Annotated in this window: 50 protein-coding genes, 1 tRNA gene and 7 pseudogenes (2 of these 58 running past the window's edge); 19 read left to right on the forward strand and 39 right to left on the reverse strand. The window is 59.8% G+C overall.

The genetic code is table 11. The features are described 5' to 3' along the window. A protein-coding gene (locus tag MET49242_RS12530) for a hypothetical protein (RefSeq protein ID WP_158497299.1) crosses the window boundary here: on the forward strand, window positions 1-470 show its end. The gene continues 1093 nt to the left of window position 1, outside the view; the window shows 470 of its 1563 coding nt (coding positions 1094-1563); the start codon falls outside the window, past its left edge; the stop codon is at window positions 468-470. A 62-nt stretch (window positions 471-532) separates the two neighbouring features. Here the strand turns inward: MET49242_RS12530 and fba are convergent, their stop codons facing one another. From fba to MET49242_RS12545, 3 genes are read right to left on the reverse strand one after another with little or no spacing between them, the layout of a single operon-like run. Continuing rightward, window positions 533-1615: a class II fructose-bisphosphate aldolase gene (fba, locus tag MET49242_RS12535; RefSeq protein ID WP_036283246.1), complete on the reverse strand. Its 1083-nt coding sequence runs from the start codon at window positions 1613-1615 to the stop codon at window positions 533-535. A gap of 18 nt (window positions 1616-1633) precedes the next feature. After that, entirely contained in the window at window positions 1634-3628 is a 1995-nt protein-coding gene (gene tkt, locus MET49242_RS12540; RefSeq protein WP_036283247.1) for a transketolase, read from the reverse strand. A gap of 11 nt (window positions 3629-3639) precedes the next feature. Beyond that, a complete protein-coding gene (locus MET49242_RS12545) occupies window positions 3640-4515 on the reverse strand; it encodes a phosphoribulokinase (RefSeq protein ID WP_036283250.1) in 876 nt (291 codons plus the stop codon). Window positions 4516-4840: 325 nt separating this feature from the next. Between MET49242_RS12545 and MET49242_RS12555 the strand changes: the two genes are divergently transcribed. Both MET49242_RS12555 and MET49242_RS12560 read left to right on the forward strand, forming a co-directional pair. Continuing rightward, window positions 4841-4917: transfer RNA gene (locus MET49242_RS12555), tRNA-Met, on the forward strand. A 241-nt stretch (window positions 4918-5158) separates the two neighbouring features. Then, window positions 5159-5657, forward strand: a pseudogene (locus MET49242_RS12560) (IS630 family transposase); the annotation flags it as partial. A gap of 154 nt (window positions 5658-5811) precedes the next feature. Here MET49242_RS12560 and istB read toward each other — a convergent pair. The 3 genes from istB to MET49242_RS12575 form a co-directional block, all read right to left on the reverse strand. Further along, window positions 5812-6654, reverse strand: coding sequence for an IS21-like element helper ATPase IstB (istB, locus tag MET49242_RS12565; protein WP_036283255.1), 843 nt, complete (start codon window positions 6652-6654; stop codon window positions 5812-5814). Next, window positions 6651-8189, reverse strand: coding sequence for an IS21 family transposase (gene istA, locus MET49242_RS12570; RefSeq protein ID WP_051134178.1), 1539 nt, complete (start codon window positions 8187-8189; stop codon window positions 6651-6653). The genes istB and istA overlap by 4 nt, the downstream gene beginning before the upstream one ends. Before the next feature lie 260 nt (window positions 8190-8449). Next, complete coding sequence (locus tag MET49242_RS12575) at window positions 8450-8815, reverse strand: hypothetical protein (protein ID WP_144259613.1); 366 nt, start codon at window positions 8813-8815, stop codon at window positions 8450-8452. A gap of 158 nt (window positions 8816-8973) precedes the next feature. On the opposite strand from MET49242_RS12575, the gene MET49242_RS24305 reads away from it, so the two are divergent. After that, window positions 8974-9809 (forward strand): IS5 family transposase gene (locus MET49242_RS24305; RefSeq protein WP_144259444.1). Its coding sequence is split into 2 segments (ribosomal slippage): window positions 8974-9358 and window positions 9358-9809, totalling 837 coding nucleotides; the frame shifts between segments, so codons are not numbered across the junction. Here the strand turns inward: MET49242_RS24305 and MET49242_RS25045 are convergent. From MET49242_RS25045 to MET49242_RS24310, 5 genes are read right to left on the reverse strand one after another with little or no spacing between them, the layout of a single operon-like run. Continuing rightward, window positions 9781-10740, reverse strand: coding sequence for a hypothetical protein (locus tag MET49242_RS25045; protein WP_144259614.1), 960 nt, complete (start codon window positions 10738-10740; stop codon window positions 9781-9783). The genes MET49242_RS24305 and MET49242_RS25045 overlap by 29 nt on opposite strands. 41 nt (window positions 10741-10781) lie before the next feature. After that, window positions 10782-11675: a sulfotransferase gene (locus MET49242_RS12600; RefSeq protein ID WP_036283261.1), complete on the reverse strand. Its 894-nt coding sequence runs from the start codon at window positions 11673-11675 to the stop codon at window positions 10782-10784. Beyond that, window positions 11672-12658: a GNAT family N-acetyltransferase gene (locus tag MET49242_RS12605; protein WP_158497300.1), complete on the reverse strand. Its 987-nt coding sequence runs from the start codon at window positions 12656-12658 to the stop codon at window positions 11672-11674. Before MET49242_RS12605 ends, MET49242_RS12600 begins: the two co-directional genes overlap by 4 nt. Before the next feature lie 5 nt (window positions 12659-12663). Beyond that, window positions 12664-13581, reverse strand: a complete 918-nt coding sequence (locus MET49242_RS12610) for a hypothetical protein (RefSeq protein WP_036283265.1) — start codon at window positions 13579-13581, stop codon at window positions 12664-12666. Continuing rightward, the gene (locus tag MET49242_RS24310) at window positions 13578-14078 is read right to left on the reverse strand and encodes a hypothetical protein (protein ID WP_371212552.1); all 501 of its coding nucleotides are present in this window, start codon (window positions 14076-14078) and stop codon (window positions 13578-13580) included. The genes MET49242_RS12610 and MET49242_RS24310 overlap by 4 nt, the downstream gene beginning before the upstream one ends. Between MET49242_RS24310 and MET49242_RS24315 the strand changes: the two genes are divergently transcribed. Further along, window positions 14046-14881, forward strand: a protein-coding gene (locus MET49242_RS24315; RefSeq protein ID WP_144259444.1) for an IS5 family transposase whose coding sequence is annotated in 2 segments (ribosomal slippage) — window positions 14046-14430 and window positions 14430-14881 — 837 coding nt in all. Because the reading frame shifts where the segments join, the coding sequence is not laid out codon by codon here. The genes MET49242_RS24310 and MET49242_RS24315 overlap by 33 nt on opposite strands. On the opposite strand, the gene MET49242_RS12625 is transcribed toward MET49242_RS24315, so the two are convergent. From MET49242_RS12625 to MET49242_RS24325, 8 genes and pseudogenes are all read right to left on the reverse strand, one after another. Beyond that, window positions 14882-15205, reverse strand: a complete 324-nt coding sequence (locus MET49242_RS12625; protein WP_051134179.1) for a hypothetical protein — start codon at window positions 15203-15205, stop codon at window positions 14882-14884. Continuing rightward, window positions 15205-15987 (reverse strand): class I SAM-dependent methyltransferase, encoded by a 783-nt coding sequence (locus tag MET49242_RS12630; protein WP_036283267.1) that lies wholly within the window; start codon window positions 15985-15987, stop codon window positions 15205-15207. Before MET49242_RS12630 ends, MET49242_RS12625 begins: the two co-directional genes overlap by 1 nt. A gap of 93 nt (window positions 15988-16080) precedes the next feature. Continuing rightward, a complete protein-coding gene (locus MET49242_RS12635; RefSeq protein WP_036283268.1) occupies window positions 16081-16905 on the reverse strand; it encodes a phytanoyl-CoA dioxygenase family protein in 825 nt (274 codons plus the stop codon). Between the two features lie 86 nt (window positions 16906-16991). After that, on the reverse strand, window positions 16992-18845 hold the full coding sequence (locus tag MET49242_RS12640) for a DUF563 domain-containing protein (protein WP_036283270.1): 1854 nt from the start codon (window positions 18843-18845) through the stop codon (window positions 16992-16994). 138 nt (window positions 18846-18983) lie between these two features. After that, window positions 18984-20090, reverse strand: coding sequence for a DegT/DnrJ/EryC1/StrS aminotransferase family protein (locus MET49242_RS12645; protein WP_036283273.1), 1107 nt, complete (start codon window positions 20088-20090; stop codon window positions 18984-18986). After that, window positions 20087-20215, reverse strand: a pseudogene (locus MET49242_RS26390) (WxcM-like domain-containing protein); the annotation flags it as partial. The gene MET49242_RS12645 and the pseudogene MET49242_RS26390, both read right to left, overlap by 4 nt. A gap of 15 nt (window positions 20216-20230) precedes the next feature. Then, window positions 20231-21043, reverse strand: a complete 813-nt coding sequence (locus MET49242_RS12650) for an IS5 family transposase (RefSeq protein ID WP_036279258.1) — start codon at window positions 21041-21043, stop codon at window positions 20231-20233. Window positions 21044-21061: 18 nt separating this feature from the next. Further along, window positions 21062-21370, reverse strand: a complete 309-nt coding sequence (locus tag MET49242_RS24325; RefSeq protein WP_084679068.1) for a WxcM-like domain-containing protein — start codon at window positions 21368-21370, stop codon at window positions 21062-21064. Window positions 21371-22168: 798 nt separating this feature from the next. On the opposite strand from MET49242_RS24325, the pseudogene MET49242_RS12660 reads away from it, so the two are divergent. Together MET49242_RS12660 and MET49242_RS12665 are read left to right on the forward strand one after the other, a co-directional pair. Continuing rightward, window positions 22169-23183: pseudogene (locus MET49242_RS12660) on the forward strand (IS110 family transposase). Window positions 23184-23447: 264 nt separating this feature from the next. Next, window positions 23448-24557, forward strand: a complete 1110-nt coding sequence (locus MET49242_RS12665; RefSeq protein ID WP_036283192.1) for an IS110 family transposase — start codon at window positions 23448-23450, stop codon at window positions 24555-24557. A gap of 299 nt (window positions 24558-24856) precedes the next feature. Here the strand turns inward: MET49242_RS12665 and MET49242_RS12670 are convergent. The 6 genes and pseudogenes from MET49242_RS12670 to MET49242_RS12695 form a co-directional block, all read right to left on the reverse strand. Then, window positions 24857-25681 (reverse strand): annotated as a pseudogene (locus tag MET49242_RS12670) (IS66 family transposase); the annotation flags it as partial. A gap of 82 nt (window positions 25682-25763) precedes the next feature. Beyond that, entirely contained in the window at window positions 25764-27017 is a 1254-nt protein-coding gene (gene ltrA / locus MET49242_RS12675; RefSeq protein ID WP_036283277.1) for a group II intron reverse transcriptase/maturase, read from the reverse strand. A gap of 516 nt (window positions 27018-27533) precedes the next feature. Further along, window positions 27534-28322, reverse strand: a complete 789-nt coding sequence (locus MET49242_RS12680; RefSeq protein WP_244430807.1) for a transposase — start codon at window positions 28320-28322, stop codon at window positions 27534-27536. A gap of 52 nt (window positions 28323-28374) precedes the next feature. After that, on the reverse strand, window positions 28375-28728 hold the full coding sequence (gene tnpB, locus MET49242_RS12685) for an IS66 family insertion sequence element accessory protein TnpB (protein ID WP_036283193.1): 354 nt from the start codon (window positions 28726-28728) through the stop codon (window positions 28375-28377). Further along, on the reverse strand, window positions 28728-29177 hold the full coding sequence (locus MET49242_RS12690) for a transposase (protein ID WP_036283279.1): 450 nt from the start codon (window positions 29175-29177) through the stop codon (window positions 28728-28730). The genes tnpB and MET49242_RS12690 overlap by 1 nt, the downstream gene beginning before the upstream one ends. A 351-nt stretch (window positions 29178-29528) precedes the next feature. Beyond that, entirely contained in the window at window positions 29529-30638 is a 1110-nt protein-coding gene (locus tag MET49242_RS12695) for an IS110 family transposase (RefSeq protein WP_036283192.1), read from the reverse strand. Window positions 30639-30842: 204 nt separating this feature from the next. Here MET49242_RS12695 and MET49242_RS12700 point away from each other — a divergent pair, with 204 nt between their 5' ends. Further along, entirely contained in the window at window positions 30843-31874 is a 1032-nt protein-coding gene (locus MET49242_RS12700; protein WP_036287460.1) for an IS110 family transposase, read from the forward strand. A 458-nt stretch (window positions 31875-32332) separates the two neighbouring features. Here MET49242_RS12700 and MET49242_RS25060 read toward each other — a convergent pair. Both MET49242_RS25060 and MET49242_RS26180 read right to left on the reverse strand, forming a co-directional pair. Further along, window positions 32333-32683: pseudogene (locus tag MET49242_RS25060) on the reverse strand (transposase); the annotation flags it as partial. Between the two features lie 67 nt (window positions 32684-32750). Beyond that, a pseudogene (locus tag MET49242_RS26180) lies at window positions 32751-33700 on the reverse strand (IS630 family transposase); the annotation flags it as partial. A 555-nt stretch (window positions 33701-34255) separates the two neighbouring features. Between MET49242_RS26180 and MET49242_RS12720 the strand changes: the two are divergent. Both MET49242_RS12720 and MET49242_RS12725 read left to right on the forward strand, forming a co-directional pair. After that, on the forward strand, window positions 34256-34912 hold the full coding sequence (locus tag MET49242_RS12720; RefSeq protein WP_244430808.1) for a cytochrome b/b6 domain-containing protein: 657 nt from the start codon (window positions 34256-34258) through the stop codon (window positions 34910-34912). Then, window positions 34909-35670 (forward strand): molybdopterin-dependent oxidoreductase, encoded by a 762-nt coding sequence (locus MET49242_RS12725; protein ID WP_036283288.1) that lies wholly within the window; start codon window positions 34909-34911, stop codon window positions 35668-35670. The genes MET49242_RS12720 and MET49242_RS12725 overlap by 4 nt, the downstream gene beginning before the upstream one ends. A 70-nt stretch (window positions 35671-35740) precedes the next feature. On the opposite strand, the gene MET49242_RS12730 is transcribed toward MET49242_RS12725, so the two are convergent. Continuing rightward, a complete protein-coding gene (locus MET49242_RS12730; protein ID WP_036283291.1) occupies window positions 35741-36190 on the reverse strand; it encodes a PAS sensor domain-containing protein in 450 nt (149 codons plus the stop codon). A 22-nt stretch (window positions 36191-36212) separates the two neighbouring features. Further along, window positions 36213-36701, reverse strand: coding sequence for an SRPBCC family protein (locus tag MET49242_RS12735; RefSeq protein WP_036283293.1), 489 nt, complete (start codon window positions 36699-36701; stop codon window positions 36213-36215). A gap of 228 nt (window positions 36702-36929) precedes the next feature. On the opposite strand from MET49242_RS12735, the gene MET49242_RS12740 reads away from it, so the two are divergent. Next, window positions 36930-37730 carry a sterol desaturase family protein gene (locus tag MET49242_RS12740; RefSeq protein WP_036283296.1) on the forward strand — a complete coding sequence of 267 codons (801 nt, stop codon included), beginning with the start codon at window positions 36930-36932 and terminating at the stop codon, window positions 37728-37730. 574 nt (window positions 37731-38304) lie between these two features. Beyond that, on the forward strand, window positions 38305-38841 hold the full coding sequence (locus MET49242_RS12745; protein WP_051134180.1) for a CIA30 family protein: 537 nt from the start codon (window positions 38305-38307) through the stop codon (window positions 38839-38841). Window positions 38842-38944: 103 nt separating this feature from the next. Here the strand turns inward: MET49242_RS12745 and MET49242_RS12750 are convergent. Continuing rightward, window positions 38945-39211, reverse strand: a pseudogene (locus MET49242_RS12750) (integrase core domain-containing protein); the annotation flags it as partial. A gap of 532 nt (window positions 39212-39743) precedes the next feature. Between MET49242_RS12750 and MET49242_RS26630 the strand changes: the two are divergent. Together MET49242_RS26630 and MET49242_RS12755 are read left to right on the forward strand one after the other, a co-directional pair. Then, entirely contained in the window at window positions 39744-40088 is a 345-nt protein-coding gene (locus tag MET49242_RS26630) for an ATP-binding protein (protein WP_371212553.1), read from the forward strand. Window positions 40089-40753: 665 nt separating this feature from the next. Next, the gene (locus MET49242_RS12755; RefSeq protein WP_036283299.1) at window positions 40754-41794 is read left to right on the forward strand and encodes an AI-2E family transporter; all 1041 of its coding nucleotides are present in this window, start codon (window positions 40754-40756) and stop codon (window positions 41792-41794) included. 180 nt (window positions 41795-41974) lie between these two features. On the opposite strand, the gene MET49242_RS12765 is transcribed toward MET49242_RS12755, so the two are convergent. The 8 genes from MET49242_RS12765 to MET49242_RS12800 form a co-directional block, all read right to left on the reverse strand. Then, a complete protein-coding gene (locus tag MET49242_RS12765) occupies window positions 41975-43639 on the reverse strand; it encodes a complex I subunit 5 family protein (RefSeq protein ID WP_051134181.1) in 1665 nt (554 codons plus the stop codon). Beyond that, window positions 43636-45150 carry a complex I subunit 5 family protein gene (locus tag MET49242_RS12770; protein WP_036287964.1) on the reverse strand — a complete coding sequence of 505 codons (1515 nt, stop codon included), beginning with the start codon at window positions 45148-45150 and terminating at the stop codon, window positions 43636-43638. Before MET49242_RS12770 ends, MET49242_RS12765 begins: the two co-directional genes overlap by 4 nt. Window positions 45151-45155: 5 nt before the next feature. After that, window positions 45156-45485 carry an NADH-quinone oxidoreductase subunit K gene (locus tag MET49242_RS12775; RefSeq protein ID WP_051134182.1) on the reverse strand — a complete coding sequence of 110 codons (330 nt, stop codon included), beginning with the start codon at window positions 45483-45485 and terminating at the stop codon, window positions 45156-45158. After that, window positions 45482-46426: a hydrogenase subunit MbhD domain-containing protein gene (locus MET49242_RS12780; protein ID WP_036283304.1), complete on the reverse strand. Its 945-nt coding sequence runs from the start codon at window positions 46424-46426 to the stop codon at window positions 45482-45484. The genes MET49242_RS12775 and MET49242_RS12780 overlap by 4 nt, the downstream gene beginning before the upstream one ends. Then, window positions 46423-46713 carry a monovalent cation/H(+) antiporter subunit G gene (locus MET49242_RS12785; protein WP_036283307.1) on the reverse strand — a complete coding sequence of 97 codons (291 nt, stop codon included), beginning with the start codon at window positions 46711-46713 and terminating at the stop codon, window positions 46423-46425. The genes MET49242_RS12780 and MET49242_RS12785 overlap by 4 nt, the downstream gene beginning before the upstream one ends. Further along, the gene (locus MET49242_RS12790) at window positions 46697-46996 is read right to left on the reverse strand and encodes a hypothetical protein (RefSeq protein ID WP_036283310.1); all 300 of its coding nucleotides are present in this window, start codon (window positions 46994-46996) and stop codon (window positions 46697-46699) included. Before MET49242_RS12790 ends, MET49242_RS12785 begins: the two co-directional genes overlap by 17 nt. Continuing rightward, window positions 46989-47492, reverse strand: a complete 504-nt coding sequence (locus MET49242_RS12795) for a Na+/H+ antiporter subunit E (RefSeq protein WP_084679079.1) — start codon at window positions 47490-47492, stop codon at window positions 46989-46991. The genes MET49242_RS12790 and MET49242_RS12795 overlap by 8 nt, the downstream gene beginning before the upstream one ends. A 166-nt stretch (window positions 47493-47658) precedes the next feature. After that, a complete protein-coding gene (locus tag MET49242_RS12800) occupies window positions 47659-48039 on the reverse strand; it encodes a phasin family protein (RefSeq protein ID WP_036283312.1) in 381 nt (126 codons plus the stop codon). Between the two features lie 248 nt (window positions 48040-48287). Here MET49242_RS12800 and MET49242_RS25075 point away from each other — a divergent pair, with 248 nt between their 5' ends. From MET49242_RS25075 to MET49242_RS12810, 3 genes are read left to right on the forward strand one after another with little or no spacing between them, the layout of a single operon-like run. Beyond that, on the forward strand, window positions 48288-48656 hold the full coding sequence (locus MET49242_RS25075; protein WP_144259615.1) for a hypothetical protein: 369 nt from the start codon (window positions 48288-48290) through the stop codon (window positions 48654-48656). Continuing rightward, the gene (locus MET49242_RS12805) at window positions 48653-49672 is read left to right on the forward strand and encodes a patatin-like phospholipase family protein (protein ID WP_036283314.1); all 1020 of its coding nucleotides are present in this window, start codon (window positions 48653-48655) and stop codon (window positions 49670-49672) included. The genes MET49242_RS25075 and MET49242_RS12805 overlap by 4 nt, the downstream gene beginning before the upstream one ends. Window positions 49673-49676: 4 nt before the next feature. Beyond that, the gene (locus MET49242_RS12810; protein ID WP_036283316.1) at window positions 49677-51125 is read left to right on the forward strand and encodes a GntP family permease; all 1449 of its coding nucleotides are present in this window, start codon (window positions 49677-49679) and stop codon (window positions 51123-51125) included. Between the two features lie 237 nt (window positions 51126-51362). Here the strand turns inward: MET49242_RS12810 and MET49242_RS12815 are convergent, their stop codons facing one another. Further along, window positions 51363-52877 (reverse strand): efflux transporter outer membrane subunit, encoded by a 1515-nt coding sequence (locus MET49242_RS12815; RefSeq protein ID WP_244430809.1) that lies wholly within the window; start codon window positions 52875-52877, stop codon window positions 51363-51365. Window positions 52878-53211: 334 nt separating this feature from the next. Here MET49242_RS12815 and MET49242_RS12820 point away from each other — a divergent pair, with 334 nt between their 5' ends. Both MET49242_RS12820 and MET49242_RS12825 read left to right on the forward strand, forming a co-directional pair. Then, window positions 53212-54297, forward strand: coding sequence for an efflux RND transporter periplasmic adaptor subunit (locus tag MET49242_RS12820; RefSeq protein WP_036283318.1), 1086 nt, complete (start codon window positions 53212-53214; stop codon window positions 54295-54297). After that, window positions 54294-56701: the 5' portion of an efflux RND transporter permease subunit gene (locus MET49242_RS12825; protein ID WP_036283321.1), read on the forward strand. The gene runs 631 nt beyond the window's last position; 2408 of the gene's 3039 nt are visible here — the first part of the coding sequence; the start codon lies at window positions 54294-54296; the stop codon falls past the right edge of the window. The genes MET49242_RS12820 and MET49242_RS12825 overlap by 4 nt, the downstream gene beginning before the upstream one ends.

Genomic DNA, 56701 nt, shown 5'->3' on the forward strand with positions numbered 1-56701 from the left:
TCGTGAATAGCATATCGACGCGGACAGTGACGCTGGAAGCCGATTCGACGCCGCTCGGCGCGAACCCCAAGATGATCAAGATCTGTCTGGTCAATCGGGCGTGCGACGGCTCGACGGCGCAATATCTGACGGTTGAGGCGCGGGTAAAAACGGTTGCTTACGACAAGGGGCTGCCGGGCGAAGGCGTGATCGTCCATGATTTCAAAGCCAACCGAACCCCTGTCGGCGCGGGCAACGCCTGCTTCTTCAATACCCAAAGCGGATGGGCGATGCCGATCGACGCGACTCCCGGGGACTATCGCGGCGCGCCCTATTGCGACAGCGGCGGCCGGCCCTACCCGAACTACGCGCTCAACAATGCGCAATATACGGTGGGAAAAACCTATCTGTCCTCAACACTCGGCATCAAGATCGAAGTATTGAGTCGCGTTGGCTCGACCTTCAGGGTTCGCGTCACGCGTTCCAAATAAAGGAGCAGGCCCGGTCCTCCCGGATTATTACCGCGAGGCCCGGGCCTGCCCTCTCCTGATCCTTACTCCGCAGCCTTCTTGCTCGCGAATTGCGGGTCGAGCGCCCCGCTCGCATAGCGCTTGGCCATTTCCGCCATGGGAATCGGCTTGATCTTCGACGCCTGGCCGGCTGTGCCGAATTCCTCGTATCGCTGCCTGCAAACCTTGACCATCGCCTCCTGCGCGGGCTTCAGATATTTGCGCGGATCGAATTCGCCCTTGTTCTTGCCCAGCGTCGCGCGGATTGCCGCCGTCATGGCGATGCGGCAGTCGGTGTCGATGTTGATCTTGCGCACGCCGAATTTGATGCCGTGCTGGATCTCCGAAACCGGCACGCCCCAGGTCTGCGGCATCTCGCCGCCGGCCGCGTTGAAGGCGTCCTGCAACTCCTGCGGCACGGAGGACGAGCCATGCATCACGAGATGGGTGTTGGGCAGGCGACGGTGGATTTCCTCCACGACATGCATCGCGAGAATGGCGCCGTCCGGTTTGCGGGTGAACTTGTAGGCGCCATGCGAGGTGCCCATGGCGATGGCGAGCGCGTCGACCTTGGTGCGGGCGACGAAGTCCTCGGCCTGCGCCGGATCGGTCAGCAACTGGTCGTGCGAGAGCTTGCCCTCGGCGCCGTGCCCGTCTTCCTTCTCGCCTTCGCCGGTCTCCAGCGAGCCGAGCACGCCGAGTTCGCCCTCGACCGAGGCGCCAACCCAATGGGCGAGGTCGACGACGCGGCGGGTGACGTCGACGTTATACTGATAATCCGCAGGCGTCTTGCCATCGGCCTTGAGCGAGCCGTCCATCATCACCGACGAAAAGCCGAAGCGGATCGCGCTGGCGCAGGTCGATTCGCTGTTGCCGTGGTCCTGATGCATCACGATCGGAATGTCGGGATACATGGTGATGAGCGCCTCGATCATCTTGGCGAGCATGATGTCGTTGGCGTAGCTGCGCGCGCCGCGCGAGGCCTGGATGATGACCGGCGCATCCACGGAGGAGGCCGCCTCGAGAACCGCGAGGCCCTGCTCCATGTTGTTGATGTTGAAGGCGGGCACGCCATAGTCGTGCTCGGCGGCGTGGTCGAGCAGTTGCCGAAGTGTAATGAGAGCCATTGTCGCCTCCGCTGAATCTCAAGCCTTAAGTAGGGTGATGGCCGCGTCGGCGACTGCCTCCGCGGTGATGCCGAAACGTTTGTAAAGTTCGGCCGCCGGCGCGCTGGCCCCGAAGCCTGACATGCCGATGAACATGCTGCGCTCGCCGAGCCAGCGGTCCCAGCCGAGCCGCACGGCGGCCTCGACGCCGACGCGCGGGGCCGCTCCAAGCACCCTGGCGCGATAGTCCGCCGGCTGCGCCTCGAAAAGCTCCCAGCAGGGCATGGAGACGACAGCCGCCTTCACGCCCTGCCCCGCCAGCGCGTCGGCGCCGGCGAGCGCGATCTCGACCTCCGAACCCGTGGCGAGAATCGTCACGTCGCGGCCGCCCGCGGGCTCGCGCAGCACATAGGCGCCCTTCGCCGAGAGATTCTCGTCAACCGGGCGATCGAGCGTCGGCAGGTTCTGGCGCGACAGGCTCAGCACCGACGGCGTGTGACGGGCGCCGAGCGCCAGCTCCCAGCACTCCGCCGTCTCGATGGCGTCGGCGGGCCGGAAGACATGGAGATTCGGCATGGCGCGCAGGGACGCGAGATGCTCCACCGGCTGATGCGTCGGGCCATCCTCGCCGAGGCCGATGGAGTCATGGGTGAGAACGTAGATCACCCGCAGGCCCATCAGCGCCGACAGACGGATCGCCCCGCGCGCATAGTCCGAAAAGACGAGGAAGGTGCCGCCATAGGGGACGAAGCCGCCATGCAGCGCAATGCCGTTCATCGCCGCGGCCATGCCGAATTCGCGCACGCCGTAATGGATATAGCGGCCTGAGAAGTCGTCGGGCGCGACCTCGCCCATCCCCTTGGTGATGGTGAAATTGGAGTGGGTCAGATCGGCCGAACCGCCGATCGTCGCCTGCGTCGCGTCATTGATGACGCCGAGCGTCATCTCGGAGGACTTGCGGGTGGCCACCTTGGGCTTTTCCGTGGCGAGCGAACTACGAAAGGCCGCGAGCGGCGCAGCGACCTCGACGGCTGCATCGCCCTTCAGGAAGCTTTCGAAGGCGTCGCCCTTTGCGGAGGCGGCGCGCCGCGCCTCCCAGGCCTTGCGCGCAGAGGCGCCGCGGCCGCCGGCCGCCCGCCAGAGGCTCATCACTTCCTCCGGCACGTCGAAGGGAACATGCGGCCATTCGAGGGCTTCCCGCGCGGCGGTGATCTCGCCCGCGCCGAGCGGCGCGCCGTGGCTGGACTCCTTGCCCTGCTTGCCGGGCGAGCCATAGCCGATGAGCGTGCGGCAGGCGATCATGGACGGGCGCGGATCAGCCCTGGCCGCCTCGATGGCCCGCGCCACCGCTTCCGGATCGTGGCCGTCGACTCGCGCCGTGGACCAGCCGGCGGCGGCGAAGCGCGCGAGTTGATCCATGGAGGTCGCGAGGCTCGTTGGGCCGTCGATGGAGATCGAATTGTCGTCCCACAGGACGATCAGCCTGGAGAGCTTCAGATGTCCGGCGAGATCGATCGCCTCGTGGCTCAGCCCTTCCATGAGACAGCCGTCGCCGGCGATGACGTAGGTGTGGTGATCGACGAGTTCGTCGCCGAAGCGCGCGGCTGCGAGCCGCTCGGCGATCGCCATGCCGACCGCCGTGGCGAGTCCCTGGCCGAGCGGGCCGGTCGTCGTCTCGACGCCCGGCGCATGGCCATATTCCGGGTGCCCTGCCGTCGGCGCGCCGAACTGGCGGAAGTTTTCGAGATCGGCCTTCGTCATCCCCGGATAGCCGAGGAGGTAATGCAGGGCGTAAAGCAGCATCGAGCCATGGCCGGCGGAGAGCACGAAGCGGTCGCGGTCCGGCCAGTCTGGCTGCGAGGCGTCGAATTTCATGAAGCGCTGAAACAGCACGGTCGCGACGTCCGCCATGCCCATCGGCATGCCGGGATGGCCGGATTTCGCCTTCTCCACGGCGTCCATGGCCAGCGCGCGAATGGCGTTGGCGCAGCGGCGCGTCTCTGTTGCGGCGGGCGGATCGAGTGCTTCGGACATTGTCGGTTCTTTCAAGACGCGCTCTTCTTGCGTTTCACGAGTTCGAGAATCCTCGGCGTGAGGATGAGTTGCATGGCGAGATCGAGCTTGTTGCCCGGAATCACGATCGAATTGGCGCGCGACATCCAGCTCCCGGCGATCATAGCGACGAGATAGGGGAAGTCGACGTCACGGGGATCGCGAAAGCGAATCACGACGATCGACTCGTCGGGCGTCGGAATGGAGCGCGCCACGAAGGGATTGGAGGTGTCGACCGTCGGCGCGCGCTGGAAATTGATGTCCGTCTCCGAAAACTGCGGGCAGATGTAATGCACATAATCGTGCATCCGCCGCAAAATGGTCTCGGTCACGGCTTCCGTCGTGTAGCCGCGGGAGTTGCGGTCGCGGTGGAGCTTCTGCGTCCATTCGAGATTGATGACCGGCACGACCCCGATCTTGAGGTCCGCATAACGGGCCACATTGACCTCGTCCGTCACGACGGCGCCATGCAGGCCCTCATAGAACAGCACGTCCGTATTGGGCGGCAGCTCCTCCCAGTCGGTGAAGGAGCCAGGTGGCACGCCCAGCAGAGCCGCCTCGTTCTCGTCATGCGCGTAGTGGCGATAGCGGCCGGAGCCCGTCTCGCCATATTCGCGAAACAGGTTTTCGAGCTCCGCGAGCAGGTTGGCTCCCGGACCGAAATGGCTGAAATGGTAATTGCCGCCCGCCTGGGCCTCGGCCATCCTGGCCTTCATCTCCTCGCGGTCGTAGCGGTGGAAGCTGTCGCCCTCGACATAGGCGACCTCGATCCTCTCGCGACGGAAGATCTGCTCGAAGGTCGCCTTGACCGAGCTGGTTCCGGCGCCGGAGGAGCCGGTGATCGAGATGATGGGGTGTTTGACCGACATGGGCGCTTTACCCAGTGAGTTCCTCGTCGAGCATGGCCGGCGACCCCGCCCGCAGGCTCCCCGCGCCCGGCTTGTCGCACGGCCGCACGGCAAAGGAAAGACTGAAGGACCAACTCGCGGCGCAGGATCGGGTTTCGGGGCGCGCGGCGGCTCCGGCCGCTGCGAAGGGAAGGAAACGCCTGTCGTCTCGCAGACTCCCCTGAAGCTGGACGCTCCAGTCGCCTGCGGCGCGCTTTTGCCCCGACGCGTCGACCTCCTGTCTTGACTTGCCGCCATCCGGCGACCTATATCCCTCCCCGCTGAAGGCTGCTTCAAGACAGCCCGGGGCGGAGTAGCTCAGTTGGCTAGAGCAGAGGAATCATAATCCTTGTGTCGGGGGTTCGAATCCCTCCTCCGCTACCATCTTACCCCACGGACCCGGTTAGGGTACGCGTTTTCCCCGAGCAGCGCCGTTAAGCGGCCAGAAACCTCTACCTGGACGCCCCCTGCTCGGGAGGCATCCGGGAACACTGTGACTGTCTCGACCAAGTCCCGGATCGCCTCAGAACACTTAGAGCATTTCCCTGTATTTCTGAATCGGGAGGGATTCCTGTTTTAGCAGGAGTGTGATTCAAGATGCTGGCTGGGCGGAGGCCAGCATCCAATGGTTCGACCTCTCTCCAATGATCTTCGAGAGCGTGTGGTTGCGTCGGTTTTGGCTGGCGAGAGTTGCCGCGCCGTGGCGTTGCGCTTTGGCGTGGCCGTGTCATCGGTCGTGAAGTGGTCGCAGCGCCAGCGCGAGACGGGCTCGGTCGCGCCGGCGAAAATGGGCGGCTATCGCAAGCGCGTGCTGGAGCCGCATCGCGCTTTCATTGTCGAGCGTCTGGCGCAGACGCCGCATTTGACGTTGCATGGCCTCAAGGACGAGCTGCTGGCGCGCGGGGTCAAGGTTTCGCACAACGCCATTTGGATGTTCCTGCGCCGCGAGGGGCTGCGGTTCAAAAAAAACGCTGCTGGCGCTCGAACAAGGCCGCGCTGACATTGCGCGACGGCGCAAGCGCTGGCAATCGCTGCAAGCGCGCCTCGATCCCAGGCGGCTGGTCTTCATCGACGAGACCTGGATCAAGACGAACATGACGCCGCTGCGCGGCTGGGGCCCCAAGTGTCAATGGCGGGGACAAAATGTGCATGAAGGCGGGGTAAAAGTGTACCGGTCTGGTTTCGAGAAAAGGGCCGCACGGCCCTTGTAGTTTAGTTGTCGCGGGCGTTGAGGCGCGCGGAGCGTAGCGCAGCGCGGTTCAACGCGCGCGACGGCGATCAGTTCGTCGTGTCGGCGCCTCCTTTGTCGATTGCGGGCGCGTCGGGGAGATCGCGGTTTCGCCGTTGCGCTTTCTTTGCGGTCGAGAGCCGATAGCTCTCGCCGTTCATTTCCAGAATGTGGACATGATGGGTGAGCCGGTCGAGCAATGCGCCGGTGAGACGCTCGGAGCCAAACACCGACGTCCATTCATCAAAGGGCAGATTGCTGGTCACCAGCGTCGCACCGCGTTCATAGCGCTGGCTGAAGACCTCGAAGAGCAGCTCTGAGCCGACCGCCGTGAACGGCACATAGCCCAGTTCGTCGACGATCAGCAGTTTGACGGTGTTGAGATGCTTTTGCAGCGCGCGCAGGCGGCGCTCGTCGCGCGCCTCCATCAGTTCGTGCACAAGAGCCGCGGCGGTCGTGAACGCGACGCTGAACCCCTTCTGGCAGGCGGCGAGCCCCAGGGCGAGCGCGACGTGGGTCTTCCCCGTTCCGCTTGGCCCAAGGGCGATGCAGTTCTGTCGCTTCTCGATCCATTCGCACCGCGCCAGCTCCAGCACGAGCGGCTTGTTGAGTGAAGGCTGGGCGGTAAAGTCAAATGTGTCGAGGCTTTTGACCTGCGTAAAGCGCGCCAGCCGGATGCGGCGCTCGACATTGCGCCGCTCGCGATCAATGCGCTCCAGTTCGCACAGGCGTAGCAGATAGCGCGGGTAATCGGCGCGGTCCTGCGCCGACTCCAGCGCCACCTTCTCATATTCGCGCGCGAAGGTGGGAAGCTTCAGCGCCTTGAGATGATTACCCAGCAGCACCTGCGGCGCGACGATCGTCTGCGAACCTGGCTCATGCGAGATGGTCATGCCGGCCCCCCCGCGTTCGAGTCCATGACGCCCGCGATGACGCTCGCGCCGGCGACGAGCCCGAGATAGGCGCGCGGATCCGTCGCGCCGACCGTAGCCGCCGGCAGGTAGGGGTAGAATGTCAGATCGAGCCGCGCGGGCCGGTTCTCCAGCCTGGCCAGCAGCAGCATCTTCACTGCGTCAAAGCTGATCGCGCCAAGACGCAGCGCCTCCGCGACCGCCTGTTCGACCTGATGCTGATGAAAGTCCTCCATCAGCCGCAGCACCTGGATGAACTCGCGGCGCCCGCTATTCCCCATGCGCGCCTCCATCAGCCGCCGCAGACGATGCACGCAGTCGGCAAGCCGCCAGTCGTCGAGCGGCGCGGCCTGATCGAGCGCGCGGCTCTTGTGTTCGAGTAAAGCGAGATAATGCAGCGGGTTGTAGATGAACTCGGCCTTGCCGTAGCTGCGCGCATGCACGGCGATGGTCTCCCCGCCGCAGACAATCTCGACCCGATCGACATAGCCCTTGGCCAGCACCTCCCGATGGCCGAAGCGCATCGGGACCGAGTAATCGTTGTTGCGGTAGCGCACCAGCGCCATCGACGACACGCGCGTCGCGACCTTGTGACAGGCGTCATAGGGAGCCGGCGGCGCCGGCAGGAATGCCGCCATATCCGCCTGCATGCGTTCGCCGATCGGCGTCGACTGGCCGCGCAGGATCGCCCGCCGTCGTTTCGTGCAGGCGTCCAGGAACCTCGCGTTCAGCGCCTCGAAACTCTCCGCCACGGGCAGTGGCGTCATGAAGTTGCGCCGGACATAGCCGACAAGCCCCTCGACCTTGCCCTTGTCATTCCCCTTGCCGGGCCGGCCAAAGCGATCAGCAAAAAGGTAATGGCTCTGGAGTTCCGCAAACATTTGCGAACGCAGACGCTCTCCACCCTTCACGATCCTGGCGACCGCGAGACGCGTATTGTCGTAAAGAATGGACTGGGGGACGCCGCCAAAGAAGGCGAAGGCCGCGACATGGCCGTCGCAGAAGGCTTCCGCCGTCTCCGCCGGATAGGCCTTGACGAAGCAGCCGTCCGAATGCGGCAGGTCCATGCAAAAATAATGAAAGCGGACCTTCCTGCCGGCGATATAGGCGTCCGCCTCGCCAAAATCCGCCTGCGCATTCCCCGGTCGATGGCTGAGCGGAATAAACATCTCGCGCGACCGCAACTGCGCCTGCGCGACATATTCCCGGACGATCGTGTAACCGCCGGAAAACCCTTCTTCGTCCCGCAGCCGTTCGAATATCCGCCGTGCCGTATGACGCTGCTTGGCGTGAACAAGCCGATCATCCGCCAGGACCTTGTCGATCCAGGCCATATACGGCCCCAGCTTCTTCGAGATCGGCCGCTCCCGACGCCGATACCCCGGCGGAACCGAATATTGAAGCATCTTCGTGATCGTATTGCGGTGCACGCCGAAGCGCCTGGCCGCTTCCCGCCGGCTCAGCCCTTCCGCCATCACCGCGCGTCTCACCCGGGCATAGAGTTCCACTGTGAACATCCTTTCGGCCTCTCCATGCCAGTCGATGACATCGAGTTCGGCCTATCAGGACCGGTACACTTTTGCGCCGCCGTCACAGCAGCCCGCAAAGCCGCTTCAGTGGTACACTTTGCCGCCGCTGTTCATAGGCTAAGCTCTCATACACGTCCATCGCGGAGTTTCCTTATCGTTTCCTTGGCGGTTCACGACCAGAAATTTCGTCGGTGGACTCCAGTAAACGTCAAACTCCTACTGGCGCCCCCGCAAAGCCGGGGGGACTCTCACTGCGCTTTAGAAAGAGCATAATGAAGGCGGATATCTGGATCAGGTCGGTAGGGTTTCAGCGGGGGTAAAATTGGTTCATCTTTCGCGAGACTTAACATCTCCGCAAATTTGGCTGGCGCATGATAAAGGGAAAAGTAGCGTCGGGCTGCGTCGGATTGATATTTCCAAGAGACTTCGTCGAAACCGCCAATCAAACTATTGAGGTCTTTCAAGGTTCGCCACGACAGCGCCTCCGGATAGGCTAGGTCGCGACCACTCCACAAACGATCGGCGCCGTTCTCGTGGATCAGGACGGGCACCCCCGCCGACATCGCCTCGATTATGCCCTTGCCTCCACCCTGCGGCATAGTCGGGAAATACAAGTCTATCTCCAAACAATGCAAAATGTCTGCAAGCTGGGGAGCCGACCCGACATGGATGAAGTGGGCGGGATCGATATTAGTGTCCGTCCTGAAAGATGTTGAATCGAATGAATCTGTTGTGATGGATGGGAGGCGGTCTGATTCGTAGGAGGCCGTCGATGTGGACGAAGGCAAACCGGGCGAAATACAATCGCGACAGGTTACGTTATCCGAGTGATGTGACGGACGAGGAGTGGGGGCATGTGGCGCCGCTTATTCCTCCGGCCAAGCGTGGCGGGCGCAAGCGTGAAGTGGACATGCGGGCGGTGTTCAACGCCATCATGTATGTGCTGAGCACGGGATGCCAATGGCGGTACATTCCCAAGGATTTTCCCCCGAAGAGCACAGTGTATCGTTATTTTTGCGATTGGGCCTGGTGCGGCGTTCTGGATCGCATGCACGACGCGCTCTACGTCATGTGTCGCGAACGAGCGGAACGAGAGGCGAGCCCCACCGCGGCGATCATCGATAGTCAGAGCGTGAAGAGCGCGGAAAAAGGGGGGCGCGCATTGATCCGCATGGCTATGACGCCGGCAAAAAGATCAAAGGCAAGAAACGCCACGTACTCGTCGATACGCAAGGTTTGTTGATGGGCGCCGTCGTTCACGGCGCCGACATTCAGGACCGAGACGGCGGCGTCTTGCTGCTTTCGACGTTGCATGGGCGGTTTCCCTTTCTTGAAAAGCTGTTGGCTGACAGCGCCTATCAGGGACCGATCTTCGCCGACGCAACGGGCAAAATCCTACCGTGTCTCAAAATCGAGATTATAAAACGATCCGATCAGGCGAAGGGCTTCGTGAAATTGCCCATGCGCTGGATCGTCGAAAGATCAATCGCCTGGCTAAACCGCTGTAGAAGACTGGCCAAGGATTGGGAAAACCTCAATATCACAGCGCTCGTGTTCCTGCGTTTCGCGTCGATTCGGCTCATGCTACGAAAGCTCTGCAATTGTTGACTAACTTCTGGGACGGACTCTTAGCGTCGGCCAGCTTCCTTTGCACGGTGGCGATAAGTCCTTTCGACAATGGTCCGATATGGTGGTGGCGACCTTGGCCAATCCGCAAAATTTCAACTACCAGATCCGCGTAGCCAATCGGATAGCTGGGGCTGTGAATCTTATGCTCGCCCCCGCACGAGGCGGTCTTAAAAAAAGGCGAGGCGAACCGCGCCGGCGCCCGGACTTTGCCGCCCCTAGCGGTCAGGCAGAGATAACGATTGCTTGCAATGCCGTCATCATGGCGGCAACGGTGGTAGGAGAGGTTGTGCAGATCGACATGCACGACATTTTCTAGGTGACAGCCCAGCGCAGGAGTGTGGTCGCAGTGATGCAGGAAGTAGACCGGCGCGCTCAGATCGCGAGTGGCGGCAGCGTTGGCGATCGCATCATGGCCGTGATGAAGCATGAAAATGCGTCGAACCGACGGTCGAACAAGCCGTTGCTGGATGTCTCGCAGGCGGTCCAACGCGGTCTTGCCTTCGGCGATTTCTATTCCGAGGATGTTGGGATCCGTCAGATAGTCCCCTAGGATTGGAATCTTCAATTCATGGAGGTTGGTTGCAACAACCAGCACCGGCAGGTCATTAAGCGCTGCAATGTCTTTAACGATTTCACCGTGGCCCCCATGGCAGTTCAAATTGGTGATCAGGATAACGTCATGGGGCTCCGGGACGGGTTTACATGAGGCGCCGAATAAAGCGTAGCAGGAGGCCTCCCCAATATCCTGACAAAGATGGTCGAACGCAGGAATATTGAGGCTTTTCCCGAGCAAGGACGGCGAGTTCTGGAGCGTCAGAAATACAGCAGAGAGCTCGTTCAACGCCGAATTGAGATGCCCCAATCCAACAATTTTTTTGATCTTCTCGATCTGGCCGCTTATCGATTCCATGTCTCACGCCTCATCGCGATTGCATTGAGTTCCTCAAACCACTAACGCATGCCCTGCCACCCGAACTCCACCGCCCAGGGCTGGAGAAGCTCAACAACTATATCCCACTCTTGTTCGCTTAGATGTCGGCTGATTCTGTTCTCTTTCTCAGCGTAATAGCGGTTCATCACGTTGATCACGGCTTCCATCCCGTCATCGTCCATCAGAGGCAGATCGCATCTGCGAAAGATTTTCTGCATTGTTTGTGTTGGGTTGTCGACCAAATCCTCAAGCTTGATTTCGATGAACCGCGGATCGGCCAAAAGCCGCCGGCGCCGCTTGGCCAAGGCCGCGCATCGACCCTCGAAATCAACCAGCGAGGCGACCAAGTTATTGGAAAGCCAACCCTTCTCCCGCAACGAGTAGTAAACGTCGAGTGGATTTCTTATCATATGAATGAAATAGCAGTCAGGAAAAAGCTCCCGGAGAAAGTCAAATCGCCAAATATTGGCGGGGGTCTTTTCAACCCAGCATTTTTTATTGGATATTGCGGCGGTATAGTCGAACGTTTCTTGGACAAAAGCCCGCACCGCTGAAATCAGCGGCTCGCGCTCGGGGAAGTACCTCTTTCTTAATACCACGCCCACGAAGCGGTCCAATGCATCGTTATATGAGGGGAAGATATGATGTGAATATTGGTGGAGATCCCCGTATTTGCTCGGGACCTCGCCGGTCACTTCCGCTCTCATCTGACGCGTAAATCGCGTATAAGCCGTCATTGATGCGGGCGGTGAGAAGCGGATGGTCATGGCGTCGACCAGATCCGCGAACCCATCCTCTTCAACCAGGAACTTGGTTTCAATAGGAACCGCGAAGCAGTCCGGATGATGGTAAAATATTTTGAGAGCAATCGTCGTCCCTGATCGGCCGAGACCGCCAATAAATATTCTTTTCATTGTGATCTCCAGTTTTGAAGAACGCCGCGGGCAGCCTCTACTGACAATTCGTAGTAGTCATGGCAAACGGCGCGAGCGCCGAATCCCTCCTTGAACTCGATCAAGCCGATATTGAGATAGAGACCCTGCCGCTCGTTCGAAACCCCAAAGTCGAACCAGCGACGTTTCGCGCAATATCTGCTGATCAAGTCGGAAAACAATAAATCCAGGGCTCCGGCCTTCAGGCCTTCGTCGCACCCAGCGATGTATTGGGCGTGTGCTACTCTTCCCGTGTCATAGATGACCGTTCCAGCAAGCACGTCCCCGGATGGCCCCGCCACGCAGTAGAGCCTTATCTGTTCGGGAAATCTGGCGGCAAGCAATGACATCTCCGAGAGGCTATGGACAGCGTGAGTCTCATATCGATCGGACAACCGGGCGTTCAGCACCTCCCAGAAACCGGCCCAATTATCTGAATGAATTGCGCGTAAACCGGAGTTCGTCGCCTTGCGAGCGCCGCGACGGCGGCGTTCCTGAAACGGCGGGTAATCACCAGGATCCAAGACGCTCAGCACGTCGCGCCGCACAAGGCTCGCGCCGGCCCTGAACAGAGCGTATCTGTCGTCCTCGGCGGGATGGCTGTGATAAATACTGGGTACGGTCTTGTAATGCCATTTCGAAATCCCCGCATCGCTCATCCAAGCGAGGCAAGCGTTGAAACAATCCAAAATCAGTGGCGTCGTCATGGAAGCGCCAGTCACGAACCCGCCATAACTTAAACCGCCATGCGATATAAGTTGTTCATCACGCCGATTTGCCGGTAGTAGCGCGACGACCTGCCCCTCGCGCTGCACCAATAAGGAGCAATCCTGGAACCGATCCGAATGGTAATCCATATAGCCGCGGTTAAACAGGAAGGTCCCGTTACGGCTTTGGGCTACGAATTCATTCCATAGAGGAGCCTGCGAGGACTGGAACGGTAGGACTTCGAGCTGTGAGGACAAACAGATCACTCCTTCTCCAGCACAGCAACGCCAAATCCCGTAGCTCCATGTGAGTTTCCATTGTAGAACAGATATCTGCCGCCAGACGCATCAATTACGCAGGGGTAGCAAATCATTTCCTGATCCCAGCCATCCTCGGATCGCATCAACTGCATGCGATGATCCTGGCGAGCCCAGCTCACGCCATCCTCACTTTCCGCATATCCCAAACGATATGGTTCGGTTCGGGATCGGATTGAATACCACATCTTGTATAGGCTTCCGTCTTTGATGACCCAGGGACGCCCGAATCCGAACTCCGAAGGATTGGAGAAATTGATGGCGATCACGCTATCGCGCGACCAGTTGAGCCCGTCGTCTGAGCGGGTCGTGCGTATTATATATTCTGGGTATTGCTTCTCTCCGACATACCCCCAACGGTGCGCGGAGACGTACCAGCAGCGGTAACTGCCATCGGGTTCGCGTAAAATCGTGGTAGCCGAGCGAACGAAAGGCTCCGTCTCGGTGCGATCCAGGATCGGAGTTCGTCGTAGCCGCTGAAAGACGCCGTCCTCGCCCCGCCGGGCCACTCCGGCGAACAACATGTAGGGCACGCGCTCGCATCTCTGCCAGCCGATGTAATACATAACCGCGCCGACCTCGCTCTGCACGAGCGCGGATGGATTGACGCCACTGTCGTCGAAACAGCCCAACTCGCCAATATCCAGAACAGGATCGGGCCGGTCGTGTAGAATGTGGGTCGGGTTCCGCGCGTCCAGTTCGAGGACGCCGATGCGGCCGTTACGCTCCTCATCGATCGAAGCGTAGTAAACACGTAACCGGTCGTCATCGACCAGCTCCGCTGTCGGAATAATGGCATAGGATCTTGCCCAGCGCCGGCTTCCATCTGGGGCAAAGATCCGGCCCAGTTTCCGCCACTTCATGTTCCTACTCGCACCTTGAAAAACCGTAGGGCCGATACTTTCGACGGTTCTTCGCTCTTGGCCGGGTAGAGTGCCGCGGGCTCGGTGTCGTTCATAAGCGTGACGCCAGGACCGGTCCAGTTATCGTCGCCCACAGTTACGTTATTGGCTAACGTCGTATTGACGCCGAGGAAGGTGTTGCGCCCGATTTTACAAAAACCTGAAACAACAACATGCGAAGACAGGAAAACGTTTTCTCCAATCGTCGAGTGATGCCCAATGTGGTTTCCTGACCACATGATGACGTTGCTTCCGACTTTAACGAAAGGCTGAACAACATTGTTCTCCATGATGAAACAATGCTCTCCAAGTTCGACATTGCGCCAAACGAAGGCCTTGCTGCTTAGTGTCCGTCCTGAAAGATGTTGAATCGAATGAATCTGTTGTGATGGATGGGAGGCGGTCTGATTCGTAGGAGGCCGTCGATGTGGACGAAGGCAAACCGGGCGAAATACAATCGCGACAGGTTACGTTATCCGAGTGATGTGACGGACGAGGAGTGGGGGCATGTGGCGCCGCTTATTCCTCCGGCCAAGCGTGGCGGGCGCAAGCGTGAAGTGGACATGCGGGCGGTGTTCAACGCCATCATGTATGTGCTGAGCACGGGATGCCAATGGCGGTACATTCCCAAGGATTTTCCCCCGAAGAGCACAGTGTATCGTTATTTTTGCGATTGGGCCTGGTGCGGCGTTCTGGATCGCATGCACGACGCGCTCTACGTCATGTGTCGCGAACGAGCGGAACGAGAGGCGAGCCCCACCGCGGCGATCATCGATAGTCAGAGCGTGAAGAGCGCGGAAAAAGGGGGGCGCGCATTGATCCGCATGGCTATGACGCCGGCAAAAAGATCAAAGGCAAGAAACGCCACGTACTCGTCGATACGCAAGGTTTGTTGATGGGCGCCGTCGTTCACGGCGCCGACATTCAGGACCGAGACGGCGGCGTCTTGCTGCTTTCGACGTTGCATGGGCGGTTTCCCTTTCTTGAAAAGCTGTTGGCTGACAGCGCCTATCAGGGACCGATCTTCGCCGACGCAACGGGCAAAATCCTACCGTGTCTCAAAATCGAGATTATAAAACGATCCGATCAGGCGAAGGGCTTCGTGAAATTGCCCATGCGCTGGATCGTCGAAAGATCAATCGCCTGGCTAAACCGCTGTAGAAGACTGGCCAAGGATTGGGAAAACCTCAATATCACAGCGCTCGTGTTCCTGCGTTTCGCGTCGATTCGGCTCATGCTACGAAAGCTCTGCAATTGTTGACTAACTTCTGGGACGGACTCTTATATAGCTCGCCGCTGAGTAACCTCGGCTTTTGACTTCATCCAGCAGCCGTCGTCGCAGGCGGTTGAGCTGGCCGTAGGTGATCGCCACAAAGACATGATGCTCCGCAGGATCGTAGAGATCCGCCAATTGTTCAAAAGCAACGACCGGCAAATCGAGCAGTCGTTCACGACGCAGGAACGCTTTTTCCACTGCGAAGGCGACCGGCTCATAGGCCGAATCATACTTGAAATATTCATAAGCGATTTCCGCGAACGCGCTGTCGCCAACAATGACTAAACGACGTTTTCCAGCGTCATTCATTACGGCCTCCTGATCAAGATGTCTTCCCGACGGTTCGCCATTGGAAGCTCAGCGGGTTGAGGCAAGACAAACGCGTCGAAGCCTGCTGTTCGGGCCCGCTCCACCAAGCCCAGAACGACAGCGTCCGTGATCCGTCCATGCTCGATCTGATCTATTTTCACCTCAGGCAAACCGTTGGTGCGCAGGTATGCTCTGTGATAGGCGACGCCGGCATCGCTTGAGAGGAAGCGGTGCCGTTTCGACACGTTGGGAATATCACCAAGCAACAAGCAGCCGTTCGGTCGTAGCAGCGCCATTAATGAATCCAAGAAGACAAATGGATTGGCTTCCAGAAACACATGCTGGAGCACACTATAGACAATGATAGCGTCGAACCCATCCCTGATGTGGGACGTTAGTCCGTCGCAATCGTCAGGAAACCGGCCCGCGATTTTGGTGGCGCATCTTTCGTCAGGGAGCATGTCGAGCATCTCTCGGGCGTCGAGCAGAACAAGTTCATGCTCACGTTCTACGCAATGCCGGATGATCATTCGCGGTAATTCGCTACACCCCGGACCCACATCCAGGACACGTTTACGGGACCTGGTCAGAGTGCCTACCTTCGTCAAGATATCCGAAAAGATCCTTCCCTCGTGTCCCTCACGAAACTCCTTCGGGAATCCAATTTTTTCGTAGATATTGAGAGAGGAATCTTCGGCCATGCGACGAAAGTCCTCAAATCGCAACCCTCCGAAGCGAGCGGTTTCCGTGTTGCCATCCACCTTGGTGGGATCTGAGGTCATCTTACTTAACTCTCCCAAAACGACATGCAGCGAAGTCGCTTCCGTATTCGTTTACGTAAGTCGAGGTCTTTAATCCTTTTCCCTAACCACACGCTAAACCGATAGCTTTCGTTGCAGATGCTCTCGACGCCATTGAATTACCGAATCAGCGGTCTGCCATCGATACCCGAGCAATCCTGAGAGGAATGGGTCGTCGGCAAACCGACCGCCCATCATTCGGGAGAAATTGATTTGCTGTTGGATGAGGGGAACCGTATAGAGGTTATTGATCGCGCGACGGATGGAATTTGACCGGTTTACGCCCGCGCGATGATAGGCCAATGCGTCGAAAATTACTGTGTCTCCAGGCTCGCATATGATCTGCACTTCATGCTTGTGAACGTATTCTTCGGACGGGAACATCTCATGCAGATGTGACCCAGGGATGAAGAACGTGCCGCCGGTTACTTCATTAAAGGGTTCGATTGCGAAGAGTGTCTGCAACGCGATGGGCCGAGAAATCGTGAAATGCTGGTATTGAAGCTCACGATGCCAAGCCGTCTGATAAAGCTCGCCTGATGGCGGATTGAGGATCCCTACCTGCGAAGATAGGCTGAGGTTATTGCCTATAACCCGCTTGACAATTTCCAGCAGGCATTCATTGCAAGCAATGCGGTGCAGGAAGAAGTCGTCAAATGCGAGCATTGATCGGACAATGTGCCGATCGTGGATCAATCCGATGTTATCCTCGCCGAACTCTTGAACCTGGGCTCCGTAAATTTCGTCGAGACGCCGACTGGCATAGTCGACCTCTTCCTTCAGAAGGCATCCGCGGACCAGAGAAAAACCGTCTCTTGTCAATTCCTCGATGATCCGGTCTTGTTCCGAGTTATTGATATGACGCTCGGTTACGCCATGAGTCTTGATTTCCTGGTTCATTGTCGGGGCCCTGAATTTTAGCTGATGCTGCTGCCTGAGATTTCTGTCGATGGATCGCGAAGAAGCTGTACGCCGCCGCTTCCCCTTTACGACAACGCAACATCGCTCTCGGTCGCCATACTCAGATTTTCTTCCATTCCTAGCCGCTCCATGCATTGCTGCACCTCTCCCAGATGCGCAATCATGTCATCCTGAACGGCCAACTCATGCGTTCCCTCGAGGCGCAAGCACTCGATCAGTCGCATTTTCAAGTCCAGCAGGTGGCCGAACTGCATCAGGTAGTAGTAATTGCTGTACTCACTGCCGTTCACCAAAACACAGACGGTTGCACCCGGCTGACAGAAGACAAGATTGGCCAAAGCCGCCCCTGCCTCGCTGACGATGTAACGCGCGTTCGAAAATGCCTGAACTTGCTGTGCGAAGCTCGCTGCTCCCGGATCGAAGGAAATAAAGCCCTGTTTTTTCAACTGGAACTCTAAAGCTTCGCGATTTATGAGACGTCGAAAATCCACATTTTGCCGCGCGATATACACTCGCTCAAACTGCTTTATGTTACGTCGCAGCAGGGGCTCGGCCAGACGTCGTAGAAGCTGAACAGCCGTGGGCGATATAAGAATGTCGTGACGCTCCGGGTGGTGGCGCGTATGAACCTCGTTGTGACAGATGTCGGTCACATAATGGAGCTTGCTGACTTCGACATTACACCCACTCCCTACTCTAATTAGAGCAGGCTGTCTGCCAACCGCCAATTCCAATATTTCCCTCATCTGTGGAGCGATCCGGTCATGCACGAGAAGCGGGAGGTCGCCAACAAGTCCTTGTTCGCGTGCAAGTAACAGACGGGGTAGCACTTCAAGCAACCAATGGAAATAATTATGCCCGTGATCGTGAAGTAGCGAAAATGCCTCGTCTACGCGCGCAATCGTTGGGAAGCTGCGAATAGCACAGTTCCCGTTAGCCTCGTGCAATATGACAGGCGATTTGATCTCGGCCGTTCGCTCACCAGGGACGTCGAGATAATCGTAAAGATAGTCATGGACGCCAACACGGATCAACGAGGTTTCTCCCATTACCGCAACGTCATTGAGCTGCACGTAATGAACTGTTGGAAGATCGCACCATTCATCAGGACGAGGGTCGGGAGATCGATTAGGAAAAATCGGAGTTGGCGCCAGAACTCTTTCCGCGGCCGGCAAAGGCGTCTGACAAATCTCATTGCGCAAGGCATAATCGACGACCTTTTTGATACGGCCTGTCTCGATAACCATGCCGTTTGCATTTCCGAGCTGAGGCAGAGGGAAATAATAATTGAAGAAAAAGTTGTAAGCGGTCTTCGCTACGAGTAGCCAATTGCTGGCCAGAGCCATAACGGCCAAGATAATCCAGAAATTGTTTCGGAAAGAGCGACGCTTTAAACCTAGGAAGGTCGACGTTTGCCAGTAGCGTTCTATATTTTCACTGTCGTGTGGAATCAGAAATGTGGCCTGCCGTTCCAATCCGTCCTTCCATTCGATGCCCAGGAAGGTCGCCTGACTCCGGGCGAAATCCTCATCATCCATGTTCTTCATCAAATTATACGGAACCCGCATTTCTGAAATTCCGCACCGGACGAAATGTTCGACCTTGTTCGTCACGCTGTTGAGATCGGGATAGATCGCTGCATAGTCAGCTTCATCAAAGCCGATGACAGACAGGACTCCGTCGCGATTGCGATCGCAATCGAGCGCGCAAGGGACCCTCCCTTCATATATGCCATTCCTGATGAAGTGGTCGAACGGGTCGATGCCTGCGTTTGCGACGTCGATATAGGCATCGCAATAATAGAGCTCGTCAAATGCCAGCATTGTCTTGAAAAATGCCAATTCCTCAGCTGACACATTCGCAAGGTCGATTTTTGCGAAAGCGCCCGCGAAGTAATCGCGTTTCCTTGGCTCGGTCATTGCGCGTCTGCCCAAAGCGGTAGCAGTCCTTGGCAACACGAGTCCTCTCGAACGGTGCGACTGCTGTCGTCAGGCAAAATGTTTTGATGCTGCACTCGGGACTCTCTCTTCGTAATCTTAGCTTGAGACGTAGATTCTCTACTCGTCGAAGGTAGCGATGGCTTCCGTCACCGTTTTCGCGAATGCATGAGGCATTTGCGGCCAGAAGGGCAGGCTCATGACCTCTGCCGCCAGCGCCTCTGCGAGCGGGAATGCGCCTTCCGGCAGGGCCAGGGAAGCATATGCGGCTTGCCTGTGCGGGGGGCAGGGATAATGCACCAAGGTCTGAACGCCATTGATTCGCAAATGTTCAATTAGCCGGTCTCGGCCCTTGGGCACGCGCACGACGTATAGATGCCATACGCTCTCCACGCCCTGCGCTACCGAAGGCCGCTTCACATGCCGGGAATTCGCGAGGAGATGCGAGTAATATGACGCCAGGTGTTGACGCTGGTGGTTCCAGGCCGGCAACCGCCGAAGCTTCACACGCAAGACAGCAGCCTGAAGCTCGTCAAGACGCGAGTTGACGCCCAAAATCTCATGCCGGTATTTCACCGTGGAGCCATAGTTGCGGAGTAGCCGCAACCGCCGTGCTAGGTGCTCGTCGTTCGTTACGACCGCGCCACCATCGCCCAAAGCTCCGAGATTCTTGGTGGGGTAAAAGCTGAAAGCTCCAATCGTCCCCAAGCCTCCCACAGGTCGGCCAGCAATAGTCGCCCCGTGGGCCTGGGCCGAGTCCTCAAGCACCGCCAGACCATGACGTGCGGCGATCGCGTTGATGGACCCCATGTCGGCCGGTTGCCCGTAAAGGTGCACGGGGATTATGCAGCGCGTGCGTGACGTGATGGCTGCTTCTATCCTTGAGGGGTCGATATTCAACGTAATCGGATCGGGCTCTGCGCCAACCGGCGTGGCGCCCGTGGCGGAGACGGCTAGCCACGTCGCGATGAAGGTGTTAGTCGGGACGATCACCTCGTCGCCAACGCCAACGTCAAGGGCCTTTAGAGCGAGCGTCAATGCGGATAGTCCGTCCGATACGCCAACGCAGTAGCGCGCCTCACAGAACGCGGCGAATTCAGCCTCGAACGCCTCGAGCTGAGGCCCCAGGATTAAGTGGCCTCCATCCACCACAGTAGCGACGACGGCATCAATCGCTTCGCGAATCTCGCGATGGCCATCCGACAGATCATAGAAGGGTATCGTCATCCGACTCGCTCGCGGCGAGCTTCAAGGACGAAGGTTTCATAGTCGCGTATGTAGTCCGACTCGTCATAATTATGGGACGCCAAGACAAGACAGCAGGCACCCGAGGAAAAATTGCGCAGCTCTCTCCATACTAGAGGGTGTTATGCACCTTGGATCATGAAATCTGCTGCGCGCTTGAGCATGAGACATGCGAAGGCGACGACGTGGAGTCCTGCGAGGGTCTGAGCATAGCGCTCGTAGTCTTTGACGAGCCGCCTGCATCGCGTCGCCCAGGCGAATGAACGCTCGACCACCCAGCGCTTGGGCAGCAACACGAAGCCTTTTTTGGCCTCGGCGAGTTTGACGACGCAAAGCTCGGCGCCCTGCGCCTTTGCGGCCTCGGACGCCTTTTCGCCGGTGTAGCCCTGATCGACATAAACGAGTTCGACGCTTTCGCCTGTCACATCCTGCACGGCTGCGATGAGCTTGCCGACCTCGGCGCGGTCATCGACATTCGCCGGCGTGACATGCAACGCCAGCAAATGGCCCAATGTGTCGACTGCCATGTGCAGCTTCGAGCCGCGCTTTCGCTTCGCGCCGTCATAGCCCGCTCGTGGGCCGCTCTCAGGGGTCGAGCGCAAGGTGCGGCTGTCGATGATCGCCGCCGTCGGCTCCGCCGCCCGCCCGGAAGCGACGCGCAACTGGGCGCGCAGATCCTGCGCAAGCGCCTCGAACACGCCCGCCGACAGCCAGCGCTGCGATTGCTGATACACGGCGAACCATGGCGGCAGATCGTTGGGCATGGCGCGCCAGGCGATGCCGTAGCGCAGCACGTAACGCAGGCCGTTGAACAGCTCGCGCAGCGAATGTTGACGCTGCGGCGCGCCTTCGTCCATGAGCGTCAGATAAGGCGCAACCAGCGACCATTCTTCGTCGCTGACGTCAGACGGATAAGGTTTGCGAATCGGAGACATCCGATTCTACTAAGACAATCAATCACCAAAGTACATAACACCCTCTAGATTTTTCAAATAGAGTCCGTAGTAGGATCTATTTAGCGATACCACCTCGCTGCGCCGTCCGTCACTCAGATGAACATCAAAACTTCCGCTTACCGCGATCACGACTTGCTCCAACTCTTTATGGGCATGACCACCGCGAAACGATCCGCCAGGTACGTCGTAGAGATAATATACGCGGCTGATTCCAAACGAGATATTCCGAGATCCTTCGATAAAGGTAAGGTTCCCGCGACGGTCGTTGACGATCGGAAAACGCAACAATTCCCACGAGCCAGACATCGTCTTTCCTAATCGTCTTCATTCCTCAAGAATCTCACGTGATCCGATCTCGGAGAGGAGACCAATCTAGACCCCGGAAAGGCTGAACCAATGTGAGTAAATCAGCGTGAACCCCAGGGATATTTCCAGCAAGTGGTAGGACTCCTCCACACCACGTTGGCCGGCGGCCCTGGCGACGACGAATCGGAAACGACTGTAAAGCGAACAATTGTTGCGAGGCACGGTCGTCTCCTCCACGGCACGCACTAAAGATACTTAACTGAATATCAAAGCTTGAGACGGCTGCAAATGTAAATCACTTGTTACCCATCCCCATTTTTGCGACTCGGGTCTTTGCGCGCTGGAACCGGGGTGTCGAGGTTTGTCTGGAAAGGGTTTGCGCCGATGAACCTCGCGATGTCGACAGTCGTGTGCACAATTGATTTGGCCTGTGCTGCCTAAATGGCACGGTATCTGTTGGCTGCTTTTCGCCGGATTACACAGGGCCTCAGCTTTCATTCAGAGCCATTGCTGGGAGCGTTGATCTCGCCGGGTTGATCGCAAAAGATCAGATGCGGTTCTCGCGCGCAGGCTGTTTCGGCTTGCGGCTGATGGGCCGGGCGGCATCCTCTCGCCACACCTAGAATATCCGTGAGTTGCCAATCGAGCGCGGACTTTTTGTTGGCGACGGTCGCAGCCTTGAAAGTGGCGATGTCTGCGGCCAGATCGGATGTGAACTGATGGGGTGGATGCCCCCTCCACCCAGCATTGTGTGATGCTGGGTCGGCGCCGGGAGGCGCAGTTATGGAGGACGTGCATATGTCTGAAGTTCATGTTTTGGCGATCGATTTGGCGAAACGCAGTTTTCAGCTTTGCGGGACGGATCGCGGTGGGGCGGTTCTGTTCAATCGGACCGTGTCTCGTTCGAAACTCGAGCAAATCCTCCGGGCGCAGCCGCCCTGCATCGTCGCGATGGAAGCCTGCGCGACGAGCCATTACTGGGGCCGAATGGGAGTTGCTTGTGGACACGAGGTTCGTCTGATCCCGCCGATCTACGTCAAGCCGTTCGTGAAGCGTCAGAAGAATGACGCCGCGGATGCTGCGGCGATCGCCGAGGCCGCTTTGCGGCCGAACATGCATTGCGTGGCGGTCAAGAGCGCCGAACATCAGGCGCGGGCCGTCGCCTTCCGCGCCCATCAATGCTTCGTCGGACAACGCACGCAATTGATCAACGCGCTTCGCGGTCACCTGGCGGAGTTCGGACTGGTCGTCGCGAAAGGCCCCGCGAATTTGAAGTCACTCGTCGACATGATGAAGGATGAAAGCGTCGATGTCCCAGAAGCAGTGCGGGACGTCGTCCAGCTCTTCCTCGATCAGATCGAAGCGATTACTTCCAAGATCGAGGATCTGGCTCTGCGGCTCAAAAAAAGCGACGAAGGAAAACGACGAGATGCGGCGTCTTTGCACTGTCCCGGACGTTGGCCCTGTGACCGCCGGAGCCGTGCTCGCCTTCGCTCCGGACTTGCGGGCTTTTTCGAGCGGCAGAAATTTCGCCGCCTGGCTCGGCCTTGTGCCACGCCAGCATTCGACAGGCGGGAAAACCCGACTGGGGGCGGTCAGCAAGATGGGGCAGAACGATATCCGCCGGTTGCTGATCGTCGGCGCCATGAGCAGGATCCGCTGGATCGTGCGCAAGGGCGTATTGCCCGACAATTGGCTTGGCCGCATTCTCGGCCGCAAGCCGAGGATGGTCGCAGCCGTCGCCCTCGCGAACAAAATGGCGCGCATCATCTGGGCCATGATGACCAGGGAACAGAATTACCGAATGGCGTGATCCGCGAAAGCCCAACCGGGCGCGAAGCGGAAAAGCGCTGACAGGGCCGGCGTAGCGCCGGTTCCGGCGAGGAGATCGACCGACGACATATGCGGCAAGGACTTCAATGTTCAGAATGGGGAAAGCCGGTCCCGGGGCTCGAGCCAACCAAGCTCTCTGGTAAGGCCGTATGTCCGCTTCTGCGACTGAGGTAGCTCGCTCTACGCTGTGCGAGCGAGGGTTGCTCGGTGTTCCGAGCCGAGCCTCAGCGCAGGAGAGCGAGCCATGGAGCGGTCTACAGAAATTTTTGTTGGGATCGACGTTTCGAAGGCGCGCAATGCGATTGCCGTCGTCACGGAGGGACGCAGCGGCGAGGTGCGTTATGTCGGTGAAGTTGACTCCTCCGTCGACAGTATGCGTCGCTTGATCAAGCGCATTACCGCCAAACACCCGCAGGCACATTTTTGTTATGAAGCCGGACCGACCGGCTACGGCCTGCACCGGCTCATCATTTCCATGGGGTTCGCTTGCTCCGTCGTGGCGCCCTCGCTCATTCCGCGCAAGCCAGGCGATCGGGTCAAGACCAACCGGCGCGACGCCGTTGCGCTCGCCAAGTTGCTTCGAGCCGGGGAATTGACTGCTGTGTGGGCGCCGGACGAAAGCCATGAAGCGATGCGCGATCTGGTGCGCGCTCGATCCGCCGCGGTTGAAACACTGCGTGTGCATCGTCAGCAGGTGAGCGCATTCATGCTCCGTCACGGTCGGATTTTTCCGCGCAAAACGACTTGGGGCGCTCGTCATCTTCGTTGGCTGCAAGAACAAAAGTTTGATCATCCAGCCCATCAGATCGCGCTGCAGGAGATGGTCGAAGCCGTGAGAATCTCCAAGGAGCGCGCGGAGCGGCTCGAGGCGGCGATCAAAGAGTTCATACCCCAATGGTCGCTGGCGCCTGTGGTCCGGGCGCTCCTGACATTACGCGGGATTGATCTGCTTGTGGCAGTCACCTGCGCCACGGAGCTCGGCGATTTAAGCCGTTTCGATAATCCGCGTCAGCTTATGGGCTATCTCGGCTTGACCCCGAGTGAACGCTCGACGGGTGACACGGTTCGTCGCGGCGGCATCACCAAGGCCGGCAACGGACGTGTCCGGCATCTGCTGATTGAAAGCGCCTGGACCTACCGTCATCCGCCAAGGGTCGGAAAAGAGAAGCTCTACAAAATTGAAGCCGCGCCGCCGCGCGTAAGAGAGATCGCGTGGAAAGCGCAGAGTCGCCTTACAGCTCGCTATCGCGCACTCAGCGCACGCGGCAAAAAGACAACCGTCGTCTGCGTTGCAATTGCGCGGGAACTCGTTGGCTTCATGTGGTGCATCGCAAAGGAGGCGCAAGTCGCCTAAGCGACGGTTGATTGTCCGCTCGCGCATGGGCGGGGACTGGATCACGGCAGGGGAATACCCGTCAGACGCTTTGTGGCCGGCGACAGCCGACGCCCGATGTAAGATAGGGAAAGCCCCAGACGCATTTTCGGGAATGCGGTAACCAACCCGCGCATAAGAGCTTGATCACCGACGTCTTTCAGATCCAGTCCCTACCCCTGCGCGATAACCTTCCCTTGACGCTGCTGCCCGTGGCGCGAAGTCGCTCGTCAAAATTGTTGACTGCGGACATAAGAGCGTGATCGGACGACCGCGTGTTGCTATGCGGCGACGGCTTGCGACATTTCACGCCGCCATTTCCACGGAAGGAGATCGTCGATCTGGTTGATCGGGTGATCGGCGATGCGAGCGATGACGTCAGCGAGCCAGGCCTCCGGATTGACGTCGTTGAAGCGCGCGGTTTCGATCAGCGTATACATGATCGCCGCCCTTCGCCCGCCTTCGTCGGAGCCAGCGAACAGATAGTTTTTTCTGCCCAATGTAAGAGGCCTGACGGCGCGTTCAGCGGCGTTGTTTGTCATCTCGAGACACCCGTCATCCACATAGCGGGTCAAGGCCGCCCAGCGAGAGGTCGCGTAGCGGATGGCCTTGGCGAAGTCGCTCTTGCCGCTGATTTTGACCAGCGTCGCGTCGAGGAATGCGCGTCGCTCATCCAGAATGGGGTTCGCCCGCTCGCGGCGCGCGGCGACGCGCTCGGCCGGCGGTTTGCCTTTGACACCCGCTTCGATGGCAAAGAGCCGCGCGATCATTTCGAGCGCCTCGCCCGCCGCCGGTGATTTCGTTTCGATATGCACGTCGTAAATCTTGCGCCTTGCATGCGCCCAGCAGGCGACCTCCTTCAGCGGCGCCGGCGCGCCGGTTTTCAGATCGGCCTCGTAAAGGCCGCCGAAGCCCGTATAGCCGTCGGCATGGAGATGGCCGCGACAGCCCTTCAGCAAGGCATGGGCGTGCTCGGAGGCGCGGTCAGCCGAGTAGAGGTAGAAGGCAGCCGGCGGCGCCGTCGACCCATAGGGTCTTTCATCGCGCACCGCGGTCCACAATCGGCCGGTCTTCGTCCTGCCGCGCCCAGGATCGAGCACGGGAACCGTCGGGCGAGTAGACCGAGGGGTTTTCACCCTCGGCCTCTCCCAGAACCGGGCGTGAGACTCTCGCCTCACCCGGCTCCCATCAGGCCAGCCTGCCACTTGCGCCGAGTCGCCAATGCACGAACAATCGGGGGTTTTCGCACGCGATCTTTTCGAGAAAAGCACGGGCGCGGCCCAATCGGTGGTGGAAGCGCTTGAACTTGCGCTTGATCCAGACGGCAAGCGTCTGATCGATATAACGAACCAGGGGATAGAGCGCCGAACGCGTGTATTGCCCATAGTAAGCGATCCAGCCCCGAGTGATCGGGTTCAGCTCGCGAGCGATATCGTCCAGCGTCACCTGTGTTCGTTTGCGCAACTTCAAACCTCGGATCGTGGATCGCATCGCGTTCAGCGCAGGCTTGCTCACCGCTGGCGTGAACCCACAGAACAGAGTCTGCGAGCGTGGGCCTCTCACGGTTCGCGGCCTAAAGCAGTAGCCGAGAAAGTCAAAGGCGACATTCTCGAAATTGGCTTTTCGCCGATCATCCTTGCAATAGACGATCTTCGTCTTCGTGGGATGTAGCTCCAAGCGGCACTCCGCCATCCGAGACGCCAGCGCTTCCCATACGATCCGTGCCTCCCTCTCGGACCGGCAGTGCACCAGCCCGTCATCTGCATACCGACACCACCTCAGGTGCGGGAACGTCCGCGCCATCCAGAGATCAAACGTGTAGTGCATGAAGAGGTTAGCCAAGACCGGGCTGACGACGCCTCCTTGCGGAGTGCCGCGCGTTCGCTCAATCAATGTTCCATCCTCTTGCATCATCGGGGCCGTCAACCATCGTTCGATGTAGAGCAGCGCCCAAGGGCACGCGACGTGTTTCCGGACAGCCCGCATCAACAGCGTGTGATCGATATTGTCGAACAGACCTTTGATGTCGAACTCTAGAACCCAATCGAATTTCCAGCATCGCTCGCGCGTGACACCGACAGCATCAAGCGCCGATTTGTCGGGCCGATAGCCGTAGGAATCCGCTAGAAAGATCGCGTCCAGAGCCGGCTCAATGATCTCCTTGACAACCGTTTGCGCCACGCGGTCGGCTACGGTCGGGACTCCAAGGATTCTCTGCCCTCCACTCTTCTTGGGAATGGAAACAGCACGCACTGGCGGCGGGAAGTATGCGCCAGAGCTCATTCGATTCCAGATTTTGTAGAGGTTGCCCTTCAAATCCTTCTCGAACTGCTCGATCGTCACGCCATCGACGCCGCCCGCGCCCTCCTTGGACCGCACCTCCAGATATGCTTCGTATACTTGATGCTTGTCGATCAAGAACGGCTTGCTTGGCGGGTTCATCGACGTCCTCCTGTCGCCAGTTGCGTCAACGATCCGCCGACCTGATCCGACCCCTTTGCTCCGGCCCCGTTACGGGCGTTCATCGCTACTACGAGCCGGTCCGTCCCAGCGCTCCGCGTCGGTACTCTCGCCTCGCGGTTTTCTCCGCTTGTGCTTCTCCCTTTGCATCGGAGCGGCTGGTTCCTGCAGTTCCACGGCAACGCCTGCATCCGCTTCACGCCCCCTCAACGCCGGTCGTCGCTCGCCCAGTCATCAGGCATCCGGCGAGCTGATCCCAGAGGGACGACACACCCCTGGTTTTGACGACGCCTTCCACGTCACGACGCTTCATCGGTGGGTTCATTTTCATTCGTCTCTCGGACGCATACCTGTTCAAGGTGCTCCTTGAACTTTGGCTCCAACGCTCACGACCACGCCTCTTTAACGCAGCCGCTTGGAGTGGTTTGAGACCCGCTCCTGAAAGCCGATCCCGAGGGGCCGTCCCTCATCGTTACCGCAGCTTCAGCGCACAGAAGTTCAGACCATGACGATCATCCTTTCTGCGTGCCTCTGCAGCACACTATCGTCCGCGTGAACGGCGCAGCCGGCGCGCACATGACGCGCGATGCGCTGGGCCAACGGCTCCAGCAGCGCCGCCATATGGCCGACCCAGCCGGCCATGACCGAGCGGTCGATCGTCACGCCCTCGCGAGCGTAAATGCCGGATTGGCGATGCAGCGGAAGATGATCGCAATATTTGGAGACGATCACATGAGCAAGCAACGCCGGCCCCGGCCGTCCCTTCTCGATTGGCAGCGTCGGCATGGGCGCCTGAACGATCGTCTCGCAGGCGCGGCAGCTCATCTTCGGCCGCACATGCATCACGCGCTTGAAGTGCGAGGCGACGTATTCCAGCACGTCCCGCTCGTCGGCGCCTACCGGTCCGAATTTGTTCCCGCCGCAGGTCGGGCAGACGCAGGGCGCGTCGTGGACGATCGTCTCGAGCGGGAGATGATCGGGCAGAGGAACGCGAACGGACGGCTTCTTCTTCGGCGTCGATGACGAACCGCCGCTCTCGACCGCTTCGCTCCTCGCCTGCCGCTCGGCGTCGCTCTCTTCCATGTCGCCGATCAGCAGTTCGAGCTGTTCGATATCCCGATCGAGCTTTTCCGACGAACGCCCGAAGCGTGCGCGCCGCAACACGGCGAGCTGCATTTTCAGCTTCTCGATCAGCAGTGTTTTGGCGTGAACTTCCGCGGCGAGCGCCTCCGCGAAACGCCGCAGTTCGGCGGGGTCTTCGGGCAAATCGGCAGCGGCGCGCGACATGGTTTCATCTATCACGAAACACGTGACGGCGCAGCTCAATAATGAATGGATTCTACAGGAAGGCCGGGCGCTCCGGCGCTTCTGGCGCAACCGTCCGCCGCCAGTCGATCCCTTCGATCAGCAAGGCCAGCTGCGCCGCCGTCAACTGCAGCGCACCCTCGACGATCGGCGGCCAGACGAACTTTCCCTTCTCCAGCCGCTTGGCGAAGAGACACAGGCCTGACCCGTCCCAGGTCAAAATCTTCACGTAGTCGCCGCGCTTGCTGCGGAACACGAAGGCCGCGCCAGAAAAAGGATCGTTACGCAGCACCTGCGCCACGTCGGCGGCGAGCCCATCGAAGCCGCGCCGCATGTCGACGGGCTTCAACGCCAGATAGACCTTCATCCCCGGTGCGAACTGAAGCATCAAAGATCACCCAGCGCAGACAACACGCGGCGCAGAGCGTCCGTATCCACATCCGCGTCGAGCGACAAGCGGGCGCCATTCGGCAGGCTGACTTCCATCACACCGCGCCGCACGCTCTTGCGCGCCCCCCTCGCTGGCGTGGCGGCCATCTTCGCAACCGGTAACGACGACGGCGCCAGAGCCGGGCTCACCAGAGTTGGCTTCAACTCCAGAACCTCCACGGGAACGAAGGTTTGTGCGGCTGCGGTCTCTTTCGCCGGCGCGCGCCGACGATCCAGCCAGCCTTCGCGCGAACGCCGTAGCCATTTGAAAATCAGATTGGCGTTCAATCCGTGCCGCCGCGCAACCGCCGCTACGGACGCGCCAGACGTCAACGCCTCCGTGACAATCCGCTGCCGTTCTTCAGGGCTCCACGTGCGCCGCTTGACGCCATCCTTCGCCGCCGACATTAGGTGTCCACCTCTTCAATGGTGGACACCTAACCAACTCCATATGCGTTCCGGTAGGCGGTCGTCACATCACGCCTCTTATGTCCGCAGTCAACAATTTTGACGAGCGACTTCGCGCCACGGGCAGCAGCGTCAAGGGAAGGTTATCGCGCAGGGGTAGGGACTGGATCTGAAAGACGTCGGTGATCAAGCTCTTATGCGCGGGTTGGTTACCGCATTCCCGAAAATGCGTCTGGGGCTTTCCCTATCTTACATCGGGCGTCGGCTGTCGCCGGCCACAAAGCGTCTGACGGGTATTCCCCTGCCGTGATCCAGTCCCCGCCCATGCGCGAGCGGACAATCAACCGTCGCTTAGGCGACTTGCGCCTCCTTTGCGATGCACCACATGAAGCCAACGAGTTCCCGCGCAATTGCAACGCAGACGACGGTTGTCTTTTTGCCGCGTGCGCTGAGTGCGCGATAGCGAGCTGTAAGGCGACTCTGCGCTTTCCACGCGATCTCTCTTACGCGCGGCGGCGCGGCTTCAATTTTGTAGAGCTTCTCTTTTCCGACCCTTGGCGGATGACGGTAGGTCCAGGCGCTTTCAATCAGCAGATGCCGGACACGTCCGTTGCCGGCCTTGGTGATGCCGCCGCGACGAACCGTGTCACCCGTCGAGCGTTCACTCGGGGTCAAGCCGAGATAGCCCATAAGCTGACGCGGATTATCGAAACGGCTTAAATCGCCGAGCTCCGTGGCGCAGGTGACTGCCACAAGCAGATCAATCCCGCGTAATGTCAGGAGCGCCCGGACCACAGGCGCCAGCGACCATTGGGGTATGAACTCTTTGATCGCCGCCTCGAGCCGCTCCGCGCGCTCCTTGGAGATTCTCACGGCTTCGACCATCTCCTGCAGCGCGATCTGATGGGCTGGATGATCAAACTTTTGTTCTTGCAGCCAACGAAGATGACGAGCGCCCCAAGTCGTTTTGCGCGGAAAAATCCGACCGTGACGGAGCATGAATGCGCTCACCTGCTGACGATGCACACGCAGTGTTTCAACCGCGGCGGATCGAGCGCGCACCAGATCGCGCATCGCTTCATGGCTTTCGTCCGGCGCCCACACAGCAGTCAATTCCCCGGCTCGAAGCAACTTGGCGAGCGCAACGGCGTCGCGCCGGTTGGTCTTGACCCGATCGCCTGGCTTGCGCGGAATGAGCGAGGGCGCCACGACGGAGCAAGCGAACCCCATGGAAATGATGAGCCGGTGCAGGCCGTAGCCGGTCGGTCCGGCTTCATAACAAAAATGTGCCTGCGGGTGTTTGGCGGTAATGCGCTTGATCAAGCGACGCATACTGTCGACGGAGGAGTCAACTTCACCGACATAACGCACCTCGCCGCTGCGTCCCTCCGTGACGACGGCAATCGCATTGCGCGCCTTCGAAACGTCGATCCCAACAAAAATTTCTGTAGACCGCTCCATGGCTCGCTCTCCTGCGCTGAGGCTCGGCTCGGAACACCGAGCAACCCTCGCTCGCACAGCGTAGAGCGAGCTACCTCAGTCGCAGAAGCGGACATACGGCCTTACGCCGAAGAATCACCTTGCCAAAACGGGGGCAATGGTATGGACCCCGCCCTTGGCCTAGGCTGGGATGTCGAACTGTCACTCGCAGAGCAGGAGACGACCATGCACATCGTCCGTATCGGCCTCGATCTCGCGAAATATGTTTTCCATCTTCACGGTGTTGACGAACGCGGCAAAGTCGTTTTGCGTAAGACTTTACGCCGCCCGGCCGTTGCGCTCTTCTTCGCGAATCTTCCGCCCTGCATTGTTGGAATGGAAGCCTCGAACGGCGCGCATTATTGGGCCAAGACGTTCTCCGAGCTTGGGCATGACGTTCGATTGATCAGCCCGCAGTTCGTCACGCCATACGTAAAATCCAACAAGAATGATCGGAATGACGCCGAGGCGATCTGTGAAGCAGTCGGCCGTCCGAACATGCGGTTCGTTCCGGTCAAATCCGCCGAACAGCTGGCGATCCAGGCTATTCATCGGATTCGCAGTCGTCTAGTCGCCAATAGGGTTAGACTTGTGAACCAGATCCGCGGCCTACTCGGCGAGCACGGCGTCGTTATTGCGCAGACCATCGGCAATCTTCGGCGCGCTTTGCCGCGGATCGTCGACGAGGAAAGCAACGGTCTGAACAGCATTGTTCGGGAGTTGATCGGCGAATTGCGGGAGGAATTGATCGACCTTGATAGGCGGGTCGCAATTTACGATCGCAAAATCCGGGAATTGTATCGAACAAGCGCAGCATGTCAGCGCCTCGGCATGGTCGAAGGAATTGGACCTATTACTGCGACAGCGCTGGTCGCAGCGGCTGGCGATGCAAAATGCTTCAAGAATGGACGGCAGTTCGCGGCATGGATCGGACTTGTCCCGAGACAACGATCGAGTGGCGGCCGATCGCGGCTGCTCGGCATCAGCAAACGCGGCGACCGATATCTTCGTACCTTGCTTATCCACGGCGCACGCGCCGCCTTGGGCCGGATACGAGGGAAGCAGGATCCGAGAAGCCTTTGGCTGCTCAAAGCGCGCGAACGCCATCATCCAAATGTCGTCGCCGTCGCGCTCGCCAACAAGAACGCGCGGATCGCATGGAGCTTGCTCGCCAGCGGCATGAGCTACGATCAGCGTCTAACCGTCAGCTCGGCCTAACCGCAGCTAAGCATCCGGGAAACAGACAACCAACGAGATTCCCACCAGCAATTGCAACGATTGGCAGTGATGGCGAAACGGTCACTCCGTCGATTCCCGAACCTGATGTGTGGACCGGCATGGCGAGAGCCAATGCCTTGGGGGCATTGAGGTGGAAGCGCGCGAAAATCCATCGAGGCTCGCGGCAAGAACTTTTTCGGCCGCATCATGAAGCCGGATATACGTCAGCAGTTGTGACCGAAAGTCGGAACTGTCAAAGCCGTTGCAATCGGGCGGGGTCCATATACATCCACACACGACCCGCCGCGATCCGTCCCGCAAAGCTGAAAACTGCGTTTCGCCAAATCGATCGCCAAAACATGAACTTCAGACATATGCACGTCCTCCATAACTGCGCCTCCCGGCGCCGACCCAGCATCACACAATGCTGGGTGGAGGGGGCATCCACCCCATCAGTTCAGTTCCCCAGCCCGCAAAAGCTTGCCCAAGGCGATGGCGTCGCGGCGGTTTGTCTTGACCCGATCGCCAGGCTTTCTGGGAATCAATGACGGCGCACCGACGAGGCAGGAATAGCCAAGGGCCGAGATGACCCAATGCAGACCGTAGCCGGTCGGCCCGGCTTCATAGCAAAAGTGAACGTGCTTGTGCTTTGCGGCGATCCGCTTCACGAGGCGGCGCATGCTCTCCTCGGATGAATCGACTTCTCCGAGATAGCGCGCCTCGCCCCCGCGCTCGCCCTCGGCAATAGCGACTGCGTTCCGAGTCTTGGCGACGTCGATGCCGACAAAAACTTCTGTATAATGGTCCACGGCTCGCCCTCCTGCGTGAGGCTCGGTTCGGCCTACCCGAGCAACCCTCGGATGCGCAGATTAGGGTGAGCCACCACCTTCGCAGAAACGGACATACGGACTTACAGATGTTCTCCTGGGGGTTCAACTCGGGACATTTGGCCGGTAGCGGCAGGATCGTGACGTTGTGCGGAACGTCGAGCTTGTTCGTCATGTGCCATCCGGCCTGATCGAGCATCAGCACGGCATGGTTCCCGGGCGCGACGTGTCTGGCGATTTCGGCCAGGTGCAGGTTCATCGCATATGTGTCGCATTTGGGCAGGACGAGCGCCACGCCCTTGCCCTCCTTCGGCGCGATCGCGCCGAAAATATAGGTCGACGCCGTGCGCTGATCTTTCGGGGCGCTGGGGCGCGAGCCGCGCTTCGCCCAGCGCCGCGTAATCTTGTTTTTCTGGCCGATGCGGGCTTCGTCGGCGAACCAGATTTCTATGCGGTCGGCGTCGACGCCTCTTTCGCGGCCGATCTCCTCCAGCCGCGCGGGGAAATTTTTTTGAACGCCTCGATCGCCCCGTCCTGTTGCGCGTGATGGCGCGGACGCGCCGAGAGCTTGCGATAACCCATTTTGCGCAGTTCGCGGCTCATGGTCGTTTCGGAGACAGACAGCCGGAACTCGTCGAACAGCCATTGGCAGAGATCGACGATCCGCCAGCGCACGACGCCATGGACAGCAGCGATCGGCCCGTCTTCGACGATGCGCGCCAGAGCGGTCCGGTGCGCGTCCTGCATCAGCGACGCCGGCCCCGGCGCCTTGCGGTCGAGGAGGCCATCTGGCCCATGAGCGTTGAAGCGCAAGACCCAGTCTCGCACGATTTGCAGCGTCACGCCGCCGATCCTGGCGGCTTCGCTGCGCGGCGCCCCCTCGTAGATCGCCGCCAACGCCAGTAGCCGTCGCGCCTGCGGCCCGTCTTTCGCGCCGCGGGCCAGCACCCGAAGCCGATTCGCATCGAAATCGCCCCGCAACCGCACCGCCGCAGCCATGACGAACCTCCATCGGTCCATCGCACAGATTCAGATATTTCCCGATTTGGGAACAGGCAGTGAGTGACGCCTCGCGCCGCTTGGTATCAGCCCATCAACCATCACTGCGCGTCTTAGCCGGGCATAAAGTTGCAATGTGAACATCCTTTCGGCCTCTCCATGCCCGTCGATGACATCGAGTCGCGCCTATCAGGACCGGCACACTTTTACGCCGTCGTCACAGCGGCCCACAAAGCCGGTTCAGTGACACACTTTGCCGCCGCTAGTCATAAAGCAGTTTGATAGCCACGTCGCGCCCATGTTGACAACGATGGCTGGACGGCTCTACGGACGACGCCCTACTTGATCGTTACTTTTGTGCGTTGCAGTAAATTAGGCGGGTCGATTTCTCCTACGTGGGCGCCACTGGAAGCAACCATACTGGATTGAGCGTAGCGCATTGCCTGATGTAGACAATCCTATTTTCCGTTCTGGCGAAATTCATCGACATTTTGTCTCAGGGCTCTATCGCAGCCATCAGACTATCATTTAATGAAAAGGGGGGAGGAAAGGTCATTGCTTCAGAAGGTTGAGAAACGCCGGTTGACCAACCGCGACAGAGTGATTCACCCCCTCTTCGTCCGCATCACGCATTGGATCAATGCTTTTGCGGCGATCGCCATGTTGATGAGTGGTCTGCAAATTTATAATGCCTCGCCTCTCTATGATTTCAGGTTTCCACCAGACGTAACGCTCGGAGGGTGGCTCGCGGGCGCCCTCGCCTGGCATTTTGCCGTGATGTGGCTTCTGGTCATCAATGGACTTGCTTACCTCGCATATGGGGTGTTTTCAGGTCATTTCGTTCGCAAAATCCTGAATATCGGCGCGATGTCAGCCTACCGGAACATCAAGCTGGAAATGAAGCATCTGTTGCTTCACGGCACAGGCGAATATAACATCGTGCAGCGTGTGCTCTACGTCATAGTGATCTCGGACGTCATCCTTTTGTTCTTTTCGGGGCTAGCGATCTGGAAGCCCGTGCAATTCGGGGGCCTCGCGGCGTTTTTAGGAGGATACGAGCAGGCTCGGCATATCCATTTCTTCGGAATGACGATTTTGGTGGCCTTCCTCATCATCCATGTCAGCGTCGCTTTCGCGGTCAAAGGGACAATCAAATCCATGTTTACGGGACGATTGACCAAAGGTCAGTTGCAGAGGTTGGAGCGTCAGTGAAAACTCCTAAAGAACGAAGTGGTCCGTCACTAGCTTCATTTCGCCCTCAATTGGAGCGCATTGAGCGACGCTTTTTCCTAAAGCAGGGCCTGTCCATTGGCGCACTCTCCCTCCTTTCGGGTTGCACGCTAAAGGATGAAGACTCTGTTGACCGCATTCTCTGGACGATGTCCCGTTGGAATGATCGCGTGCAGGCGGCTCTGTTTAATCCGGACAGCCTCGCGCAGACTTACGCGGAGACGGACGTAACGACGCCCTTTCCCTTCAACGCCTATTATGAGGAACCTCTGGCGCCAGTCGTCGATGGCGAAAAATATCAGCTCGCCCTGTCGGGTCTGATAGACGACAAACGGCCGTGGAATCTCTCGGAACTGCGCTCGCTGCCACAAACAACGCAGATCACTCGCCTTGTCTGCGTAGAAGGCTGGAGCGCGGTAGGCAAATGGGGCGGCGTTCCGTTCAAGACCTTCCTGCAGCGGATAGGCGCGGACCTCACGGCGAAATATGTAGGTTTCCAATGCGCTGACAAATACTGGACCAGCATCGATATGCCGAGCGCGCTGCATCCCCAAACGCTCCTCGTCCTGGATTTCCCGGGAAAGCCCGGCGAGACGAAATACGGTTACCCTATCAAAATCCGCATGCCAACGAAACTCGGCTTCAAGAATCCAAAATTCGTCACCGAAATTTTCGTGACGAATGACAACCCCGGCGGCTACTGGGAAAAGCAGGGCTACAACTGGTTCAGCGGCCTTTAACTCATTTTGTAAAAGCGATTGCGCCGCGTGATCGCGGCGCAATGTATATAGCAACCGCTATTCGTGAGTCTCAGACGCCAGCAAAAGCGAGTTTCTCACTGAGAGTTTTGATCTCTTGCTGAGCTTCGACCTGCTCGGTGATATCGTACTGCACGCCGAGGAAATAGACCACGTTCCCGCGTTCGTCGAAGAGCGGCTTAACGACAAGGCGATTATGGAACAGCTCCCCGTTCTTACGGTAGTTGCGCAAGGTGACTTCGACAGCTTCGCCTTTCTTGATTGCTGCACGAAGGCGCTCCAATTCCGGCTGGTCTCGATCGCTCCCTTGCAGGAACCGACAATTGATGCCGATTATTTCTTCCTGCGTATAGCCGCACATATCCTCAAAGGCTTTATTTGCGTAGACAATCGGCGAATCCTCGAGATCGGGGTCGCTGAGCGTGACACCATTGACGCAGGAGTCGAGGATCTGGGTCAGGACATGCGGGATAACGCCATTGTCCTTTTGAACTACGAACATGATTTTCTCCTTGTAGGAACCGTCAAGCCGGTACTCTTTCGGTCTCAGCGACTGCCTCTTCAAGCAATTGCTTGATGTTCTCGATTGTTTGGATGGCGCCGTCCTGCAACGCAGTTCGTATGAGCTTCTGAAAGGGCCTCATAACGAGCTCGATCTCTTTGAGCTCGAATGTGAAGATAATACGGGTGGCGCCATTCTCTTCCTTGAATTCATAAGCCGAACGGAAGGGCTCGCTTGTGCCGGAAATCTCGAAAATGTCGTTGGGCGCAAACTGCGAGACTTCGAATAAGGACTCGCTGTCTATGCCTCTGTCTCGCGTCACCTGCCGCCCCTTGGCGCCAAGGCAGACCGGCGGAGGGGAAAGCTGCTCAAGCTCCACGACCTGGGGGCACCATTTCCGATAGTTTTCAAAGAACTGTCTACCAATGATTTCATAGGCTTTCGACGTCGGACAGGCGATAAGTTCCTCCGCCTGACCGGCAACAGGCTTTGTTCCCCCGATGCCGAGCATAAACCCCTCCTGGCTCTTGATTGATCCCGTCTATCGGATCATATAGTCGTGCAATCACCGGTTGTAACTGTCAATACTGGCCATTTGCCTGAGGGAATCGGCCGGTTTGCGGCCTTAGGCGGGTTGGTGCGCGGACAGGAGGAAGGCAACCATGAGCAATGAGCGCAGCAATAATCGGCGAAGCTTTCCAGCCTTTGGAGGTTTGCTTGGGCGCGTGGGGAGAGAGCAATGACTTCTGGGATCGAAGGCCCTCTATTTGGTGCGGCGGTATTGCTTTTTGCAATATTGCTCGTCGTGGAGAAAAAGTTCCCCTACATGCCAATTTCAAAAGAGGAATTGAAAAAATCGTTTTCGACAAACACTGGCGCTTTCCTTGTCAACAATCTGATCATGAGCGTCTTTTCTCTCTCGAGTCTTCTGATCGTCGCGTCCAATTACGCCGACTACGGTCTCCTCGGGCGCATGTCTGACGGCCCGCTCAAATGGATACTGAGCTTCATTCTTTTCGATTTCGCCGTATATGTATGGCATTATCTCGGCCACAAATTCGAGTCTCTGTGGCGCTTTCACAAGATCCACCACAGCGACAAGAGCTACCACGTCACGACGGGGCTCCGCTTCCATGTGCTGGATCAGTTCCTTGAAATTCTAGTCAAGTGCTTCTGCGTCATTCTGTTCGGCGTCCCTGCCAGCATCGTCGTGGCTTGTGAAATCGTTCGAATGTTTTTCGTGCTGTTTCACCATGGGAACTTCACCTTCCCCGGCGAAAGGCTCCTCTCTTACGTCATCATTACGCCGCACCTGCACCGGGCGCATCATTCCACGCTCCGGGAGGAGCACGATAGCAATTACGGTATTGTGCTCTCTATCTGGGACTCCATGTTCGGCACTCGCAAGGAACTGGTTCCCGCCAATATCGGCCTGGAGCTCATCGAAGCTGAAAACATTGTCCAGCTTTTTAGTCTGGCGTTCCTGACCGAACGCAAGCTCGCGAGATTTCTCCACCTCGTGCCTCGCCGCAAGAGCTAGGGGCAGAGCGTCAGGCGAGTTGGGCCGATAAGATAAGCAGATCGAGCTTATGGGGAGCGTTCAACGCGATGGGGCGGCGGCGTAACGTATTTGCCACGCCCTTCTCAGGGCGAAGTCCCGTCGAGCGAAACTAGCTTAGCGCCAGAATGGCAAGAATCAGTGGCTGTTTGGCTGACCCCGTTGCTGGCGAAAAGGAAAAAGGCGCTAGCTTTTGTCGCAGGTGTGATGCGGCAGAAAACGAGGAAAAGGCAAATGCACGATCTTCTTCTTTGGGCCGGAGCAGCGATCCTTATCATTGGCTTCCCTATCGTTCTCGCGTCCAGAATAAAGAAATAAGGAAACCTCAATCTGCTTCGGTCTGGAGGGGGCGGTAGAGCCCATCGTCTTCTCTAGGCAAAAGGGTTGAAGGCCGTTCAGATGCGATGTTCTGGACGGCCTTTAAGTTCATGCGCCGATCCCCGGTAAGACGTGCCGAAGGATCAGGCAGAATGTTCTCGCGAAGGGCGCTTCATACTTTCTCGACTCAAATGCATGCGCTCTTCCCTTTGCTGCCCAACGAACTAAGTCGTTGTCGATGAGCACGCCAGGTCGTAGCTTCCTTACTGCGTTCGCTAGCATTTTCATCAATCGTCCGGCGAGAAGCGAGGACAAGCAGACTGCTTTGCCCGTCATAGATGATATCAGCCGTGAACCGCCGATTGCGACGATCGGAACCAATTGGCAGCTGTTCACCGATACGGTTATGGGCGGCGTCTCCAAAGCGACTATGACCCGTGAGACTGTCGCATATAGAGAGGCTATTCGGTTGCGAGGGAACGTCAGCCTCGAAAACAACGGCGGCTTCGTTCAAGTCTCCCTCGACTTCCGCTCAGATGGCGGGCCAATAGACGCCGGGGGATGGAGTGGGATCGAGGTAGATGTCTTCGGAAATGGTGAGGAATACGGGATCAATTTGCGGACGACCGATCTTACCCGCCCTTGGCAATCCTATCGCCAAACCTTCATCGCGGCTTCTCATTGGGAAACAGTGAGGTTTCCATTCAATAATTTCGTTCGCAACCGGACAGAAGAGCTGGCTCCGGTTGTTTGGACAGTTCCCCGCGGATTTTAAGTGGATCTCTGCCGGGTTTTGCTGAACGCAGGGCGTTTCGATTTTGTCGCGGCGTCGGGAGGGCGTAGCCCGACCAGAGCTGCGGCAAAATCGAAGGGGACATTTATGCGGCCATCGCCGTTTCCTGTTTGTCGAAGCAGGCCTCGTCGGGCGTGCGCCCGTCAAGGCTCGAATCCGGGCGCCGCTCGTTATAAAACGCCAGTTACCGACTGATCGACGCGCGCGCCTCAGACACGCTCTCATAGGCCCGCAGATAGACCTCCTCGTATTTGACGCTGCGCCACAGCCGCTCGACGAAGACATTGTCCCGCCAGGCGCCCTTGCCGTCCATGCTAATCAAGACCTTCGCATCCAGCAGCACGCTCGTGAACACATAATGCACGCAATGCTCAAAACGGGGACTTTCTTCGACCGAATGGTGGGGATAGCCGCGTAACCGTTTAGAGATAGCGTTCGCATCGAGCGCGCCAGAACGTCTCTGCAGGGACGTGGGCCGAGCCATTCCGTTTGATGGGATGCACCGCTGCCTCAGCAAAGTGCGTCATCCACATTTGAAGGCTCTTCCCGCGAAGCCCCATCGTGTGGCGACCGATGTCGACTGCGAAGACGACCCTGCACCCGGCATAGGCTTTCGACGCCTCGCATAATCGCTTGACTCTACACCCGCGATTAGACGACTCCATCACTCAAGCTACTGTCCGAGTTTCCGCGGCGAGTTCTAACTACCGATCTCGTCAATCGCTTTGAGGCGGAATCGCGCGCCGCTTGTCAGGGACGAGTGGCCGATTAAAGTGGTTCGTCTCGAATCCATCCTTCCCGGCCAACACCGGGATCGACCAGTCGCCCGGGCTGGGGGCGAACGACTTTCTCATCTCGTAAACTTGCTTTAAGAGCGCACGTCGATCTTCACCGCCACCAATCTCGCGTTCTGCGAATGGATGAGCGTCTTCGGTAACGACATAATGACAATGGCGCCGCTCGACCTTCTCAGGCGCCACTGTGAGATATTCGGGACCGGTAACCAATGCTGGCGCTTCAAAGTCCGCAACTCATTGCGCGGCAGCGTTCGTGGTTACTCGAGTCGGTCCATGCCGTCCGTTCGTAATGAAGCGCGTGACGGGGAATTTAATTTCGGACGCCGATTAGGCATCGCACTTCAGCGGCCCTTGACGGCCAACATCCATGTCGCGCACGAGCCTGGCGGCACGCGATCTACAGCTCAGAATCCGCCGAATCATAGCTCGTGAGCGCCATGCCGACGCATAAGTTGACAATTACAGGGCGCGACCAATTCGTGATAACGTCCTCCTCATCCGGGCCCCAGATCAGGTTTCACAACAGTGAACTGATGGGGTGGAGGCGGCATCCAACTCATCAGTTCAGAGGCGATTATAACGATGTGCTTGTGGAGAATTTCTGGACTCTCCTGACTGCTGATTTGTCGGAAAATCGCTAACGGCGATCCTGCCTTCTTTAAAGCATGGTCGCCGAGCGGAGTGATGATCGATAAATTGGTGAAATTCGGATGGCGTCGCCGGGCGATCGAGGTTGGTTTCGAAACAGAAAAAAGCGAACTCGGATTTGATCACATCAAGACGCGCGCCTTGCATGGGCGACGTCGCAACCGTTGAAAAGAACCTGCAGCCACTCGCAGTCAGGAGACCAGAGCGAGACGGAAACACCAATCACGGACGCCATTTTGACAAAGCGTCTATCGGCTATGCCGTTCTTCGCGCCTTGGCGCTGAAACGCGTTGATTGACCGACGTCCACGCATAATGTCAAGTGTGTGCCACATTGAATTGCTGGCTGGGAGCCGGGGTCTTTGAGAGGACATCATCTCACGATAAAAACGCTTTTTCGCCGTGGGAGGCGCTTCCAGAATACTCCGCGTAGAAAATTCGAGGCGCGCTATGAAGCTGAATTTCTTAACTAAAGGTCTCGATCAGCCCGACTTTGTCGCGCGGGCGGTCGCCACAGTGTCGATTGCTGCGGCTGCTATCATGCTCGGCCTTCTATTCTGGAGGCTTTCAGAGTTCCTGCCGATTGTCTTCGCTACGATTGTCATAGCTGTCGCTTGGCGTGGCGCCGCGGAAAGCTTTGGCGCCCGCTTTGGAATTCCGACTGGCCTTTCCATTCTCACGGTCGCACTCGCGCTCGTCGTGGGAGTCGTTGTGACGCTGATGGCGTTCGGCGGTCAGCTTGTCCGGCAATATGACGAAGTGGCGCTCGACGTGCCTGCGGCGATCGAGCTCATCCAACGACATGTCGAAGAGCATCCCTGGGGCCGATTCGTCGAAAAGTTTGTCCTGGACGTCGATTACTCGAAGGCGGCGGCCCCCATCGCCCAGCATGTCGGAGCCGCGCTCGGCTCCTTGGGCAATGCATTCGCAATGACTCTGTTCGCCATTATCGGCGCCGCGTATCTTGCCGCCGATCCGAAAGGACATGCCGAGCGCGTCGTGGCTTTGACCCCAGCGCACCATCGGGAAAAGGTTTCAAGGTTCCTCCAACGGTCCGGGGGGTCCCTGCGCCAATGGCTGATTCTGCAACTTTATGTCATCGTCATGAATGCGTTCTTCGCCGGCGTGGCGTTATGGGCGTTCGGCGTGCCCGCGCCGCTCGCCCTTGCGACGATCAGCGGCGCGCTCGCCTTTATCCCCTATTTTGGTTCGATAATCGCCCTCGTGGTTGGAGCGCTCGTGGCCTTGCCGCATGGCGTCGATAGCGCCGCCCTCGCGGCTCTCTCGATCGGCGCAGCCAGTTTCGTCGAGGGCTATCTGATTACGCCGTTTCTTCAGAGCCGTTCCTTGAGCGTGCCGGCTGTGGTGCTGCTGTTTTGCATGCTGGCGTTCGGCGCGCTTTTCGGCGCCATGGGCGTCGTGCTCGCGGTGCCGGCGACCGTCGTTTTGAGCGTCGCCTACGAAGTGTTCGCTGAGACGCAGAAGGCATAATTTATCGCATTGCGGGCTTGATCGGCGATGCGATCTGGCGGAAGCGAAGCAATATTGTGGATGAGGTGTTTCGTGGCAGGCGGGATGAATTCGATTCGAGTGAAAATGGGAACATCATACGGAAAGTCACAAAAATTGGCGGTTTGGTCGCGCGTTCGAACGGAAAACCGCCGGCGCTTTTCAACGGGCGAGTAATCCGGTCCCTGCAAGCACAGTCGCGATGGCGAGCAGAGCCGCCGCTGCAACCGTCCACTGCTGCAGAACGCGCATCTGTCGTTCAACACAGGGACCGATTATACCGAAGCGACTCACGGCTCCCTGCAGCAGGACGATGATATCGCCTTCGGGCGCGTTCGGCGCTCGATCAAGCCAGCGCCGTGAGATCGCCGCCAGCGCGGCGCCTGCCGCGACCGGCCAAAGGGCCTCCCAGACCAGACGATAATTCAGCAGCGATGCGGCGCTCGCTGGCGCGTCTGCAAGGAAATATGCGGTTGGAACGACGACGGAGGCCAATGTCACGGCGAGCCACGGGGCGATGACCCCGAGCGTGGTTTCGGGCTTGCCGCGGAGCGGCTCGGCGTGCAGGCGCGCCACGAAATGCAGCATGAGCAAAGTCGTGGCGACGGCGGACAGAGTCGAGAGAACGTCGAGGAGGCCGCCCCCCAGCGGCGCCTTGATCGCCAGTTTCGCGATCGCGCCGCCCATTGGCGGCAGGCCGGCAAGGCTCAGCGCGAGCAAAGCGATCAGCGGGAGCGTCCAGGCGCGCCGTCCACGGGCTGCGGACATGACGACGCCTGTCGCCAGGAAAAGGCCTCCCTTCGCCAGGCCGTGATGCGCCGCATAAAGGGCGGCGGCGCCCGCCGCGGCGGCGTTCGCGCCGGCGAGTCCATTGCCCAGCGTCGCGGCGACAAGGCCCATTTGACTGACGCTGGAATAGGCGAGCACGGTTTTCGCGTCGCGCTGCGTCAGGCCGATGGCGACGCCATAAAACGCCCCGAACATGCCCAGAACCACGAGCGCTTGACCCCAGCCAGCAACCTCGACGCCAAAGGGGAGGAAGCGAGTAAGCCCAATGACGCCTGCGTTGACGGCCGCGCCACTCAGGATCGTTGACGCCGGAATCGGCGCAGTTCGATAGGTCGAGGGCATCCAGACATGCAAGGGGAAGGTTCCTATTTTTGTCGCGAAACCGGCGATGAGCAGGCCAACAACCGCATCGCGCCAGCGTGATGTCGGCAGCGCGGCGACGCCGTCGGAAATAAGAAGGCTTTGATCTGGCGCGCCGAGCGCGAGCGCCGCGAAGGCGACGATCAGAAAGGCCTCTCCGAGAAGCGCGACCGAAAGGTAGAGCCGGCCTGCCTTCTCTGGTGCGCCGCCCCGCCCAAGGGTGATCAGCCCGTAGGCCGGCAGGCTGACCAAGGCGAAAACAAGATAGAAACTGACCACGTCTGCGGAAAGAAAGACGCCGACATTGCCGATGAGCGTCAGCAGCCAGCAGGCGGCGAACCAACCATCCCTCATTTCGTCGGGCGTCACGGAGGCGGCGAAGACTCCCGCCGCGATCCAAAGCAGAGCGCTTACGCCGAGGAGCAACGCGCCCGCCGGATCGAGGACGAACACGGCGGGAAAAAGCGTTTGGTCCAGCACCAGCGGGCCGGATTCGGCGGCGAGAATGGCGGCGGCGAGCGCGGGAACGGGGGCGAGCACAAGGAACGTCGGTCTCAGAGCCCGCAGGCGCGACGCGAGGCAACCGATGAGAAAGACGAGCGGCGTCGCGAGGGCGACCCCGATGGCCTGCGGCCCATAGGCGAAAGTCGCCAGTTGCGGGAAGAGGGAGCTGATCATCTGACGAACTCCGTCTTCGCGCCTGGCGCGCCGACGAGCACGAGCCTCGAGAATTCCGGCGGCGCGAAACCCAGCAGGATGGCCGTCATCGACAGGACAAGAGCGAGCGCGACGCCGCCCGATGAAATCGAGGCGGGAGGCGCGGGTGGGATATTCGTTGCGGGCGCCAGCGCCGGCGCGATCACACGGTAGACGTAGCCTGCGGCGAGGAGTCCTCCTGCCGCCATCACGAGCGCCCATATCCATTGGCCGCTTTCGATCGCAGCGGTCAGCAGCAACCATTTCGCCGTAAACCCGCCGCTCGGCGGCAGGCCCATCAGCGAAACGCCGCCAAGGGCGAAGGCGAGGACTGCGGGGGCGGCCACACGGCCGAGCCCGCGAAATTCCGCTATGCGATCATGGCCGAGCGCTTGCGCGATGAGTCCTGCCGACAGAAACATCGCCGCCTTGGCGAAAGCGTGCGACACCGCCTGCATCGCGCCGCCAACCCAGGCCGAGGCGGCCCAGGGATGCGCGCCGACGGCAAGGGGAAAGATCAGGAACAGATAGCCGATCTGCGCGACGGTCGAATAGGCGATGAGCAGTTTCAGCCGCGCCTGTCGCAACGCCAGCACACTGCCAAAAACAATCGCTCCCGCTCCCAGGATCGCAAGCAGTTGGGCGGCGACTTCGCTCATTTGCGACGGCGCCAGGTTGAGCCAGAGTCGAAGGACGAGAAAAAACGAGGCTTTGACCACGAGAGCCGAGAGCATGGCGCTCGCCGGCGGCGGGGCCCCCGCATGGGCGGGAGGAAGCCAGAGATGCAAGGGGAAAAGCGCGGTCTTTGCCAGAAGACCCGCCGTCATCGCGGCGAGCGCAACCCATGCCGCGGCTTCCGGGCGAACTCGCGACGACAACAGGCCGATATCGAGAGCGCCATAGGCGCCATAGAGGAGCGTTGCGCCCAACAAATAGAGCGCCGACCCGAAAAGCGCGAACAGCAGATAACGCAGCGCCGCGGCGAGAGTCGCCGCCCGCCCGTCGAGACAGACGAGCGGAACCGCGGCGAAGGTGAGCATCTCCAAGGCGACGTAGAGATTGAACAGGTCCCAACCAAGGAAGACGCCGTTAATGGCCGCCCAAAGGGCCAGCAGCAGCGTCCAGAAGGCGAAACTCGCGCGACTTTCCCGCTCTCCCTTGTTCACGCCGAACAGGCCGACAGCAAAGAGCCCTGTCACGGAAATAATGAGCGCGGCGGTCACCAGCATGGCCGCCGAGAATCCATCTGCTCGCAAGACGACGCCGAGCGGCGGACTCCACCCGCCGATGACATAGACAAGCGCCCGATCGTCTCGCCAAACGACATAAGCGATGGCCGCCGCAAGCGCGGCGCCGATGGGCGTCACGGCGAGGGCGGTCAGCATTGTCCTGCGTTCGCCGAGCAGGAAGGCGAGCAACATGGCGGCGACAGGCAGGATGATGATCGCCGGCAGCAGAAGACTGGCGCCCGTTGAAGCTGGATCAACCGCCACGAGAGTCAACTCGCACCGTTCCGGTCAGCAGGATCGGTCGGGAAAAACGGCGTCTGCATTACTTTGAAAACGCGCAGCAGAAGCGCGACGGCGAGAGCCGTCGCCGAAAAGGCGACGACAATTCCGGTGATCACCAGCGCTTGCGGAACCGGGTCCGCGCCGACGCCGGCGGCCGCCCCCCGGCGCGCAATGGCCCCGAACAAAAGAAACACGCCGCCGCCCATGACATTGAAGGCGACGATCTTGCGCAAGAGATGCGGATTGGTCACGAGTCCATAGAGGCCCAGTCCGACCAATGCGGCGCCGCCCAGACCGGCGAGCGTGATCGCGTTCATCGCTGCGCTTTCCTCGTTGGCGCGCCGAGCGCCAGCAGTCCCAGCGCGACGGCGATCGAAAGGGTCAACCCAGCCTCGACGAGGAGGATGAGCGGCTTGGCGTAGCCTTCCGGATAAGCAAGAAAGGCCCCGGCAATCGCGAAGCCGGCGACGCCGATCGCAATGAATAACGCAGGTCCGCCGACGAGCGCGAAGCGCAGCCACGGATGGCCGACCGACGGCGCGTCGCGCAAGCCGGCGACCATTACGAGAATCCACATCGCGGCAAGGATCGTTCCGCCCTGGAACGCGCCCCCCGGCTCATTCGCGCCAGTCCAAACGAGGTGAACGCCTATGATGACGCCGAGAGGCGGCAATAATTGCCCGAGAAAGACCAGCGCTCCATCGGGCGCGAGCGCGCCCGGAGACTCGGGCCGGCCGCCCCAGTCGGCGTCGCGCGCGAAGGACCAGACTCCGACCAGCGCCAGAACGAGCACCACCGACTCCAGTAGGGTGTCGATCGCGCGGTAGGCGAGAAGAACGCCGGTCACCGGATTGCCAAGCCCCGTCTCGGGCAAACGCTGGACAGCCAGCGGCGCCAGCGTCGGCGGTTCAGGCGGCAGCGACAGGACGGCGGCGGCGATTCCGCCCGACGCCGCCGCGCAAAGCAGCGCGCAGAGTGATTTGGCGAGGGGCCCGAGGCGCTCTGGCGCCGCGGCGTCGCCGTCCCCAATCCGCGCCGCGGCGCCGATCAGCAAGGCGCCCGTCACGCCGCTGCCAATGGCCGCCTCCGTGAGGGCCACATCCACGGCGGAAAGGCGAACCCAGATAAGCGCTAATAGCAGCCCATAGGAGATAAAGGCGACGACGCCCGTGAACGCCTCGCGCGCAAAGATCGCATAGGCGGCGACGGCCAGCGTGAGCGCGGCAAGGCTGGCGTCCAGAAAGAAGGTCGCGCTCATGGCTCGGATAAGTCTTTGGCGACCGCGCCAATCAATTGACTGAGCGTCGTTCCCGCCAGCTGCGCGACAAGCCAGACGAGGCAAAGCTTAACCGCGCCGAGGAAACTGCCCGCTTGTGGCGCCAGGCCGAGCACCACGAGACCGAGGCCGAGATTATCTGCCTTCGTCAAAGCGTGCAGACGCGTCAATGTGTCGGGAAACCGCAACAACGCGACGACGCCGGCCAGGAAGAAGAACAGGCCGCCGCTGACGCAGAGAACCGAAAACACGTCAATCGCCAGATTCATCAGCACGATCTTTCACTGCCTCATCCCCGTGCTCCGCGACGGTCGTGGCTTTGAGGAAGGCTATTCCGGAAAAAGCGGCCAGCAGAGCAAGAACGAGCGCGACGTCGACAGCCCCGCGTACGCCTCGCGCTTCGGCGAGAAGCAGCGCCGCGACGCCGCCGGTCCCCAGGAGTTGCGCGGCCAACATCTGGTCCGCCCTGGTGGGGCCGCGCAAAACGCGGAACAGGCCGATCGCCGTAGTCGCGACAATCACCGCTGCGGCCACGAGGAAGAAGTTATCCACGATCGCGCTCCAGCCCGAGCGCCTCGCGAAGCTCCGCCTCCTCCCGCATGAGGGTCACGACGACGGGAAGACGTGCGTCCAGACAATGGATGTCGAAGTTTCCCTGTGCGTCGGAGCGGATGGGGACGGAGCCGGGCTGCAACGCGGCAAGCCCCGCGAGGGCGTTTTGCGCCGTTCCGGGGGGCAGATTAGTGGAATAGGCGACAAATCCGGGGTGAAGCGGAAGAGACGGGTCGAGTGCGCGCCTTGCGACGTCGGCGCCGGCGGCGAACGCCTGGAATGGAATTGGAAGGATCAAGCGAATCCAGGCGAAAAAACGCGGCCGTGTGTCGGAACAGGGCAGCAGAGCGATGCTCGCCCATGTTGTCCCGATGGCCGTAAGCGTTCCGATCATGAAATCCACAACCGATACGCCAGAGACGACCAGCCAGAGACAAAGGAAGACGATTAGCCGGGGGAAAAGGCATGTCGGGCGGGTGCGCCAGGAGAGTGACATGTCTTTGTTCGCTTTTCGGTCTTGTAAGCGCCGTGACCTTGCCCCGAGGCGCTGTTGCAATCGAGTGAAGACGCGCGAAGCCGGTAAAGCATCCCGCAGAAAAATGATCAGACGCCGTGGCCGATGCGCGCCCGCTTCGAGAGCGGCGCGACGTCACACGCTTTCGTCAAACTTTGCGAGCGTAAGACGCGTCTCCGGTTTTCATAGCGGCTGGAATCTGCGTCGCGCGGCCGAGCTCTCTCATTTGCTCCTGCGCCGCGTCCGCGAGCGCTTTCGCATAGTCGCTTTGCAGGCGCCAGAATTCCTGAGGATCTTTGGCCCGTGCAAGTTTTTGGGCGTGATCGAACGCCGCCTTGATATTGGCTTCCGCATAGCCGAGCGCCCGCGCATTGGCGTCGCGGGCGCTTTCAGGAAGCATCGGCTCTACCGAGTTGACGGCTTGGCGCGTCGCGCCCAAGAAGGCCTCGAACGCATGTCGAGTCTGTTCGACGCTTTTCTCGACCAGTTCACACACGCCACCCGGCGCTTCAAAGGTGGACTGCGACATGGGCGCTCCTTCGTCGAAACTTCGTTTCCCGGGTGTCTTGGAGCTTTAGGTGAGCTTGCTTTCTTCTGCAAACTCGGCCGCCACCTGCCCCGGGCCTTTTGATAGCGGCCAAGCGGCGTTTTATTACTGTAACTTAACACAACGACAATGCGCATAGCCGTGACGCGTGTTCCCGCGACGCGTCCATTTGACGCATCTCTTTCCGGCAGCCTCTTCAAACGCGGTTTGTTCCGCTTCAGGGAAGGACAATGGCGCCGCGCTATTTATATCGGTGGAGGTTGAAAGAACTGCCGAAATTGATGGCCTCGAAGCGAGTGACGGCATGTCACAAACCGCGCCGAATAACGCGGGTTTCGGATTTTGGATCATCGGAATTTTCCTTGCTGCTCATGGCGCAAGCTGCTTTCAAAAACCTGTCAGCAGTGATGTATAGAGCTCGGAATGCAGGATTTGACGGATTGGCGGCTTTGCGCTTGGTCACCGACCCGGTTTCTTCGCCGGAAGCGTTTCTGATGCGCAATGCTTTTTCCTGCCATGCGTCTTGTTTTTTTGGTTCTCAGTTGTCCACTCCCCAACGGCCTGCCATTTGCCGCAGCCACGCGAAAGGGCGGGAATGACTCGTGATACGGTTTCGATCGACCTCGCTTTGCAGGGAGGCGGCGCGCATGGCGCCTTCACTTGGGGCGTGCTCGATCGTCTCCTCGAAGAGAGCTGGCTGAAAATCGAAGGGATTTCAGGAACCTCCGCAGGGGCGATGAACGCTGCAGCGCTTATCAGCGGCTATGTCGGCGGCGGCGCCCAGGGCGCGCGCGCGACTCTTGAAAGATTCTGGCGCCGGGTGTCGGACGAAGCGCGTTTCAGTCCCCTGCAACGGACTCCTCTGGATGTGATGCTTGGGCGCTGGACGCTCGACAACTCGCCGCTCTTCATCGCGAGCGACATGATGTCGAGACTGCTTTCGCCTTATGACCTCAATCCGAAAGGGGTGAACCCGCTACAGCAAATCCTTGCCGAGATTATCGATTTTGGAAAGCTTGAGCGTGCGCCGATCAAGATTTTCGTTACGGCCACCTGCGTGTCGACGGGGCGCGCCCGCATTTTCAGAAACGCCGACGTCACAGCGGATGCGCTGCTCGCCTCGGCATGCCTGCCGACGATGTTTCAGGGCGTCGAGATCGACGGAGAGCTTTATTGGGATGGCGGTTATTCGGGCAATCCGACGATCACGCCGCTCGTGCGCGAATGCGTTTCGCGCGATACGATACTGGTCCAGGTCAATCCCATCGAACGCAAGGACAGGCCGCGCTCCGCGACCGAGATCTCCAACCGTCTCAATGAAGTCTCTTTCAACTCGGTGCTACTCAAGGAGCTTCGTATGATCGCGCTCCTCCGCCAGGCGGCCAATCCGGGCGACAAGGAAGGCGCACGTTGGGCCGGCATGCGCATGCATCGCATCTCGACCGAGTTGATGACGGAGCTCAGCGCCTCGTCGAAGCTCCTCGCCGAATGGCGATTCCTTTGCATGTTGCGCGACGAGGGACGCCGCGCCGCGCAGGAGTTTCTCGATCTCTCCGGCGCCGATGTCGGAAAGCGCTCGACGCTGGATCTCGACTCTCTCCTTCACGGAATTTGACCCCATGGGACTCATTGGAATTCTCGCCGGCCTTTCCGCGCTCATCTGGCTCGCCTATCGTGGCTGGAGCGTCCTTCTGCTGGCGCCGGCAGCGGCGCTCATCGCGGTCGCCTTCGCGCGCGAGCCGCTGCTCGCCCATTGGACGGTGACCTTCATGAACGGCGCCGCGCGCTTCGTTGCGCAGTTTTTCCCAATATTTCTTCTCGGCGCCTTGTTCGGGAAGCTGATGGACGACAGCGGGTCGGTGACCGCGATCGCGCATTTCATGGCCGAGAAACTGGGGCCGAGCCGTGCGATCCTCTCGGTCGTGCTCGCAGGCGCTTTTGTCACCTATGGCGGCGTGAGCCTCTTCGTCGCCTTCTTCGTGCTCGCGCCGATGGCGCAAGAGCTTTTCCGCAAGGCCGGCACGCCGCGCCGCCTGGCGCCGGCCGCGATCGCGCTCGGAACCTCGACCTTCACCATGTCCGCGCTGCCGGGGACGCCGGCGATCCAGAACGCGATCCCCATGCCGTTCTTCGGCACGACGGCCTTCGCGGCGCCGGGCCTCGGCGTTATGGCCGCGATCATCATGTTCGTTTTCGGCATGTGGTGGCTGGCGCGGGCCGAACGCGCGGCGCGGCTGCGCGGCGAGGGCTATGGCGAGGATCCCGGCGCGACCGTCGATCCGATCGAGAATCAGATCATTCGCGAGAAGGCGGCTGTCGCGCATGAATTCGACCTTGCAGAAATCCCCCACGGCCATCGCGGCGACAAGCCGAATATCGTGGTGGCGTTCCTGCCGCTGATCGTCGTCGTCGGCGTCAATCTCGTCATGTCGCTCGGCGTCATACCGCGCATGGATGATTCATTTCTCTCCGAGGAGCGCTGGGGCCCGACGACGCTCGCCGCGGTCGGCGGCGTCTGGTCGGTGATCGTGGCGCTCGCCGTCGCCATCGTGACGCTGATCGCCCTGAACTGGCGTCGCCTGACCGAAATTCGGGAAAGCGTCGACGCCGGCGTGACCGCTTCGGTCCTGCCGCTGCTCAGCGTCGCGAGCCTCGTGGGCTTCGGCGCCGTCGTCGCCGCGCTGCCGGCCTTTGCGGCGGTGCGAAGCTGGGTGCTGTCGATCGAGGGCGGGCCGCTCGTTTCGCTCGCCATCGCCACGAATGTCCTGGCGTCCCTGACCGGATCGGCCTCCGGCGGGCTCACGATTGCGCTCGACACGCTCGGGGAGACCTATCTGCGTCTTGCCGAGCAGAAGGGCATCGATCCGGCGCTCCTGCATCGCGTCGCGGTGATCGGCGCGGGAACGCTCGACAGCCTTCCCCACAATGGCGCCGTCGTGACCTTGCTCGCGGTGTGCGGCTGCACGCACAAGGAGAGCTATCTCGACATCATCGTCGTCGCGATCGTGAGCGCCATTCTCGCGCTTGTCGCCGTCATTGCTGTCGGGTCGGCGTTCGGGTCATTTTGAGTTGGTCAACGATCGGGCCGGGCAACCCCGCGCCAACTTGTCGCGTATGCCGGGGCGCGGGTCAGGGCCTTATTGTTCGGTCGCGTCACGCGCGGCTGGTGCCGCTCCTGACAGCGTCGTCAGGCTTGTGCGGCGAGACATGTTCGCTTTGGCGGCAGGTTGTTTTCAGCGCGACGGACGCGGTCAAGTCGGGCGAAGCGGCCACAATTTGCAACCATTCCAGAAGCTCGCGGCGCTTTATGGCCAGGGACCCTTATCTGCTTCGTATGCTTCGTCAGCACGGGCGATCTCGGCGTTGCGCGTCGTCGGCGACCAGCCGCCGCCGAGCGCCTGATAAAGGCTGACGGCCGACTGGAAATGCGCGAGGCGGGCCAAAACGAGATTAAAGTCGTATTGAAAGTAAGTGGTCTGCACGGTCGACAGCGTGATCACGTCGATCGTGCCCTCGAGGAGTTGCGCCTGTGCGGCGTTGAGGGCGATCTTCGACATAGCGAGCGCTTCCTCGCCGATTTTCACGCTCTTCGCCGTTTCCTTTGCGGCGATGAGCGCGCTTTCTGTATCGGCGAGCGCGGCGAGAATGCGCTGGCGATAGAGCGCGGCGGCCTCCTTGTAGCGTCCCTGTTCGAGTTGATACCGGCCTTGCAGATTGAATCCGTCGAACAGAGGCTGCGCGAGATTGGAGCCGATCTCCCAGGCGACCGCTTCCGGCCGCAGCAGATTGCGCAGGACGATGCTCTGCAGCCCATATTGGCCGTTGAGTGTGATCGACGGAAAGAAGGCCGCGCGCGCCCGCAGAACCGAAAACTCGCGTGACGCGAGAATCGCTTCGGCTTCCGCCACATCGGGCCGTCGCAGGAGGACTTCGGAGGGAAGCCCCGGATCGAGGCGCGGGTAACGCAACCCTTTCAGGGATCCACCCTTGACATCAATCGTTTCTGGCGTCTCGCCGAGAAGGACGGCCAGAGTGACCTTCGTTTGCCGCAGAATTTGCTCCAGCGGCGGAATTGTCGCCTTTTGTCCCGCGAGAACCGCAGCCTGCTGTCCATAATCGAGCATAGTCGCGGCGCCCTTTTCGAGGCGCGCGGTGATGGCCCCGAGCACATGGTCAGCGATGCGCACATGCTCCACCGCAATTTTCAACTGGTCCTGCACGGCGAGAACCTGAAGATAGGCGTTCATGACAGCGGCGAGCGTGGCGATCTCGACGACGTCCCGGTCGAAGCGCGATGCATTCGCAAGAATGCGGGCGGCGTTCGAGGCGCTCTGGTTCTTGCCCCAGAAATCGATCTCGTAGCTCGCGTTCAATCCGAGCGTAAAGAGATTGGTGCGCGTCGCGCTGAACGACGCAAGGCTTTCGGCGAGGGCCGCCGCCTCGTCCTTGCCGGCGCCCTGCAGGAGGGCTTTGGTCGGGTTGAAGTTGGGGACTTCGCCGATGACGGTCCCCGGAACCTGTGCGCGCTGCGCATTGGCGCCGAAATTGATCGACGGCCACAACGCGGAACTGACGATGCGGGCGTTGGCGTCGGCCTGGTCGATACGGGCGACGGCGGCGGCGATGGCGAGGTTGTCCGAGAGCGCGCGCGACGTGAATTCGGTAAGCTCCTTCGAGCCGAATTTGCCGGCGAAATCCGAACCCGATGCAATTGGCCGCGCAGATTTTGGCTTTGCTTCGTTGAACCGCTCCGGCGGCGGAACCGCCAAATCCGGCTTTTCCCAATCCAGATTGCAACTCGACAGCCCGGCGACGGCCACCGTTATGGCGAGGGAGGTCCATGTGCGCCGCCATGCGCGCCGCTGTCTAGCTCGAAACCGTCTCGATCGCGCCAACGCCGTGGTCCGCACTTTTTCCCCGCGCGCGTTTTCCCGCTGCTCCCGGCGGGAAGCAGTTCGACAGATGCCTTCCACATTTTGTATTATCGTGTCTCGCTGGCGAACCGGGGCCGCGCGTCCGACCGCTTCGCCTTTATCCACAATAAAATGGATTTCAGCGAGCGGTCCATGCAGACCGCGCAGCATTTTCATTCTACGGATTTAGGAATATTTCAATATTGGAAAAAGAATAGTGAGTCTCGTCAGGCAAGGGGCAATGACGTCATTTCACTGGCGTTTTCTATGGTGCGTGTCGGCGCTTGCGCTGATGCTTGCCGCCTGCGGCCGGGACGCGCAGGACGAAGCGCAGGCGGCCCGCCCGGTGCGCGCGATCGTCATAGAAAAAAGCAAGCTCGGCGAAACTATTGAACTGACTGGTGTAATTCAGCCGGAAAACGAAGTCGCGCTCTCCTTTCGGATCGGCGGCCGCATCGTCGAACGCCTGGTTGGAACCGGCGACGCGGTCAAGGCCGGCCAGTTGCTCGCGCGGCTCGACTCGCAAAATGAGATGAACGCGCTTCGCTCGGCGCAGGCGCGTCTCACCGCGGCGCAGGGGCGTTCGCGCGAGGCGCGCAACATCTTTGCCCGCGAGCAGTCTCTTCTCGCGCGCCGCTACACGACGAAAACAAAATTCGACCAGGCGCTCACCGCGGTGGAAACGGCGAAGTCGGACATCGAGGACGCGACGGCGCAGCTCAAGATTGCACAGGATAATGTAAGTTATACAGAGCTTAAATCCGACGTCTCCGGAACGATCGTCGCGCGAGCGGCGGAAGCGGGCGAAGTGGTTCAGCCTGGCCAGATGATCTTTCGCCTGGCCCGGACAGGGGGGTGGGACGCCGTCTTCGACGCGCCTGCGCGTATTTTGCGCGATGCGACGCGCGACGCGCGCGTCGATCTGGCCCTGACCGATGATCGGAGCGTGACCGCCGTCGGCCGGGTTCGTCAGGTGGACCCGCAGGCGGACCCTGCGACGCGCACATTTCGCGTCCGTGTGACGATTCTGTCGCCGCCGCCGGCCATGCGGCTTGGCGCCACCGTTTCCGGCCGCATCAGGCTGGATCCGAAGGCCGCGATCGCGATTCCCGCAAGCGCGCTGACGGAAACGGACGGCCAGCCGAGCGTCTGGGTGGTCGATCGCGCATCGATGACTGTTTCCTTGCGCAAGATCAAGGTTTCGCGCTTCTCCAGCGACGTCGTCATCGTCACGGAAGGCCTCAAGGCCGAGGACACCATCGTCACGGCGGGCGTTCAGGCGCTGCATCCCGGCCAGAAGGTCCGCCTGCTGGAGGCGCGGGAATGAGCGGCCTCAATCTCTCAGCCTGGGCGCTCCGACACAAATCCTTCATGGTCTATTGCATGATCGCGGTGACCGTGGCGGGTTTGAGCTCCTATTTCAGTCTGGGGCGCGACGAAGATCCTAATTTCACTTTCCGAACGATGGTGGTGCAGGCGTTCTGGCCGGGCGCAACCATCGACGACACCCTCAAACAGGTGACCGAGCGTATCGAGCGCAAGCTCCAGGAGACGAAGAGCCTCGATTTCATTCGCAGCTACACGACTGCCGGATCAGCGACGATTTTTGTCAATCTGAAAGGCGCTACGCCTCCTTCGGAAGTCCCTGACATATGGTACCAGGTGCGCAAGAACATCGGCGACATTCGCCACACCTTGCCCGCCGGCGTCGTGGGGCCCGGTTTCAACGATGATTTCGGCGACACCTATGGAATCATTTATGGATTCACCGCCGATGGCTTCACGCAGCGAGAATTGCGCGACTATGTCGAGAAAGTCCGTTCGACGCTCCTCGGCGTGCCGGATGTCTCCAAAATCGACGTGCTTGGCGCACAGGACGAGCGGATCTTCGTCGAATTTTCGACGCGGCACCTCGCCGGACTTGGAATCGACCGTTCGCAGTTGATCGCGGCGCTCCAGCAGCAGAACGCGGTCAGCCCCTCCGGGGTCGTCCAGACGGGTGACGAGAAGCTTTCGCTGCGCGTCTCCGGCGGGTTCGATTCCGAGACGGATATTCTCGCCATCAACATTCTCGCCAATGGCCGGTTGGTGCGACTGCGCGACATCGCCGAGATCAGACGCGCTCCCGTCGATCCGCCGCAGCCCATGTTTCGCGTCAACGGGCGTCCGGCGATCGGACTGGCCGTCGCCATGCGGGCCGGCGGCGACGTTCTGGCGCTCGGCGCCAATATTTCCAAAGCCATGAAAGAAGCGACCACCGATCTGCCGGTTGGCGTCGAGCCGATCCTCGTCGCCAACCAGCCGCAAATCGTCGAACACGCCATCGGCGATTTCATGTCGTCGTTGTGGCAGGCGATTGCGATCATCATGGCGGTCAGTCTGGTGAGCCTCGGGCTGCGCGCGGGCGCCGTCGTCGCGATCTCCATACCGCTCACTCTCGCAATCGTGTTTCCCATCATGCAGATGGCGGGCATCGACCTTCAGAGAATTTCACTCGGCGCGCTGATCATCGCGCTGGGCCTGCTCGTCGACGACGCCATGACGACAGTGGACGTGATGACCTCGCGCCTGGCGCTCGGCGACGACAAGGAGGCGGCGGCGAGCTACGCCTATGACAGCGTTGCGATGGCGATGCTCACCGGCTCATTCGTCTCCGCCGCCGGCTTCGTGCCGATTGGCCTCGCGAAGAGTTCGGCCGGCGAATATACGTTTTCGATCTTTGCCGTGGTGTCGATCGCGCTGATCGTCTCCTGGTTCGTCGCCGTGCTCTTTACGCCATTGATCGGCGTCCTTTTGCTGACGAAGCCCGAGGGACCGGTCGCCACGCAGGAGGGCCGGGTTATGGCGGCCTTCCGCGAGCTTCTTGTCAGCGCGATGCGAAACCGTTGGGTGACGATAGGCGCCACTCTTGCCTGTTTCGTTATTGCAATATTGGTCTCGCCCCTCGTGCCGCGGCAGTTCTTCCCCGCCTCCGACCGGCCCGAGCTCGTTGTGGACCTTTCGTTGCGACAGAACGCCTCGATCTACGCAAGCCAGGAGGCGACGGAGCGGCTGGAGAAAGTCTTGAAGGACGATCCCGACGTGGCGAGCTGGAGCGCCTATGTCGGTCGCGGCGCGATACGCTTCTATCTTCCTCTCAACGTGCAACTCGCGCATGATTTCTTCTCGCAATTCGTCATCATCGCAAAGGACGTGGAGGCGCGCGAACGCCTTCACAGGAAGCTGGAAACCGTTCTCGCGGACAGGTTTCCCGGGCTCGTCACGCGCATCGCGCCGCTCGAACTCGGGCCTCCCGTGGGATGGCCCGTGCAATATCGTGTGAGTGGCCCCGATGTCGAAAAAGTGCGCGACATTGCGCTCGGTCTCGCGAAAGCGATGGGCGAGAGTCCCACCGTCACGCGGATCAATTTCGACTGGATCGAACCGGCCCGCGCCGTTCATGTGAAGGTCGATCAGGATCAGGCCCGGCTACTCGGATTGAGTTCGCAGGCCGTCGCCAGCGCGTTGCAGGGCGTCGCCACGGGCCAATCGATCACGCAGGTCCGCGATGATATTTATCTCGTCGACGTCGTCGCGCGAGCGACGGACGAGCAGAGGATGTCGCTCGATACGCTGCAATCCTTGCAGATTCCCCTACCCAATGGAGGAGTCGCGCCCTTGAGCCAGCTGGCGACCTTCGAATTCCGCCAGGAAAGCCCGCTGATCTGGCGCCGCGACCGAACGCCGACCTT

This window comes from Methylocystis sp. ATCC 49242 (assembly GCF_000188155.2).
Lineage (GTDB): Bacteria > Pseudomonadota > Alphaproteobacteria > Rhizobiales > Beijerinckiaceae > Methylocystis.

Coding starts and splice junctions, on each gene's coding strand:
- MET49242_RS12690 (WP_036283279.1), bottom strand. CDS start 29,177: ATGTCGGCGGCGAAGGATGGCGTCAAGCGGCGCACGTGGAGCCCTGAA.
- MET49242_RS12755 (WP_036283299.1), top strand. CDS start 40,754: ATGAAGCTGAATTTCTTAACTAAAGGTCTCGATCAGCCCGACTTTGTC.
- istB (WP_036283255.1), bottom strand. CDS start 6,654: ATGACCATCTCGCATGAGCCAGGTTCGCAGACGATCGTCGCGCCGCAG.
- MET49242_RS12640 (WP_036283270.1), bottom strand. CDS start 18,845: ATGACCGAGCCAAGGAAACGCGATTACTTCGCGGGCGCTTTCGCAAAA.
- MET49242_RS12625 (WP_051134179.1), bottom strand. CDS start 15,205: ATGAATGACGCTGGAAAACGTCGTTTAGTCATTGTTGGCGACAGCGCG.
- tnpB (WP_036283193.1), bottom strand. CDS start 28,728: ATGCTTCAGTTCGCACCGGGGATGAAGGTCTATCTGGCGTTGAAGCCC.
- MET49242_RS24325 (WP_084679068.1), bottom strand. CDS start 21,370: ATGTCTGGCTCGTGGGAATTGTTGCGTTTTCCGATCGTCAACGACCGT.
- MET49242_RS12805 (WP_036283314.1), top strand. CDS start 48,653: ATGACTCGTGATACGGTTTCGATCGACCTCGCTTTGCAGGGAGGCGGC.
- MET49242_RS12650 (WP_036279258.1), bottom strand. CDS start 21,043: ATGTCTCCGATTCGCAAACCTTATCCGTCTGACGTCAGCGACGAAGAA.
- MET49242_RS12785 (WP_036283307.1), bottom strand. CDS start 46,713: ATGAATCTGGCGATTGACGTGTTTTCGGTTCTCTGCGTCAGCGGCGGC.
- MET49242_RS12665 (WP_036283192.1), top strand. CDS start 23,448: ATGGAGCGGTCTACAGAAATTTTTGTTGGGATCGACGTTTCGAAGGCG.
- MET49242_RS12740 (WP_036283296.1), top strand. CDS start 36,930: ATGACTTCTGGGATCGAAGGCCCTCTATTTGGTGCGGCGGTATTGCTT.
- MET49242_RS12800 (WP_036283312.1), bottom strand. CDS start 48,039: ATGTCGCAGTCCACCTTTGAAGCGCCGGGTGGCGTGTGTGAACTGGTC.
- MET49242_RS12695 (WP_036283192.1), bottom strand. CDS start 30,638: ATGGAGCGGTCTACAGAAATTTTTGTTGGGATCGACGTTTCGAAGGCG.
- MET49242_RS25045 (WP_144259614.1), bottom strand. CDS start 10,740: ATGGAATCGATAAGCGGCCAGATCGAGAAGATCAAAAAAATTGTTGGA.
- MET49242_RS25075 (WP_144259615.1), top strand. CDS start 48,288: ATGGCGCCGCGCTATTTATATCGGTGGAGGTTGAAAGAACTGCCGAAA.
- MET49242_RS12680 (WP_244430807.1), bottom strand. CDS start 28,322: ATGTCGCGCGCCGCTGCCGATTTGCCCGAAGACCCCGCCGAACTGCGG.
- MET49242_RS12765 (WP_051134181.1), bottom strand. CDS start 43,639: ATGATCAGCTCCCTCTTCCCGCAACTGGCGACTTTCGCCTATGGGCCG.
- MET49242_RS12820 (WP_036283318.1), top strand. CDS start 53,212: ATGACGTCATTTCACTGGCGTTTTCTATGGTGCGTGTCGGCGCTTGCG.
- fba (WP_036283246.1), bottom strand. CDS start 1,615: ATGGCTCTCATTACACTTCGGCAACTGCTCGACCACGCCGCCGAGCAC.
- MET49242_RS12730 (WP_036283291.1), bottom strand. CDS start 36,190: ATGTTCGTAGTTCAAAAGGACAATGGCGTTATCCCGCATGTCCTGACC.
- MET49242_RS12610 (WP_036283265.1), bottom strand. CDS start 13,581: ATGAAGTGGCGGAAACTGGGCCGGATCTTTGCCCCAGATGGAAGCCGG.
- MET49242_RS12795 (WP_084679079.1), bottom strand. CDS start 47,492: ATGTCACTCTCCTGGCGCACCCGCCCGACATGCCTTTTCCCCCGGCTA.
- MET49242_RS12745 (WP_051134180.1), top strand. CDS start 38,305: ATGAGCACGCCAGGTCGTAGCTTCCTTACTGCGTTCGCTAGCATTTTC.
- MET49242_RS12775 (WP_051134182.1), bottom strand. CDS start 45,485: ATGAACGCGATCACGCTCGCCGGTCTGGGCGGCGCCGCATTGGTCGGA.
- MET49242_RS12635 (WP_036283268.1), bottom strand. CDS start 16,905: ATGAACCAGGAAATCAAGACTCATGGCGTAACCGAGCGTCATATCAAT.
- tkt (WP_036283247.1), bottom strand. CDS start 3,628: ATGTCCGAAGCACTCGATCCGCCCGCCGCAACAGAGACGCGCCGCTGC.
- MET49242_RS12700 (WP_036287460.1), top strand. CDS start 30,843: ATGCACATCGTCCGTATCGGCCTCGATCTCGCGAAATATGTTTTCCAT.
- MET49242_RS12600 (WP_036283261.1), bottom strand. CDS start 11,675: ATGAAAAGAATATTTATTGGCGGTCTCGGCCGATCAGGGACGACGATT.
- MET49242_RS12735 (WP_036283293.1), bottom strand. CDS start 36,701: ATGCTCGGCATCGGGGGAACAAAGCCTGTTGCCGGTCAGGCGGAGGAA.
- istA (WP_051134178.1), bottom strand. CDS start 8,189: ATGTTCACAGTGGAACTCTATGCCCGGGTGAGACGCGCGGTGATGGCG.
- MET49242_RS12630 (WP_036283267.1), bottom strand. CDS start 15,987: ATGACCTCAGATCCCACCAAGGTGGATGGCAACACGGAAACCGCTCGC.
- MET49242_RS12545 (WP_036283250.1), bottom strand. CDS start 4,515: ATGTCGGTCAAACACCCCATCATCTCGATCACCGGCTCCTCCGGCGCC.
- MET49242_RS12780 (WP_036283304.1), bottom strand. CDS start 46,426: ATGAGCGCGACCTTCTTTCTGGACGCCAGCCTTGCCGCGCTCACGCTG.
- MET49242_RS12810 (WP_036283316.1), top strand. CDS start 49,677: ATGGGACTCATTGGAATTCTCGCCGGCCTTTCCGCGCTCATCTGGCTC.
- ltrA (WP_036283277.1), bottom strand. CDS start 27,017: ATGAACCCGCCAAGCAAGCCGTTCTTGATCGACAAGCATCAAGTATAC.
- MET49242_RS12645 (WP_036283273.1), bottom strand. CDS start 20,090: ATGACGATACCCTTCTATGATCTGTCGGATGGCCATCGCGAGATTCGC.